Source organism: Chryseobacterium sp. CBTAP 102, from assembly GCF_003201365.1.
GTDB lineage: Bacteria > Bacteroidota > Bacteroidia > Flavobacteriales > Weeksellaceae > Chryseobacterium > Chryseobacterium candidae.
This window is the reverse complement of sequence record NZ_QICX01000001.1, coordinates 616,761-674,431: the sequence shown is the minus strand read 5'-3', so window position 1 is coordinate 674,431 and position 57,671 is coordinate 616,761. Positions and strand designations below refer to the sequence as shown.

The 57,671-nt window shown below is 35.3% G+C and carries 52 protein-coding genes, 4 tRNA genes and 1 CRISPR repeat array (1 of these 57 only partly in view); of the genes, 31 read left to right on the top strand and 25 right to left on the bottom strand.

Annotation, left to right across the window (positions count from 1 at the left end; translation table 11 throughout):
* A protein-coding gene (gene cas2 / locus C8D70_RS03100; RefSeq protein ID WP_007842732.1) for a CRISPR-associated endonuclease Cas2 crosses the window boundary here: on the top strand, positions 1–273 show its 3' portion. 66 nt of this gene lie to the left of the window's left edge; the window shows 273 of its 339 coding nt (coding positions 67–339); its start codon lies beyond the left edge, outside the window; it ends in the stop codon at positions 271–273.
* A gap of 57 nt (positions 274–330) precedes the next feature.
* Positions 331–2,148: a CRISPR direct-repeat array (repeat unit 47 nt; unit sequence GCTGTGACTCATCACGAAGATAATAATTTTTGAAAGCAATTCACAAC).
* Between the two features lie 197 nt (positions 2,149–2,345).
* Complete coding sequence (locus tag C8D70_RS03095) at positions 2,346–3,023, top strand: YceI family protein (RefSeq protein ID WP_110366335.1); 678 nt, start codon at positions 2,346–2,348, stop codon at positions 3,021–3,023.
* 88 nt (positions 3,024–3,111) lie between these two features.
* On the opposite strand, the gene C8D70_RS03090 is transcribed toward C8D70_RS03095, so the two are convergent.
* The gene (locus C8D70_RS03090) at positions 3,112–3,468 is read right to left on the bottom strand and encodes a hypothetical protein (protein WP_076597517.1); all 357 of its coding nucleotides are present in this window, start codon (positions 3,466–3,468) and stop codon (positions 3,112–3,114) included.
* A 133-nt stretch (positions 3,469–3,601) separates the two neighbouring features.
* Here C8D70_RS03090 and C8D70_RS03085 point away from each other — a divergent pair, with 133 nt between their 5' ends.
* The 9 genes from C8D70_RS03085 (at position 3,602) to C8D70_RS03040 (ending at position 13,914) form a co-directional block, all read left to right on the top strand.
* Positions 3,602–3,856, top strand: a complete 255-nt coding sequence (locus C8D70_RS03085) for a DUF1294 domain-containing protein (RefSeq protein ID WP_110366334.1) — start codon at positions 3,602–3,604, stop codon at positions 3,854–3,856.
* An 88-nt stretch (positions 3,857–3,944) separates the two neighbouring features.
* Complete coding sequence (locus tag C8D70_RS03080; protein ID WP_110366333.1) at positions 3,945–4,151, top strand: bacteriocin-like protein; 207 nt, start codon at positions 3,945–3,947, stop codon at positions 4,149–4,151.
* Between the two features lie 137 nt (positions 4,152–4,288).
* Complete coding sequence (gene typA, locus C8D70_RS03075) at positions 4,289–6,094, top strand: translational GTPase TypA (protein WP_110366332.1); 1,806 nt, start codon at positions 4,289–4,291, stop codon at positions 6,092–6,094.
* Positions 6,095–6,150: 56 nt separating this feature from the next.
* Positions 6,151–6,984 (top strand): formyltetrahydrofolate deformylase, encoded by an 834-nt coding sequence (purU, locus tag C8D70_RS03070; protein ID WP_228407964.1) that lies wholly within the window; start codon positions 6,151–6,153, stop codon positions 6,982–6,984.
* Between the two features lie 71 nt (positions 6,985–7,055).
* Entirely contained in the window at positions 7,056–8,672 is a 1,617-nt protein-coding gene (locus C8D70_RS03065; RefSeq protein ID WP_110366331.1) for a glycoside hydrolase family 10 protein, read from the top strand.
* Between the two features lie 243 nt (positions 8,673–8,915).
* Positions 8,916–9,467, top strand: a complete 552-nt coding sequence (locus tag C8D70_RS03055) for a ferritin (RefSeq protein WP_110366329.1) — start codon at positions 8,916–8,918, stop codon at positions 9,465–9,467.
* Between the two features lie 97 nt (positions 9,468–9,564).
* Complete coding sequence (locus C8D70_RS03050) at positions 9,565–11,523, top strand: AAA family ATPase (protein ID WP_181416086.1); 1,959 nt, start codon at positions 9,565–9,567, stop codon at positions 11,521–11,523.
* A 136-nt stretch (positions 11,524–11,659) separates the two neighbouring features.
* Entirely contained in the window at positions 11,660–12,751 is a 1,092-nt protein-coding gene (gene ychF, locus C8D70_RS03045; protein ID WP_062675159.1) for a redox-regulated ATPase YchF, read from the top strand.
* 83 nt (positions 12,752–12,834) lie between these two features.
* Positions 12,835–13,914, top strand: a complete 1,080-nt coding sequence (locus tag C8D70_RS03040; RefSeq protein WP_110366327.1) for a hypothetical protein — start codon at positions 12,835–12,837, stop codon at positions 13,912–13,914.
* Between the two features lie 54 nt (positions 13,915–13,968).
* Here C8D70_RS03040 and C8D70_RS03035 read toward each other — a convergent pair whose 3' ends face one another.
* Both C8D70_RS03035 and C8D70_RS20705 read right to left on the bottom strand, forming a co-directional pair.
* Entirely contained in the window at positions 13,969–14,220 is a 252-nt protein-coding gene (locus C8D70_RS03035) for a bacteriocin (protein ID WP_110366326.1), read from the bottom strand.
* A 29-nt stretch (positions 14,221–14,249) separates the two neighbouring features.
* A complete protein-coding gene (locus C8D70_RS20705) occupies positions 14,250–14,408 on the bottom strand; it encodes a hypothetical protein (protein ID WP_168802039.1) in 159 nt (52 codons plus the stop codon).
* A 269-nt stretch (positions 14,409–14,677) separates the two neighbouring features.
* On the opposite strand from C8D70_RS20705, the gene C8D70_RS03030 reads away from it, so the two are divergent.
* Together C8D70_RS03030 and C8D70_RS03025 are read left to right on the top strand one after the other, a co-directional pair.
* On the top strand, positions 14,678–15,616 hold the full coding sequence (locus tag C8D70_RS03030) for a helix-turn-helix domain-containing protein (protein ID WP_110366325.1): 939 nt from the start codon (positions 14,678–14,680) through the stop codon (positions 15,614–15,616).
* An 89-nt stretch (positions 15,617–15,705) separates the two neighbouring features.
* Positions 15,706–16,470 (top strand): SDR family NAD(P)-dependent oxidoreductase, encoded by a 765-nt coding sequence (locus C8D70_RS03025; protein WP_076597525.1) that lies wholly within the window; start codon positions 15,706–15,708, stop codon positions 16,468–16,470.
* Between the two features lie 77 nt (positions 16,471–16,547).
* Here the strand turns inward: C8D70_RS03025 and C8D70_RS03020 are convergent, their stop codons facing one another.
* The 5 genes from C8D70_RS03020 to C8D70_RS03000 all read right to left on the bottom strand — a co-directional run bounded on the left by C8D70_RS03020 (position 16,548) and on the right by C8D70_RS03000 (position 23,688).
* Positions 16,548–17,696: a methionine aminotransferase gene (locus C8D70_RS03020; protein WP_110366324.1), complete on the bottom strand. Its 1,149-nt coding sequence runs from the start codon at positions 17,694–17,696 to the stop codon at positions 16,548–16,550.
* 307 nt (positions 17,697–18,003) lie between these two features.
* Positions 18,004–19,719, bottom strand: a complete 1,716-nt coding sequence (locus C8D70_RS03015) for a hypothetical protein (protein WP_146212846.1) — start codon at positions 19,717–19,719, stop codon at positions 18,004–18,006.
* A 115-nt stretch (positions 19,720–19,834) separates the two neighbouring features.
* Positions 19,835–20,032, bottom strand: a complete 198-nt coding sequence (locus C8D70_RS03010) for a hypothetical protein (RefSeq protein WP_076597528.1) — start codon at positions 20,030–20,032, stop codon at positions 19,835–19,837.
* A gap of 106 nt (positions 20,033–20,138) precedes the next feature.
* A complete protein-coding gene (locus C8D70_RS03005; protein ID WP_076597529.1) occupies positions 20,139–20,870 on the bottom strand; it encodes a LytR/AlgR family response regulator transcription factor in 732 nt (243 codons plus the stop codon).
* Complete coding sequence (locus C8D70_RS03000; RefSeq protein ID WP_110366322.1) at positions 20,860–23,688, bottom strand: histidine kinase; 2,829 nt, start codon at positions 23,686–23,688, stop codon at positions 20,860–20,862. Before C8D70_RS03000 ends, C8D70_RS03005 begins: the two co-directional genes overlap by 11 nt.
* Before the next feature lie 219 nt (positions 23,689–23,907).
* Between C8D70_RS03000 and C8D70_RS02995 the strand changes: the two genes are divergently transcribed.
* The 5 genes from C8D70_RS02995 (at position 23,908) to C8D70_RS20640 (ending at position 29,902) form a co-directional block, all read left to right on the top strand.
* Positions 23,908–25,794 carry a DNA topoisomerase IV subunit B gene (locus tag C8D70_RS02995; protein ID WP_076597531.1) on the top strand — a complete coding sequence of 629 codons (1,887 nt, stop codon included), beginning with the start codon at positions 23,908–23,910 and terminating at the stop codon, positions 25,792–25,794.
* Between the two features lie 107 nt (positions 25,795–25,901).
* Entirely contained in the window at positions 25,902–26,408 is a 507-nt protein-coding gene (locus C8D70_RS02990; protein WP_076597532.1) for a hypothetical protein, read from the top strand.
* A complete protein-coding gene (locus C8D70_RS02985; RefSeq protein ID WP_110366321.1) occupies positions 26,383–28,962 on the top strand; it encodes a DNA gyrase/topoisomerase IV subunit A in 2,580 nt (859 codons plus the stop codon). Before C8D70_RS02990 ends, C8D70_RS02985 begins: the two co-directional genes overlap by 26 nt.
* 12 nt (positions 28,963–28,974) lie before the next feature.
* Positions 28,975–29,628: a rhomboid family intramembrane serine protease gene (locus tag C8D70_RS02980; protein ID WP_110366320.1), complete on the top strand. Its 654-nt coding sequence runs from the start codon at positions 28,975–28,977 to the stop codon at positions 29,626–29,628.
* A 61-nt stretch (positions 29,629–29,689) separates the two neighbouring features.
* Entirely contained in the window at positions 29,690–29,902 is a 213-nt protein-coding gene (locus C8D70_RS20640) for a hypothetical protein (RefSeq protein ID WP_139326033.1), read from the top strand.
* 17 nt (positions 29,903–29,919) lie between these two features.
* Here C8D70_RS20640 and C8D70_RS02975 read toward each other — a convergent pair whose 3' ends face one another.
* The 7 genes from C8D70_RS02975 to C8D70_RS02945 all read right to left on the bottom strand — a co-directional run bounded on the left by C8D70_RS02975 (position 29,920) and on the right by C8D70_RS02945 (position 35,886).
* Complete coding sequence (locus C8D70_RS02975) at positions 29,920–31,461, bottom strand: lectin-like domain-containing protein (protein WP_110366319.1); 1,542 nt, start codon at positions 31,459–31,461, stop codon at positions 29,920–29,922.
* Positions 31,462–31,468: 7 nt separating this feature from the next.
* Positions 31,469–32,041 carry a hypothetical protein gene (locus tag C8D70_RS02970; protein ID WP_083688917.1) on the bottom strand — a complete coding sequence of 191 codons (573 nt, stop codon included), beginning with the start codon at positions 32,039–32,041 and terminating at the stop codon, positions 31,469–31,471.
* Between the two features lie 521 nt (positions 32,042–32,562).
* On the bottom strand, positions 32,563–32,922 hold the full coding sequence (locus tag C8D70_RS02965; RefSeq protein ID WP_110366318.1) for a DUF4180 domain-containing protein: 360 nt from the start codon (positions 32,920–32,922) through the stop codon (positions 32,563–32,565).
* 14 nt (positions 32,923–32,936) lie between these two features.
* A complete protein-coding gene (prmC, locus tag C8D70_RS02960) occupies positions 32,937–33,785 on the bottom strand; it encodes a peptide chain release factor N(5)-glutamine methyltransferase (protein ID WP_110366317.1) in 849 nt (282 codons plus the stop codon).
* Positions 33,786–34,544, bottom strand: a complete 759-nt coding sequence (gene yaaA, locus C8D70_RS02955) for a peroxide stress protein YaaA (RefSeq protein ID WP_110366316.1) — start codon at positions 34,542–34,544, stop codon at positions 33,786–33,788.
* Positions 34,545–34,548: 4 nt separating this feature from the next.
* Entirely contained in the window at positions 34,549–35,250 is a 702-nt protein-coding gene (locus C8D70_RS02950) for a CPBP family intramembrane glutamic endopeptidase (protein WP_110366315.1), read from the bottom strand.
* A gap of 24 nt (positions 35,251–35,274) precedes the next feature.
* Entirely contained in the window at positions 35,275–35,886 is a 612-nt protein-coding gene (locus tag C8D70_RS02945) for an L-threonylcarbamoyladenylate synthase (RefSeq protein ID WP_076597540.1), read from the bottom strand.
* A gap of 101 nt (positions 35,887–35,987) precedes the next feature.
* Between C8D70_RS02945 and C8D70_RS02940 the strand changes: the two genes are divergently transcribed.
* The 4 genes from C8D70_RS02940 to C8D70_RS02925 all read left to right on the top strand — a co-directional run bounded on the left by C8D70_RS02940 (position 35,988) and on the right by C8D70_RS02925 (position 36,393).
* Positions 35,988–36,060: transfer RNA gene (locus C8D70_RS02940), tRNA-Met, on the top strand.
* Positions 36,061–36,098: 38 nt separating this feature from the next.
* A tRNA-Met gene (locus tag C8D70_RS02935) sits at positions 36,099–36,171 on the top strand.
* Positions 36,172–36,209: 38 nt separating this feature from the next.
* Positions 36,210–36,282, top strand: a tRNA-Met gene (locus C8D70_RS02930).
* Positions 36,283–36,320: 38 nt separating this feature from the next.
* Positions 36,321–36,393, top strand: a tRNA-Met gene (locus C8D70_RS02925).
* A gap of 92 nt (positions 36,394–36,485) precedes the next feature.
* Here the strand turns inward: C8D70_RS02925 and C8D70_RS02920 are convergent.
* Positions 36,486–36,728 carry an Ada metal-binding domain-containing protein gene (locus tag C8D70_RS02920; RefSeq protein WP_076597541.1) on the bottom strand — a complete coding sequence of 81 codons (243 nt, stop codon included), beginning with the start codon at positions 36,726–36,728 and terminating at the stop codon, positions 36,486–36,488.
* Positions 36,729–36,755: 27 nt separating this feature from the next.
* The gene (locus C8D70_RS02915) at positions 36,756–37,469 is read right to left on the bottom strand and encodes a 2OG-Fe(II) oxygenase (protein WP_110366314.1); all 714 of its coding nucleotides are present in this window, start codon (positions 37,467–37,469) and stop codon (positions 36,756–36,758) included.
* Positions 37,470–37,654: 185 nt separating this feature from the next.
* On the opposite strand from C8D70_RS02915, the gene C8D70_RS02910 reads away from it, so the two are divergent.
* Positions 37,655–38,101 (top strand): GNAT family N-acetyltransferase, encoded by a 447-nt coding sequence (locus C8D70_RS02910; protein WP_076597543.1) that lies wholly within the window; start codon positions 37,655–37,657, stop codon positions 38,099–38,101.
* A gap of 346 nt (positions 38,102–38,447) precedes the next feature.
* Here C8D70_RS02910 and C8D70_RS02905 read toward each other — a convergent pair whose 3' ends face one another.
* On the bottom strand, positions 38,448–39,029 hold the full coding sequence (locus C8D70_RS02905; RefSeq protein ID WP_076597544.1) for a hypothetical protein: 582 nt from the start codon (positions 39,027–39,029) through the stop codon (positions 38,448–38,450).
* 270 nt (positions 39,030–39,299) lie between these two features.
* Positions 39,300–39,866, bottom strand: a complete 567-nt coding sequence (locus C8D70_RS02900) for a glutathione peroxidase (protein ID WP_076597545.1) — start codon at positions 39,864–39,866, stop codon at positions 39,300–39,302.
* 517 nt (positions 39,867–40,383) lie between these two features.
* Here C8D70_RS02900 and C8D70_RS02895 point away from each other — a divergent pair.
* From C8D70_RS02895 to C8D70_RS02885, 3 genes are all read left to right on the top strand, one after another.
* Complete coding sequence (locus tag C8D70_RS02895; RefSeq protein ID WP_065398165.1) at positions 40,384–40,749, top strand: BlaI/MecI/CopY family transcriptional regulator; 366 nt, start codon at positions 40,384–40,386, stop codon at positions 40,747–40,749.
* Between the two features lie 5 nt (positions 40,750–40,754).
* The gene (locus C8D70_RS02890) at positions 40,755–42,650 is read left to right on the top strand and encodes a M56 family metallopeptidase (protein ID WP_110366313.1); all 1,896 of its coding nucleotides are present in this window, start codon (positions 40,755–40,757) and stop codon (positions 42,648–42,650) included.
* Between the two features lie 69 nt (positions 42,651–42,719).
* Positions 42,720–43,610 (top strand): GLPGLI family protein, encoded by an 891-nt coding sequence (locus C8D70_RS02885; RefSeq protein ID WP_110366312.1) that lies wholly within the window; start codon positions 42,720–42,722, stop codon positions 43,608–43,610.
* Positions 43,611–43,732: 122 nt separating this feature from the next.
* On the opposite strand, the gene fsa is transcribed toward C8D70_RS02885, so the two are convergent.
* The gene (gene fsa, locus C8D70_RS02880; protein WP_076597548.1) at positions 43,733–44,386 is read right to left on the bottom strand and encodes a fructose-6-phosphate aldolase; all 654 of its coding nucleotides are present in this window, start codon (positions 44,384–44,386) and stop codon (positions 43,733–43,735) included.
* A gap of 322 nt (positions 44,387–44,708) precedes the next feature.
* Between fsa and C8D70_RS02875 the strand changes: the two genes are divergently transcribed.
* A complete protein-coding gene (locus C8D70_RS02875) occupies positions 44,709–45,197 on the top strand; it encodes a YdeI/OmpD-associated family protein (protein ID WP_076597549.1) in 489 nt (162 codons plus the stop codon).
* A gap of 177 nt (positions 45,198–45,374) precedes the next feature.
* On the opposite strand, the gene C8D70_RS02870 is transcribed toward C8D70_RS02875, so the two are convergent.
* On the bottom strand, positions 45,375–45,911 hold the full coding sequence (locus tag C8D70_RS02870) for a tetratricopeptide repeat protein (RefSeq protein ID WP_228407963.1): 537 nt from the start codon (positions 45,909–45,911) through the stop codon (positions 45,375–45,377).
* Between the two features lie 196 nt (positions 45,912–46,107).
* Here C8D70_RS02870 and pepE point away from each other — a divergent pair, with 196 nt between their 5' ends.
* The 4 genes from pepE to C8D70_RS02850 all read left to right on the top strand — a co-directional run bounded on the left by pepE (position 46,108) and on the right by C8D70_RS02850 (position 50,302).
* Positions 46,108–46,800 (top strand): dipeptidase PepE, encoded by a 693-nt coding sequence (gene pepE, locus C8D70_RS02865; RefSeq protein WP_110366311.1) that lies wholly within the window; start codon positions 46,108–46,110, stop codon positions 46,798–46,800.
* Positions 46,800–47,651, top strand: coding sequence for a hypothetical protein (locus tag C8D70_RS02860; RefSeq protein ID WP_110366310.1), 852 nt, complete (start codon positions 46,800–46,802; stop codon positions 47,649–47,651). Before pepE ends, C8D70_RS02860 begins: the two co-directional genes overlap by 1 nt.
* 98 nt (positions 47,652–47,749) lie before the next feature.
* Positions 47,750–49,123, top strand: a complete 1,374-nt coding sequence (gene dacB, locus C8D70_RS02855) for a D-alanyl-D-alanine carboxypeptidase/D-alanyl-D-alanine-endopeptidase (RefSeq protein ID WP_110366384.1) — start codon at positions 47,750–47,752, stop codon at positions 49,121–49,123.
* Between the two features lie 6 nt (positions 49,124–49,129).
* Positions 49,130–50,302, top strand: a complete 1,173-nt coding sequence (locus C8D70_RS02850; RefSeq protein WP_110366309.1) for a sensor histidine kinase — start codon at positions 49,130–49,132, stop codon at positions 50,300–50,302.
* Here the strand turns inward: C8D70_RS02850 and C8D70_RS02845 are convergent.
* From C8D70_RS02845 to C8D70_RS02830, 4 genes are all read right to left on the bottom strand, one after another.
* Complete coding sequence (locus C8D70_RS02845; RefSeq protein ID WP_110366308.1) at positions 50,294–50,506, bottom strand: hypothetical protein; 213 nt, start codon at positions 50,504–50,506, stop codon at positions 50,294–50,296. The genes C8D70_RS02850 and C8D70_RS02845 overlap by 9 nt on opposite strands.
* A 368-nt stretch (positions 50,507–50,874) precedes the next feature.
* Positions 50,875–52,731 (bottom strand): PDZ domain-containing protein, encoded by a 1,857-nt coding sequence (locus C8D70_RS02840; protein ID WP_076597795.1) that lies wholly within the window; start codon positions 52,729–52,731, stop codon positions 50,875–50,877.
* A 132-nt stretch (positions 52,732–52,863) separates the two neighbouring features.
* A complete protein-coding gene (locus C8D70_RS02835) occupies positions 52,864–54,495 on the bottom strand; it encodes a M1 family metallopeptidase (protein WP_110366307.1) in 1,632 nt (543 codons plus the stop codon).
* Between the two features lie 134 nt (positions 54,496–54,629).
* Positions 54,630–57,590: a reprolysin-like metallopeptidase gene (locus C8D70_RS02830; protein WP_110366306.1), complete on the bottom strand. Its 2,961-nt coding sequence runs from the start codon at positions 57,588–57,590 to the stop codon at positions 54,630–54,632.
* Positions 57,591–57,671 lie beyond the last annotated feature (81 nt).

Sequence of the window (57,671 nt, the reverse complement as noted above, 5' to 3'; positions counted from 1 at the left end):
GAAACGAAAGCGAATATGAAAGATGCGAACCGCTTTCGGAAGGCATTAATTGATGACGGCTTTACGTTATTTCAGTTTTCAATGTATGTACGCCACTGTCCAAGCCGTGAAAATGCTGAAGTTCATATTAAAAGGGTAAAATTTATGCTTCCAAAAGCCGGGAAAGTGGCCATCATGTGCATTACCGATAAACAGTTTGGAGACATCGAGATCTTTTTTGCCAGAAATAAAGAAGAGCCGCCACCAACTTTCCAGCAGCTTGAATTATTCTAAATTTTAATTTCTAAAAATAAAAATAATCTACTGGTTTTCAGTAGATTATTTTTTGAGGCTGTGACTCATCACGAAGATAATAATTTTTGAAAGCAATTCACAACTACAACGGTTTCAACATCTACTTTAGATAAGCTGTGACTCATCACGAAGATAATAATTTTTGAAAGCAATTCACAACAACGTATAATTACGAAAGAATTGAAAATAAGCTGTGACTCATCACGAAGATAATAATTTTTGAAAGCAATTCACAACATTAATATGTTTAATATATTCCTGAGCTCTGCTGTGACTCATCACGAAGATAATAATTTTTGAAAGCAATTCACAACTGGACAAACAATACTAATGAAGGATTCAGAGCTGTGACTCATCACGAAGATAATAATTTTTGAAAGCAATTCACAACAATTGCACCGTCGGGAAATAAAGCGTAATTGCTGTGACTCATCACGAAGATAATAATTTTTGAAAGCAATTCACAACGAAACTGGTGAAATTGAAGTGGAAAGCGAAGCTGTGACTCATCACGAAGATAATAATTTTTGAAAGCAATTCACAACACATTAGTATTTTGTTCTTTTTGAATAACTGCTGTGACTCATCACGAAGATAATAATTTTTGAAAGCAATTCACAACTCTCAAGACGTAATCGATATGATGCAACCAGCTGTGACTCATCACGAAGATAATAATTTTTGAAAGCAATTCACAACCAAGAGAGCAGTACCAAAGGATGTGGGAAGGCTGTGACTCATCACGAAGATAATAATTTTTGAAAGCAATTCACAACTGAACTTCGCTGAGACAAAACTTGTTTCATGCTGTGACTCATCACGAAGATAATAATTTTTGAAAGCAATTCACAACATGGGTTGGAATAAGCCGTAACCAATTCCAGCTGTGACTCATCACGAAGATAATAATTTTTGAAAGCAATTCACAACTGAGCATCATTCCGACAAAAAGAGAGAAAAGCTGTGACTCATCACGAAGATAATAATTTTTGAAAGCAATTCACAACTACTGCATCATATGTAATATGCTTCACTGTGCTGTGACTCATCACGAAGATAATAATTTTTGAAAGCAATTCACAACTTATTTTGCTTTTATTGCGGAACTCCATTAGCTGTGACTCATCACGAAGATAATAATTTTTGAAAGCAATTCACAACGGATTGTTTTGGATTGATAATTTTATAGATGCTGTGACTCATCACGAAGATAATAATTTTTGAAAGCAATTCACAACATGTTTCGCCGTCTATGCTTATCAAATATTGCTGTGACTCATCACGAAGATAATAATTTTTGAAAGCAATTCACAACATATCGCCTTTAGGGTTATCTTTTAACCTTGCTGTGACTCATCACGAAGATAATAATTTTTGAAAGCAATTCACAACTACAAAAACCTCAACCTTATTGACGTAGCAGCTGTGACTCATCACGAAGATAATAATTTTTGAAAGCAATTCACAACAACATCAATTTCGGGGCTACTAGGCTTCAGGCTGTGACTCATCACGAAGATAATAATTTTTGAAAGCAATTCACAACTTCAGATATCACAGGTGCAAGACGTTGGCTGCTGTGACTCATCACGAAGATAATAATTTTTGAAAGCAATTCACAACAGGATGGGATGCTATAAAAGTTTCTAAGGTGCTGTGACTCATCACGAAGATAATAATTTTTGAAAGCAATTCACAACACAGAAGTTTCAGGTTTATATATTCCTCTTGCTGTGACTCATCACGAAGATAATAATTTTTGAAAGCAATTCACAACACCTCTTCACCAATGCCTAAATTGTATTTTGCTGTGACTCATCACGAAGATAATAATTTTTGAAAGCAATTCACAACGGTATAACTTCTTTGATAGATAATATTGCAGCTGTGACTCATCACGAAGATAAGAATATCCGTAAATGGTTTTTATCATTGCAAATAATAAAAATACCACATTTCTTGACGTATGTTAAGGGATCTCCAATTAGGTTTTTCTATTTTTGTACCCGAAAACAACAAAATTTCAATAAACTTTTTTAAAACAGTTCAATATGAAAAAAATTAGCGTAATTGCATTAGTAGGAGTAGGATTGCTTTTAGCATCATGTAATAAAGAAAAATCAGCAGAGTCTGCAGCGACAGCTCAGGAGCAGACAGTAGCTGAAAGCAAAGGTGAAACACTGGCAGTAGATACAGTAGCTTCAGTAGTGAACTGGAAAGCTTTCCACAAAGGAGGGATGGCACCTCGTTGGGGAACACTTACGGTAAAGTCTGGAGACATCAGTGTTGATGCAGGTCAGGTTGCAGCAGGAAATTTTATTATTGATATGAATTCTATCAAAGTAGACCCGGCTTCAGTAACAGAAAAAGATAAAAAACCGGCTGATCTAGAAGCTCACCTTAAAAATCCTGATTTCTTTGATGTAGCGAAGAACCCTACTTCAGATTTCAAAATTACAAGTGTTACAGATTTGAAAGAAGCACCAAAAGATGCTGTAGCAGGAGCTAATAAAACGGTAAGTGGAAACCTTACACTATCAGGAAAAACAATGAACGTTACCTTCCCTGCGAAAGTAGAGGTAGCTGAAAATTCAGCAGCTATTCAGGCTAAGTTTACTGTGAACAGAGCAGATTGGGGACTTAAATTCGGTACTTCTGAAGCAGATCCGGCAGAATGGATGATCAGCAAAGATATCGAGATTGCGATCGACGTAAAAGCTAGAAAATAAGTTATTTAAAATTTAATAACGACAAGAGCTGTCTTCATGAAGGCGGCTCTTTTTTATTTTAGATTTTTTTGATCAAATAGATAAAAAATTAATTGATAATCTTAGAATTCTGAATTCTTACACAAAATTCACTTCCAAGATACAAAGGATTACCATGTTTCTCAGACCAGAATCCATCCAGAACGTCTTTGCTGAGGCAGCGGTAAACAGCAACTCCTTTGTAGATTTTATCATCTTCTCCTTTGTAGTTGAAATTAATCACTAAAATCTGGTCTTTGTAAAATCCTGTTCCATTTTGCTGATGGTCGCCAATCATCCATTGAGCAGTAATACGGTTATTTTCATCAATAGTTAAGGTTAATATTCCATGATAAGATGGATGGAAAGATTCTTCCTGATTACTTCCCTCAATTGAATAGCTTCCTGCAAGATCCTGTACCGTCATTGAATTGTTTTTAAGAAGGACAAATTTAAAAAATCTTATTCTGATAAAACTGCCAACATGATAAATAAGTATAAATTTAAGAGTTGCTCCATTTACAAATTAAGTTTTACTTTTGCAGTAAATTAATTTTAGAATGATTCCTTTTCTGTTGATAATGAACCTTATTACATTTGGTGTCTTTGGTTTTGATAAATGGCAGGCCCAAAAACATCAATGGAGAATTTCAGAAAATACCCTTTTATTAATCTCTATTTTAGGCGGAATTTTAGGAGCTGCTTCCGGAATGATTCTTTTTAATCACAAAGTTTCCAAAAAGTCCTTTCTAATGAAATTCATTCTTGTGGTTTTAATTGATCTGGTGTTTTTTTATCGATTGATAAGGCATTGATATTAAAAATGTTAATTGTTTTAATATTACGTTTGGTGTTATATTTTTTTAATATTTTTATCATGCTAATAACAAATGAACAAACAACATGAAAAATCTCAAAAAAATCTCGAGAATTGAAATGAAATCGGTACAAGGAGGAATTATTAAAGGAATGGTAAGATGTAAAGATGCCAATACATGTGCTGTAAGATGGGGTTGGGGAACCGGATTCTCCAGTAATTGCGGTGAGTTTGATATTATATGCGGAGAACCACCTGCAGTAGATCCATGTGAAGTAGAGATCTGTATATAGATAGTTTAAAGAGTGTTTTTTGAACACTCTTTTTTTATTGTCTTCTAAATAAGTATTTTGAACAAATTATTAAATATTTTGATAACTAAATATTTTTTCATTAAAAATCACTACTTTTGCACCCGTAAAAATCTTTTATGCAAAACATTAGAAATATTGCGATTATCGCACACGTTGACCACGGAAAGACGACTTTGGTTGACAAGATCATTCACGCTACCAACATTTTCAGAGAAAATCAGGAGAGTGGGGAGTTAATTATGGATAACAACGATCTTGAAAGAGAAAGAGGGATCACTATCTTATCCAAGAATATTTCTGTTACTTATAAAGACACAAAAATTAACGTAATTGATACTCCGGGTCACGCCGATTTTGGTGGAGAAGTAGAAAGAGTATTGAAAATGGCTGATGGGGTTATTTTGTTGGTGGATGCGTTCGAAGGACCAATGCCACAAACAAGATTCGTACTACAGAAAGCATTGGAATTAGGATTGAGACCATTAGTGGTTATCAATAAAGTAGATAAGCCAAACTGTCGTCCGGACGAAGTTCACGATAAAGTATTTGACCTGTTCTTCAACCTTGAAGCTACTGAAGAACAATTGGATTTCCCTACGTTCTATGGATCTTCAAAACAAGGATGGTTCAACACCTCATTAGAGCAGACTGAAGATATCTTACCATTATTAGACGGTATTTTACAATATGTTCCTGAACCGAAAGTAAAAGAAGGAAATCTTCAGATGCAGATTACTTCTCTTGACTTCTCTTCTTTCTTAGGAAGAATTGCAATCGGGAAAGTAACAAGAGGTGAGATTAAAGAATCTCAATGGATTGGTCTTGCCCAGGCAGAAGGTAAAATCGTAAAAGGAAAAGTAAAAGAACTTTACGTTTTCGAAGGATTAGGAAAGAAAAAAGTAACCGAAGTAAAAGCAGGAGATATCTGTGCTGTAGTAGGTTTTGATGCATTCCAGATTGGTGATTCTTTCGTTGATCTTGAAAACCCTGAGCCATTGGAAAGAACAGCAATTGACGAGCCTACGCTGAACATGACGTTCTCTATCAACAACTCACCTTTCTTCGGTAAAGACGGAAAATATGTTACTTCTAACCACCTTAAAGAAAGATTAACAAAAGAATTAGAGAAAAACCTTGCATTAAGAGTTCAGCAGACTGACGATGCCAATACATTCCTTGTATTCGGTAGAGGTATTCTTCACTTGTCAGTTTTGATCGAAACGATGAGAAGAGAAGGATACGAAATGACAATTGGTCAGCCGCAGGTTATCTTCAGAGAAATTGATGGTGAGAAATGCGAGCCTTATGAATCTTTGGTTGTTGACGTTCCTGAAGAATTTGCTTCAAGAGTTATTGATCTGGCAACTCAGAGAAAAGGTGACCTTCACATTATGGAAACTAAAGGTGAAATGCAGCACATGGAATTCGAAATTCCTTCAAGAGGTTTGATCGGATTACGTTCTCAGATGTTGACAGCTACTGCTGGTGAAGCTATCATGGCACACCGTTTCACAGAGTACAAGCCTTTCAAAGGTGCTATTCCGGGAAGAAACAATGGAGTTCTGATCAGCAAAACTACAGGTCCTGCTACAGAATATTCTATTGCTAAACTACAGGATAGAGGTAAGTTCTTCGTGGATCCGGGTGAGGAAATCTACACAGGGATGATCATTGGTGAACAAAACAAACCTGGAGACCTGGTAGTAAACATTGTAGAAGCAAAACAGCTGAACAACATGAGAGCTTCAGGAAAAGATAAAGATACTGGTGTTGCTCCAAAAATCTTATTCTCTCTGGAAGAATGTATGGAATACATCCAGGGTGATGAAGCGATTGAGGTAACTCCGAACTTCATCAGAATGAGAAAGAAAATCCTTTCTGAAGAAGAAAGAAAAAGAGTAGAAAGATCTGCAAAAGCATAATCTAAATAATTTTTAAAGTCCTCAGTAATGAGGACTTTTTATTTTAAAAAAAACAAATGATGAATTTTATTTTTAAAATCGCCTGTAAAGATGAAAAAGGTTTAGTACATAAGATCTCGGATGTGCTGTTGAAAAACAATCTTAATATTGTAAAAAATGACGAGTTTGTGGACAGAGAAAAGTCATTGTTCTTTATGAGAACCGAAGTTTCGGGCATTGCTGATCCTCAAAAAGTGATGGATCAAATCAAAGATCAATTGGGGGATTGCAACATTGAACTAAGCAAAAATACACCCAAAAATATTGTTGTTTTGGTGACAAAAGAACATCATTGTTTGTCAGATTTGCTGATCAGAAACCATTTCAAGGATCTTAACTTTAATATTCTGGCGGTTATCGGGAATTATGAAAGTCTAAAAGATATGACAGAGAAGTTTGATGTTCCGTTTCACTATATTTCTACAGAAAATATCACAAGAGAGGAGCATGAAATTCAAATCATGCAAACCCTCAAAAATTATGAATTTGATTATCTGGTTTTAGCCAAGTTTATGAGAATCCTTTCAAACAATTTTGTTGAAAAATTTAAAGGAAGAATAGTTAATATACATCATTCATTTTTACCTGCTTTTATTGGTGCGAATCCTTACAGACAGGCTTTTGAAAGAGGAGTAAAAATCATTGGAGCAACAGCACATTTTGTGACTGATGATCTGGATGAAGGCCCAATAATCTATCAGGATATTATCAAGGTGAGTCATTCCAAAACAGCAAAAGATCTTGCGAATCTGGGAAGGGATGTTGAAAGAAATGTCCTGGCAAATGCTTTGAAACTGGTTTTTGAAGATAAAGTTTTTATTGATGGAAATAAGACTATTATTTTTGAATGATGAGTTGAAAATATAATTTATTATAATAAATTTTAAAAGCTAAAAAATAATTTATTGTAGTTTTGCAGACTATGAGAATGAATAAATTAAAACTTATCGTTTTATTGGGCGTTTTTGCATCGTATACTACCTCATGTTCCGTTCAGAACAATGTTGTAAAAACACCTTCCACAAAGAATCCGACAAAACCCACCAACAATACAAATCCTCCAAAAGTAATTCCGGTAGCAACAAAACCAACAACAGGAACAGCAGCTTCAACGGAAGAAAATTTCAGAACCAATCTTCCGGAAATCAAAAGAGAATTCCGCGGAGCATGGATTGCCAGTGTAGCCAATATCAACTGGCCTTCAAAAAATGATCTTACAGTGGAACAGCAGAAAGCAGAAGCAATCAGCATGCTTGATATGCTGAAAGATAATAATTTCAATGCGGCTATTTTCCAGATCAGACCTTCTGCAGATGCACTTTATACAAGTAATATCGAACCATGGTCTTATTTCCTGACCGGAGAAACAGGAACGGCTCCTTACCCAAACTATGATCCGCTTCAGTTCTGGATTGAAGAAGCTCATAAAAGAGGCTTGGAGCTGCATGTCTGGTTAAACCCCTACCGTGCCCATCATACCAACGGAGGAGCTGTAAATAAGCTGTCAATGGCCAATAAACTGTCCGATATTGTGGTAAGACTAAAGAATGGAATGTACTGGTTTGATCCGGCTAATCCGAAAACACAAGGCCATGTGTCCAATGTGGTAAAAGATATTGTAAAAAGATATGATATTGATGCTGTGCATTTCGATGATTATTTCTACCCGTATGCTACCTATAATAAAGGTGCGGATTTTCCGGATAACGCCAGTTGGAATGCTTACTTAAGCAACGGAGGTACTTTATCCAGAGCAGATTGGAGAAGAGATAACGTGAATAAATTTGTAGAACGTATCTATAAAGAAATTCATGCAGAAAAAAATAATGTAAGATTCGGGATTAGCCCGTTTGGAATCTGGAAACCCGGATATCCTGCAGGAATTGTAGGGTCTTCTCAGTATGACGAACTGTATGCAGATGCTAAACTTTGGTTAAATAAAGGCTGGGTAGATTATTTCTCACCACAGTTGTACTGGCCGGTAGATTCCAAAGGGCAAAGCTTTGAAGCCTTGTTAAGCTGGTGGCAGTCTGAAAATACAATGAACCGTCACTTGTGGCCGGGGCTTAATACAGTTGAGATTAAAGTTTCAGACCGTCCTGCAGAAATTAAAAATCAGATCGCTATTTCCAGAAATATTCTTAAAAATGATGCAGGAGAAATTCACTGGAGCATTGCCGGTCTTACCAAAAATCCCAATATGCTGCCTGCTTTGAAAAGCGGACCATACAATGAAAAAGCATTAGTTCCCAAATCTCCATGGATTAAAACTGTTCCGTTACAAACTCCTACCTTATTTATTGCTGATAACGGAAGCTTTGCTCAGACAAGCTGGAGTAGCAAAAATACAGCCGATGTATTTTTATGGGTACTTTTCACTCAGTACAACGGAGTGTGGCAAACAGAAATTCTGACATTGGATACGCTTTCAAAAGATATTCCCAAATCTAAAGACGGAAAAAAATTGAATGCCGTTGCCATCAAAGCCATCGACAGATTAGGAAATGAAAGTGATTATTCAGCGAGAAGAATTAAATAACCAGGCTGAAAACTGCTCCCGATATATCATTGCAAACTTTTCGGAAAAGCAATTCCAACAATAAATTTAAAACTCGGTTCTGTCTTGGAACCGGGTTTTATTTTAGAATAACTATAAATTATTAATTTAAAATACTGTAAATCAGTTATATTTTTAATTAAAACGTGTGTTTTTAAGTAAAATGAAAACTTTATCGGAATCATTTTTGCATAAGTAATCCCATAATCACCAAAATATAACATTATGAATACTAAAAGACTTTCCACCAATATGGAAAAAGCACTTAGTGACCAGATGAACAAGGAAATTCATGCATCACACATTTTTTTATCTTATGGAATCTGGGCCGATGATAAAGGCTATCAGGGGATTGCTAATTTTCTGTACCGACACGCCCAGGAAGAGAGAAATCACTCCATCAAATTCATGGAATATATTTTAAACAGAGGAGGAAAACCAAAGGTAGACGCTATTCCTGCTCCTCCCGCAGATCCCGAAAGCCTTACTGCCTGCTTTGATGGTGTATTTAAACATGAAGTTGACAATACCACTGCTATTTACAGAATCGTAGATCTTTCTATGGAAGAAAAAGACTGGGCTACATGGAATTTTATGCAATGGTTTGTTCAGGAACAAATTGAAGAGGAAACATTGGCTCAAAACTTAATAGATAAATTAAAAATCGCAGGAGGTGACAGAGCTACTGACGAATCTTTATTTACTTTAGATAAAACTTTACAGGAAGCACCGAATGATGTTCCGCTGGCCCAGAATGCTACGGGAGCTAACCCATAAAACATCCGGTGCATTCAAACCTTTTGAAAATCTGTCAGAATATTGGCAGATTTTTTTTGTAGACCAACTTTATCTATTTTTGAATAAACTAATAAATATGAGTGATAAATTTGATTTAATTTTTCCTAATGCTAATGCTTTCAATTCATATTATAATGAAAATGAAGACGAGCTAGTAAAGCTATATGATCTTTCTTTAATTAATATATTTACTGGTGCTAATAACAGTGGTAAAAGTAGATTTATAAGAACTTTTCTAGATTCTAATACTATTCTTTATGAACATAAATCTTTATTAAAAGAATATCTTAAAGAATTTAATGAATTAATTACTACTAAAAAATTTGGTGGTGTTAATAGTCATAATAATGTACTTTTTAATTCATATCAAAATGACCGAGGTGAAGTAGTGTTTAAAATCTTAAGTTACTCTGATTTACAGATTGATATGTTAAGTGTGGTTGATTTTAACTTAAATGTTTTTCAGCTTTTAACAGAAAACTCTCATAGACTTTCTCTTAATTATTTTGGAAGTAATGGCTTTATCCAATTGCAAGGAGATGATAAAGAAAGAATTAGTTTTTTGTTAATGCAAATAAAAAAAATGCTACATCAGGATTTTTTTGAAGAAAAGAAAAAAATATTTATTCCAACACTTAGAACGGCTCATTCTATTTTTCAAAAGAGAACCGACAAAAGCTTTTCAAAAATCTCAACTGATATTTTAAAAGAAACAATTGTAAAAAGTTATAATTTAAATGATGAAAAGATCGTAATTTTTACTGGAATGGATTTGTATTATCAGATTGTGAATGTAAGAAATGATATAAAAGATAAAAGAGAGGGATTTGAAAAATTTGAAGAATTTTTATCTCAAAATTTTTTCCAGAGTAAACGTGTTGAAATTGTTGCGAAATTTAATATTTATGATAAACACAATGGGAAAGATGATTCTGAAATAATAAATGTTTTTATTGAAGAGGAAAGTAAAGATTTGCATGAATTGGGTGATGGCATTCAAGCCTTATTTATTTTAATGTACAAGATTTACACTTGTGATAATAAAAGTGTTATTTTTATTGATGAACCTGAGATTAACTTGCATCCTGGAATGCAAAGGCTATTTTTAGAACAGATTACAAATAATAGATTTCTAAAAGAAAAGGAGATAACGTATTTCATTTCTACACATTCAAACCATTTCTTAGATTTAACAATTGAAAAAGATGATATTTCTATTTTTCTATTTAATAAAGTAAATAAAGATAAATTCATTGTAAAGAATGTTAACCATGGAGATAATTCTGCACTTCAATATCTTGGAGTAACTAATTCTTCTGTATTTCTAGCTAATTGTTCTATATGGGTTGAGGGTATTTCTGATAGAAACTATTTGAAAGCATTTTTAAAAGCATATTGTAAGTCTACTGCGAATAAAATATATCCTAAGGAAGATATTGAGTTTGCATTCATTGAATATGCTGGAAGTAATATTGATCACTATAATTTTGATGAACTTGAATTAAAAGAAAAGATAAATGCTTTTTCAATTAATAACAAAATATTCTTAATCTCTGATTATGATGGGCCATATAAAAATGAAAAACATGCTATTTACGAAGAAATAGAAAAAGGAAATAATAATTTTAGATATCAGACAACTAAGGATTATAGAGAAATAGAGAACTTATTACCATTTAATGTTTGGGATAAAATTTTAATTAACTTTTGTGATAAGAGAAAAGTGACAACAAAAGATGATATTGAAAGAGTGCAACTAGAAATTTCAAAATCTCTAAAAAAGAAAAAAATAGAAGCTTATAAAACAGCGTATATTGGAAAATTATTAAAAAATATTAAAGAAAACGTTCCCGAATTGAATAAAATTTGGGATAAAGCAGAAGGAACTTTAATGAATAAATCTGAAGTAAGTTTTAAAGTTTTGGAATTAACTGAACAAGGGAGAATAACTTGGGATGATTTTAAAACAAATCCTAAAATAGTTTCCATAGTACAGAATCTATATGATTTTATTCAAAAATCTAATTATAGATAAATCATTTTTTATTACGGGTAAACTTCACTATCTTTGCACGCTGAAAGTTCAAGAATAGGGGCAATAGAATGTAATAAACTTTAAACCTTAAACATTGAACTTTAGACTCTAAACCTTAAACTTTGAATTTTACAATATGAAATGTGGAATCGTAGGCTTACCGAATGTAGGTAAATCAACTCTTTTTAACTGTCTGAGCAACGCAAAAGCTCAATCAGCAAACTATCCTTTCTGTACGATTGAACCGAACCTTGGAACGGTTTCTGTACCGGATCAGAGATTGTTTGAACTCGAGAAAATCGTAAAACCTGAAAGAGTTTTACCCGCTGTAGTTGAGATTGTTGATATTGCAGGTCTTGTAAAAGGAGCCAGCAAAGGAGAAGGATTGGGGAACCAGTTCTTAGCTAATATCCGTGAGTGTGAAGCGATTATTCATGTTTTAAGATGTTTTGATAACGGAAATATCGTTCACGTAGAAGGTTCAGTAGACCCATTAAGAGATAAAGAAATTATTGATATAGAGCTTCAGCTGAAAGACCTTGAAACCGTAGGAAAAGCAGTTGAGAAAGCTAAAAAATTCATCAAATCAGGGAAGAAAGAAGATATCCTTACTTACGAAACTCTTCAGAACTTACAGAAATTCCTTGAAGATGGTAAAAATGCAAGAGAATTTGCCACTGATGACTTTACAAAATCAATCATCGGAGAAGTTCAATTGTTGACAAATAAACCGGTTCTTTACGTTTGTAACGTAGATGAAAACTCTATCAAAAACGGAAATGAGTGGATTGCTAAGATTGAAGAAATGGCTAAAGGCGAAGGTGCTGAAGTAGTAGTATTAGCCGCTCAGATCGAAGCTGATATCAATGAGCTTGAAACTTTCGAAGAAAGAGAAATTTTCCTTGATGAGCTAGGGCTTACAGAACCTGGTGTTAACCGTTTGATCAGAAAAGCGTATGATCTTTTGAAACTTCAGACGTATTTTACAGCTGGGGTAAAAGAAGTAAGAGCCTGGACTATCGGACAGGGATGGACTGCTCCACAAGCTGCAGGAGTAATCCACACAGACTTTGAAAAAGGATTTATCCGTGCAGAAGTAATCAAGTATAACGATTACGTAAACTATGGTTCTGAAGTAAAAGTAAAAGAAGCTGGAAAGCTTTCTGTAGAAGGTAAAGAATATATCGTACAGGATGGCGACATCATGCACTTTAGATTCAACGTATAAGAAAAGTATTAAAGTTAGTTATAAAAAAAAGCGTTTCCATGAATTTGGGAGCGTTTTTTGCTTTTATACATCAAACTTTAACTATGAAAATCTGTTATTTTACAATTCTTATTTTATTTTTTTCATGTTCTCAATCTGTTGAGAAAAACTGTTTTACCAACAGAAGAGATCAGGTGTTTGAAGTTTATAAGGAACAGAAGCCTTATACTGTGAAACAGATACTGAATAAAAAGGTTGATTATTTAGAAATTACTAGCCTTAAGAAATACCGCAGTTTTAGGCAAGACAGTGTTGAATCTTTTACCCATGCAGGATCTGAAGTATATGAAAAAATGGAAAAAAGGCTGGAAAGTCAGTTTAAAGTATTCAGAGAGAAATTTTCAGATCAGTTTGCGTTTTATTCTTCGCAGCAGGTAGGGAATGTTTTGTATGGTTTAGGACGAAACAGACTTGGCTTCTGGCTTCTGACTATTGAAAATGAAAAACCTAAAGCATATTTTCTTGGATTGAGTTTCAGCCATTATTACATCAACGAAATTCAGGAATTGCCTATTATCAAAGATGGGTTTCTTCAGTTTGAAGGAAGTCTTGTGAAAATTGTAAAGGTAGGAGGGCTTCCCGGATATGATGATTATTCTGCAATGGAAGACGGGAAACTTTTTAAAATGAGCCTGAAAGATGTAACGAAGGATTCTGATCATGATGGTTATAATGATATCTTTGAGAAAAGTTTTGGACTTAATCAGATGGATAAGGATACAGATGGAGATGGCATTAATGACTTTGAGGATATGAATCCTTTATTTAAATCTGAGAAGAACAAATTTACTCAGCTTTATGAGCTTTTACAGCCCAATAATGGAATGATTAATATGAAAAAACTACATTATACATTTCAGATTTATGAAACTGATTGTGACTATTTTCATCAGATTAACCCTGAGGCAAGAGTACTATTTGTTTCGGAAGATAAAAATAAGCAAACTCCTTATCTGAGGATTACGGATGTAACAGACAGGAACATTTCCAAAATTCAAACCAATGATAAAGATCCGAATATATTCTATATCTATGTTTCAGGAAGTGGATTTACTAATGATTATGCTGCAGAGTATATAAAGGGAAAATGGATGCTAAAAGATCTAGGTGGTACTGTGAGCTAAATGAATACAAATTAAAAATCGCTTCTTTTTAAAGAAGCGATTCATTTAATATCATTATAATATTGGAGGCTCTAAGTTTGGCCAACATGGTGGTTCTACACAATTAAAAGACCTTTTTATACAAGTATTTGATGTTGGCATGCACACTTCTGTTACCCCAGGACGGCATTGCTTTTCATAGCATGATGGATGAATTTGTGCACATCCTCCGTTAGCTCCTCCAGCACATATCATTACGCCTCCTTTAATGGTCTTCAACTCTTTTTTATTCAGTTTTTTACCATTATTTAAATGTTGATTTTTCATTCGTTAAAGTTTTTATGGTTTAGTTTCTTTTACAATTCAATACCAGGTTGGCATTGTAATTCTGCACAGGCAAAAGAATACCTCTTGCAGGTAAGATCTGGAAGCAGACACATTTCTTTTCCTCCGGTAATTACTCTTAAATGTTTTTTGTTCAGTTTTTTTCCGAGAGTTAAGTTTTTGCTTTTCATTGGTTTAATTTTTAATGGGTTAGTTTTAACGAAAATAATAAAAATAAATGAGTTATATCACTGTATATAGAAAAAAATATAATACTATATCTGCAATATTGTGATAAATTTTCAATATAATAAGTGATTCTATTGAAAATTTCAATAAATACGCATGGTGTGTTTTTTTGAAATTAAAAAAAATCTTGAGATCGGACGAGCAATCTGTAATCATTTCAAAAAAGGTTGATTGATAACTTCGTATATTTGAATTTTACAAATTATCTGCCATGGAAAAAGCAGCACATACCTCACTGGAAGATTTTTATAAAGAGATGGCTGCCAAACTGGGCAAAGATCTTGAAAGTATTTTCCCAAAAGGACTTCACAAAGACATTGGTCACTTTAATGTTTTTGATATTGCCCAAACAATAGAAAGGGCAAAGACTATTTCTGAGATGCCTTATAACAGGAGGAAATACTATAAAATAAGCTTTATAAAAGGAAGAAACAGGGCAGAATATGCAGATAAAGTAATTTCAATACAGCAAAATGCTCTATTATTTGCTACGCCTAAAGTTCCCTATCACTGGGTTCCTGAAGACCCGGATCAGTCCGGAAGTTTCTGTGTTTTTACGGAGGATTTCTTTATTAAGGATAAGTCTTATTACAATCTGGAAGATCTTCCTATTTTTCAGCCAGGCGGAGTTCCTGTTTTTGAAATTGATGGTGAGCTTGCAGAAGAGATTGAAAGCCTCTTTAAAAAGATAAAAAAAGAAATAGATTCAGATTATGTATTTAAATATGATCTGATCAGAAACTATGTTCTGGAGCTGATTCATTATGGGCAGAAATTACAGCCAGCATCCAAAATATCAGCATCCAATAATTCTTCTATGAGAGTGGTTTCTTTATTTATAGAGCTGCTTGAAAGACAGTTTCCTATTGAATCATGGGAACAGAGGCTGCAACTGAAAACAGCAAAAGATTATGCAGACAGGCTGGCAGTTCATGTGAATTATCTAAATAAAAGATTAAAAGAAAACACCGGAAAAACAACCACAGAGTTTATTTCTGACCGGATTATCCAGGAAGCTAAAATACTTTTAAAACAGACGAAATGGAATGTTTCAGAAATATCTTACGCTCTGGGATTTGAAGAGATAGCCCATTTTTCCAATTTCTTTAAAAGGAAAACCACTTTTACTCCGTTGGAATTTCGTTCCTGATTTGAATTTTGCAAATTTCAGATTGATTCAAGCAAATACTTCAGTCTGAAAATATCCCAACTTTGTACCATCAAAATAATCAAAATACAATGAACACAAAAACAAATACTGCACTGGTAACCGGAGGAAGCCGTGGATTAGGGAGAAATTCAGCACTTAAAATTGCTCAAAAAGGATTGGATGTAATTATTACTTACAGAAGCAACAGGGAAGAAGCAGAAGCTGTTGTCCATGAGATCAAATCACTGGGAAGGCATGCTGTTGCATTTCAGCTTGATACAAAAGACATTAAAAGCTTTGATGCATTTGTGAAAAACGTAACAGATCATTTACAGCAGAACACAGGAAGTACTCATATTGATTACCTGATCAATAATGCAGGAACAGCCTTATATTCTCCCATTACAGAAGTTACGGAGGAACAGTTAGATGACGTGGTGGATATTCACTTTAAAGGAGTGTTTTTCCTGACTCAAAAATTACTGCCATTTATTAATGACGGAGGAGGTATTATTAATATTTCTTCCGGTCTGGCAAGATTTGCAACACCGGGATCTTCTGTTTACGGATCAATCAAAGCAGGAGTAGAAATGCTTACGAAATATATGGCGAAAGAATTGGGACCAAGAAAAATCAAAGCCAATGTTGTGGCTCCGGGAGCTATTGAAACAGATTTTGGCGGCGGAAGGGTAAGGGATAATGAAGAGATCAATGCCATGGTGGCTGGTGCTACAGCGCTGGGAAGAGTAGGTCTTCCGGATGATATTGGTGGAGTAGTTGCCTTTCTGTGTACGGAAGATGCAAGATGGATCAATGGACAAAGAATTGAAGTTTCAGGAGGAATGTTTTTATAACATTTATTATAACCAAAATAACCCGGGCGGCTCAGAATGAGCCGCCCGGGTTATTGATCTTTGTTTCACCCCTAAAATTATAATTTAGATAAATTCTCAATCGCCTTTTCTAATGTCTCCTGTTTCTTGGCAAAGCAGAGCCTGATGACATTCTCGTTCAGTTTGTTTTTATAAAATGAAGAGAAAGGAACACTGGCTACCTTATGATTGATGGTAAGTTCTGAAGCAAAATCAAAATCATTTTTATCGGAAATTTTATTATATTTTACCGCCTGAAAATAAGTTCCTTCACAATCAAGGAGTTCAAATGAAGTGCCTTCAAGGCCTTTTCTCAGAAAGTCTCTTTTTTCCTGAAAAAACTGATTCAGATGAGTGTAATGTTCATCATTTTTCATGTATTCTGCCAGTGCAAGCTGAATGGGAGTATTTACACAAAAAACATTGAACTGATGCACCTTTCTGAATTCTTCCGTTAAGATTTTTGGTGCTGCACAATACCCTACTTTCCATCCGGTAACATGGAAAAGCTTCCCAAAAGAGGCCACAAGAAGGCTTCTTTCTTTCAATTCAGGATATTTACAGATACTTAAATGCCGTTTCCCGTCAAAAACAATATTTTCATACACTTCATCACTCAAGATAAGGATAGAAGTTCCTTTTACCAGTTTGATAAGTTCCTGTATATCATTTTCTTTCAGGATTTTTCCTGAAGGATTATTAGGGTTGTTAAGAATGATCATTCTGGTTTTTTCACTGACAAGATTTTTTACTTCAGCCCAGTTGATTTCATAATCCGGGGCTTTCATTTCAAATCGTTTTACAATACCTCCGAAAAGTTCTACAGTAGGTTCGTAGCAATCATAGGCCGGTTCAAAAATAATCACTTCGTCATCCTTTTTAATAAAAGAGGCAATAGTGGTGAAAATTGCCTGGGTACCGCCAGCAGTAACTGTTATTTCAGAATCCGGATGGTATATTGCCTGATGGCTGTTTTCAATTTTTCGTGCAATTTCTTCCTTTAAACCAATCATTCCACCAAGAGGAGCGTACTGATTGAAGCCTTTTTTAATAAAATGATCTACATGATTTAATAATTCTGAATCAGGCATAAAATCAGGAAATCCCTGAGACAGGTTGATGGCCTCATTTTCATTGGCAAGCTGAGTCATCTGACTGAAAATAGTAGTTCCTACGTTGGAAAGTTTTGATAATGGAAGTTGTATCATAAAAGCAGTTTTGTTGACCGAATTTAATGAAATATTTACAACAGTCTGAAATTATGGTCGTAAAACTTAGAAAATAACAGATATAAAGAGAATGATGGAAAAGTGTAAGGTAAAATAGTCAGTTGAAGTGTTTGAAATTATTTAAACATTTGTTTAAATTTTTCTTTTGAATCAATGGGAAACCATTTACATTTGTCAGACAACACTTTAAAAACAATCGGGCATCGGGAAAAGAAAAAATTGTAAAATATTACTATAAAAAGACCATCCTTATAGCAGGATGGTCATTATGTTATAAGGAATAAACTTAATAAAAGCTCAATAATAAATCTATCTGTGCATTACTTACTCCTGCGGGTCTGTTTGCTTTAAGCTGAGTGCTTAAGCTGCTTAATCCATAACAATGTTTTAGAAAATTATTTTCAATATTGGCTAAGGTATAGCCGGTAACCTGGTCATTTACCGTTCCCATAGGTTGAGGACTGAATGACTGTCCCAACTCGTTGAAGTTATCAATTAAATTAATGAATAAGCTTGTATAGTCAGAACTTGTATTCAGACTCCAGAACTGATACCCGAAACGGTTAGGAAATACAGGAGGATTAGACGGATTATAATTAGGAGCTCCATAATTAGGGATTCCTCTTTCTCTGTATTCTATTCCTGTTACAAACCATTCTACAGCACATGGCCAGCTTTCCTGCAGCATAGAATTAACCTGTGAATACTGAACTACTCCGGTGTTCATTTTGATAACATGGGACGTATGGGCGAGTTCATGTACCGTGGTTGAAAAATAATCATCAGAGTTATATTCTGTAGTTGAACCAGATCGGAATCTTGCTATTTTCAGGTAAGGAAAAACAACATAATTGATTCCCTGCCAATCTTTAGCTGTATTCTTAGCTATAATGTGCGAACGGTTTCCGCTCGGTCTGATAGGTCTTTGCAAGCCTCCAATATCTTTATAAAAATAACGGTAGGCTGCTCTGAACATATGGCCCTGCATATTTTCATAGCCAGGCATGATGTCATGACTCCAATGGTTACTTTTTATATTATTTCGAACCACTTTGGAAGGGGTAACCTGATTATCTTTTATCACGAAATGCTTTCTATCCATATGCAGCTTGAAATCTACATTTCTGTTATGTTGGAAAGGCAGACCGCTTAAGCCGTATTGACCATTTGCATTGGTGATACCTTCTCTTGTTCTCAACCCCCTTTTAGCGGTAACTTTTGCACCTTCAAAAGGGATCAGTGTATTTAATCTTGTATCAAAAATTCGGATAGTACCATATATTGGAGCACCGCCTCCGCCACCTCCGGGATTCGGGTTTGGATTGGGATACCATTGCCCGGGTTCTCCTATATTATCCCAAGGTATATTATGAGCCAGTTCCCAAGGGGTGAAGCCGGACATATTTTCAGCCCTTTGTACCAGGCTATATACAAATTTGTAATTCATATTACCAGTGCCTAAGAGTTCGATATCCTCTTCGGGAAGATACACTTCCTGAAGAATCTCATAGCTAATCCCGGTAGGTAAGGCCGTCTCGTTTTTCACCGTTGCATATTGTGGGGTAGGCTGATCAGCGGGAATATCGGGATCATGATAGAATTTACCTACTACCAATACTTCTTTATCAAGCGGATAATCATAAAGAATAAGATCGGATTGCTGAAGTGCTTCCAGCTCATCTTCTGTTGTTGGATTAAATTTAATGTATTTGTGTGTAGAGCGAATATTTACAGCAGTGAATGATCTGTTGCCTTCTGCTTTTGGTTCAGCCAGTAATGATTTGTAAGCAGCCATCATGTTTTCAATCGTATAAGGAATAGGAAGCTGTTCTCCTAATACCGTAGGTTCTCCTTCCTCAGCATATTTTGTTTCATCCTCCGAAGTGAGATTCCTGTTCATGAGTTGAGAATTGGAAGCTTCAGTGTCGAATTGCTCCATCGTATCGGAGCAGGATGCCGTTAAAAGGCAAGCCATGGCAATATAGAGGGTTATTTTTCTCATGTTTTTGATTTTTTAGTTTTTTTGCATTGTTTTCTGATCCGGTAATTGAACTACCGGATGCTTTTCTTTAAAAAGCAACATTCCAATCTGCTGACCGGAATGTATCTTTAAATTGTTATTTAGGCTCAATCCATGGTAATCCGTTCCATGGCATTGTGTAGATGAAAGGAATCCCTCCAATAGGTTGTGGATTGGGAGCAATGGGAGGCTGGGGCTGGGGAATCGCTCCGGGACCGCTAGGTGTAATAAATGCTGTTCCTCCGATAATGGAGTTCATTTGATTTCTCTTGAGTACTTTTCTAGTGATTTTCATGATAATTTTTTTTGTTTAACATGACGAAAATAGAGAAGAATTTTAGCAAAAAACAGCAGCAACTAATAAGTGCGAAGGTTGAATAAGTAAGTGCGAAAGAAAATGTTTATTCGGGTTTTCCTATGATGGAAAGAAAATCATTCTTCTTGCGGTAAGAAACATCCAGAACAGATCCGTCGCTCATCACTACCTGACCGCCTCGGCCTTTAATATACTCCTGAAGATGATCAATATTAATAAGATGCTTATGATGTATCCTGAAAAAATGGTGTTCCATCAGAATAGGTTCAAATTCATGAAGAGTTCTGGATACCATTATTTTTGATTTATCGGCAAGATAAAAAAAGGTATAGCTTGAATCTGCTTCACAGCGGATAATGTTGGATATTTCTATAAACTTAAAGCCCTGAAGAGTAGAAAGAATGATTCTGTTGTCCTTTAAATGAGTATGATGTGAAGGCTGCATTTTTTTGATATGATCCAGTGCCTTATTAACGGCAATAATAAAATCCATTTTTTTTATAGGTTTTAAAAGATAATCTGTAGCCCCATTTTTAATCGCCTGAATAGCAAAATTTTCGTAAGCTGTGATAAAAATAATCTGGGAATGAACTTCATTTAACTTTGAGAGTAAATCGAAAGTGGTTCCATCGCCCAGCTGAACATCCAGAAACAGAATGTCAGGAGAGTTTTTGATAAGGTAAATATAAGCTTCTTCAACAGAGGAAGCCCGAAATTCTATGTTGATCTCAGGAAATTCATTTTCCATAAGTAATGCAATATAATCTCTTCCGTCTTGTTCATCATCAACAATGCATGCCTGTATTTTATTTCTCATAAGGTCTTATATAAAGTTTGATTTGTGTTCCCTGCCGATTATTTTCAGTAAGGGTATTGATTTCTAAAAATATATTGGTGTCAAAAAGCTGTTTGAAAGTCTCAATTCTTTTATGAGAAAGTTTTACCCCAAAGGAGTTGTCTTTTTTCAAAGATTCCTGATTGGAGATTCCTGGGCCATTATCTTCAATGGTAATACATAAAGAAACATTCGTATAATCAAAGCTGATGATAATTTCTCCTTTTCTGTCTTTTAATCCTGAAATACCATGTTTTATGGCATTTTCTACGAAAGGCTGTATCAGTAAAGAAGGAATAGTCCAGTTTTGATCTATCTGTCCGGAAATAATAATTTTATACTCAAAAAGATCTTTTACACGGAGCTTTTCCATATCAAGATATAAAGTGAGATATTCCACTTCATCTTTTATAGACATGAAGGTTTTTTCCGAATAATAAAGTGTTTTTCGTATCATCTTGGCGAAAATATCCAGGTAGTTTTCTGTTTCGCGGTACTCTTTTTTATATAATAAAAATTGAATGGAATTAAGACAGTTGTAAATAAAATGAGGATTGATCTGAGCTTTAATAGCCTGAAGTTCAAGTTCGGCAATCTTCTTTTCATACTCCATTTTTTCCAGCTTCTTATTCCGTTTTTTATGGAGATAAGAAAAGATAATCATCAATAAAGTTCCGATAAAAATGATCACCAATATCAGCCTGAACCACCAGGTCTGCCAGAAAAGAGGTTTTATATCAAAAGTGATGTCAGAAGAAGCATAGGATTGTTTTCCGTTATATCCTAAACCGTAAACCCGGAAGGTATACTTACCCGGGGGAATAGAGCTGAAGATAATTTTAGAAGAATTATTGATCTGCCATGAATTATTAAGGCCTTCCAGTTTGTATTTATAACTTATTTTTCCCAATGAGGTATAATCAAGAAAGCTGAGATTGAAAATAACCGTATTGTGGGCATAAGCAGTCAGGCTTTTCTGTAGGTCGTAGTGCTCATTATTTTCAATCGATACTGAGTTAATGACCACCTTTTTATGAATAAATTTTTCCTGAGTCAGTAGTTTTTTGATGGAAAATATCCCAAGCCCTTTAGATGTTCCAATGAAGATGGTGTCATTTTTTATCACACAGCCGGCTACCGCATCAGAGGGAAGACCGTCTGTCTGGGTAAAATTATTGATACGTTGATTCTTTGCTGTTAGTTCGATTCTGGATATCCCAGAATTGGTGCTTGCCCAGAACGTATTTTTATTTTCTACCTCTATTTTTTTTACCTGGTCATTGATTAATCCGTTATTCTTTCCGATTTTTCTTATAATTCCTTTAGTATTAAAAATAATGATTCCATAGAGGTTAGTAGATCCCAGATAGGTGTGGCTATCTAATTTTTTGATATCCGTAAAATAGTATCCTTTTAAAAATAAAGTTTTTTTTCCCGTTCTGACATTATATTTGTACAGATCACTGAAGCTGCCAATAAACAGATTCTCCCTGTCATAAGGAAAAACCGTGTATACCCGTTCCTGAAAAAGAGTGGTTATTTTTTTGCTTTTTAAATTGTATATCAATAAACCGCCTGATGTACAGAAAAATAAGGAATCCGGGGTGTAGGAAACAATGTTTTTGAGAGAACAGTATATTTTTTTAGAAGTGTTATCGGACATATCATGAACAATAACCTTACCTGATAAACCGAAAATGGAAATATTGCCTTTTAAATACACAGCAATATTTTCATCTTTATCACCTTTATCAAGGGTTATATTTTGTATTTTATTGTTTTTGCTGATAAGAGCTCCGGCAGATTGATTGTAGCCGAGAAGAATATTCCCGTTATCTTTTGCAATGGCTTTTATATACTCAGAATTACTTTTTACAGGCAAATTGATATGATTGGCAAAAAGGGATTTTGATATGAAAAACACACCGTTATTACGCGAATTGAACCATACATTATCATCCTTGTCTACCAGAACATTATTGATCACATACCGCTCCAGTATCTTAACAGGAGTATCAAGAGTTTTCTTCTTTTCGGTCAGGGATTGGTTGAAATATAAAACGCCGCCGTTACTTATATTCAACCATAATTTATTGTTTTTATCAATAAGTCCGTAGAAGACATTCTCTTGTGTACTACAGTCATAAGACAGGATCTTTTTTATACCTGAGTAAGCAGAGAGCTGATAAACTTCAATGGTATTTTTATGTAAGAACACAAACAGATCACCTTTTTCACAGATCATACTTCCAATACCTCCTTTCCAATGTTGTTTTTTTCCGGTAGTGATGTTGTAGACAAGTATATCTCCCTGATGAGGATCATGTAAATAGAGATTGTAAGTTTGTGGCTCAAACCTGAGCGTTGCAAAAGATCTTTTCCCATAATCTAATGGGACAGGCATCTTTTTAACTTTTCCATTTTCATAGATGAAAATATTCTGAGGATTGAAATTTCCATAAAAATAAAGTCGGTTTCCGTCACGGGTAACTTTCGGAATTGAGCTTGAAAACTGATTTTTTACATAATCATTAATATTCAGATTGATAACACGGCCGTTTTTTAAATAAGCAAAATCATTCAGAAAGGGAAGAATGAATACCTCACCGTTGGGCAAAGGCTCACAGGATATAATATCAATATTCTTTAAACCTTCTTTCTTACCGTACTGCTTAAATTCTTTTCCATCAAATCTGAATAAGCCGTTATCGCTGCCTATCCAGATGAAGCCATTTTTATCTTGTCTCAGATGATAGGTATAGGAGCAGTTTAATCCTTCCTCATCACTGTAGTTCACCATCCCGGGGATCTGTGAAGGAAATAAGGAGGAAAAGAATAAACTTAGAGATAATGTGAGGAAAGTAAATAAATTTTTCACATGACAATGATAATTTCGTAAATATATAATTTGATTAAGAATAATACAATGTTTGTGGCAGAATATTGAAAAAAAACAAGATGAAAAAATTCGGATAATTTTGGACAATTTCGTACTTTTGTATGTTTGCTGAAATCATATATGTCACAAGAAATAAACCCAACCTACTCCGAAGATAATATCAGAACCCTTGATTGGCAGGAACACATCCGTCTGCGCCCCGGCATGTACATCGGGAAGCTTGGTGATGGTTCTTCCGCTGATGATGGTATTTATATCCTGTTAAAAGAAATTCTTGACAACTCTATTGATGAGTTCAGGATGAGATCAGGGAAAAGAATTGAAATAAAGCTGGACGATGGCAAAGTTACAATTCGTGACTTTGGACGTGGGATTCCGCTAGGGAAGGTGGTAGACGCTGTCTCAAAAATGAATACAGGGGGTAAGTACGATAGTAAAGCCTTTAAAAAATCTGTAGGATTGAACGGAGTTGGTACCAAAGCGGTTAATGCCCTTTCTGACTACTTCAGAGTTCGTTCTTTTCGTGACGGAAAAATGAAAGCTGCTGAATTCTCCCGCGGAATGATCAAAGAAAACTTTGATGAGAAAGAAACGTCGGACAGAAACGGTACTGAAATTTCCTTTATTCCTGATGGAGAAATCTTCCTGCATTTCAAATACAGAAAAGAGTATATCGAAAGAATGCTCCGCAACTATGCTTATCTGAATCCCGGATTAAAAATCCTGTTCAACGGAGAAACCTACTATTCTGAAAACGGTCTTAAAGACTTATTGGAAGAAGAGCTGGAAAGCGATATTCTTTATCCGATCATTCATCTAAAGGATGATGATATTGAGGTAGCCATTACCCATTCTGACAAATCACAGACAGAAACCTATTTCTCATTCGTGAACGGGCAGAATACAACGCAGGGAGGAACACACCTTAATGCATTCCGTGAAGCGTATGTAAAAACGGTTCGTGAATTTTTTAATAAAAGTTTTGATGCTTCTGACATCAGAAAGTCTATCATTGCTGCGATTTCCATTAATGTAGAAGAACCCGTTTTCGAATCCCAGACCAAAACAAAATTAGGATCTAATGATATGGGACCGAACGGACCCACTGTAAGAACATTTATTATTGATTTCCTTAAGAGTAAACTGGATAATTTCTTACACAAAAATCCGGAAATAGCAGAAGCAATCCAGAGAAAAATATTAATTTCAGAAAGAGAAAGAAAAGAACTTTCCGGAATTCAGAAACTGGCCAGAGAAAGAGCAAAAAAAGTATCTCTTCACAATAAAAAACTTCGTGACTGCAGACAGCATTATAACGATCAGAAAGCCGAAAGAAAGGGAGATACGCAGATCTTCATTACCGAAGGAGATTCTGCATCCGGATCCATCACAAAATCCAGAGATGTAGAAACGCAGGCCGTATTTTCATTAAAGGGTAAACCGCTTAACTGCTATGGTCTTACCAAGAAAGTAGTGTATGAAAATGAAGAATTTAACCTTCTTCAGGCAGCTTTAAATATTGAAGAAAGTCTGGAAGACCTGAGATACAACCAGGTAATTATTGCTACCGATGCCGATGTTGACGGGATGCACATCCGTCTGCTGATGATTACTTTCTTCCTGCAGTTCTTTCCGGATCTGATTAAAAACGGACACCTTTATATCCTTCAGACTCCGTTATTCAGAGTAAGAAATAAAAAAGAAACAAGATATTGTTATACAGAAACAGAAAGAATAAAAGCATTAAACGAACTGGGGAAAAATCCTGAAATCACCCGATTTAAGGGATTAGGAGAAATCTCTCCGGACGAATTTAAGCATTTCATTGGTAAAGATATCCGTTTAGAACCTGTAGTAGTGGGGAAAGACCAGACGATTGATCAACTTCTGGAATTCTACATGGGAAAAAATACTCCCGACAGACAGACCTTCATTCTTGAAAACCTTGTAGTAGAAGATGATAAGGATATTGATAAAAAAGAAATGCTGGATGAATTAGAAAATTAAAAAAACTTATAACTTAAAAAGCTGGTTGTAAAAAGCATTGCAGACTGAAAAAAGCACACTTTTGGATGAAGTAGGAAATTTAAAACTTACACAGCCAATAAATTAAAATGAGACTAAGTAACCGTAATAAAGCGTCAATTTATAACTCTTTGAGTACACTGCTTGTAATGATGGCAGTATTTGGTTTAACTGTATTCGTAGCTAATGAATATAGATTTCATGCCATGGGTAAAGAAAGTTATTTATTAATTATTGTTCCTGTTTTGCTGCTGATTATCTTTTATATCAGAGGAAGACAGATTTTTGAATATGACAGTGATGGAGAAGCTTTGAATTTTAAAAACAGGAATGTCATTCCTTTTTTTAACAAACCTCTTCATGACGAATTTCCAAAATATAAACTGATAAAATATGATGTAGTTAGTATCCTGTTCTTCAAAAGATTATATATTACCGTTTCCAGTAAGAATAATGGTTCTACCATACTCAAATATCAGATCTCTTATTTAGGCGACAAAGAAGTAAACGATTTAAAACTCTCTCTGAACAAAGTAGTGAAAGCTAATAAAGAGAAAAAAGATAAAATAGATGACGACAGAAGAATATTCGTATGAGGGTGAAAGCCTAAAAAAAGTTTCCGGCCTGTACAAAGACTGGTTTCTTGATTATGCTTCCTATGTAATTCTGGATAGAGCTATCCCTTCAATATATGACGGTTTAAAACCCGTTCAAAGAAGAATTATGCACTCCATGCGGGAGCTGGAAGACGGCCGTTATAATAAAGTGGCCAATATCGTGGGAAATACCATGAAATATCATCCACATGGTGATGCTTCCATTACAGATGCCATGGTGCAGATCGGGCAGAAAGAACTTCTAATAGATACGCAGGGAAACTGGGGTAATATTTACACTGGAGACTCTGCAGCTGCCGCGAGATATATTGAAGCAAGGCTGACACCTTTTGCCCTGGAAGTAGTCTTTAATCCTAAAACTACAGATTGGACTAAGTCTTATGACGGAAGAAACAATGAACCTATCGATTTACCGGTGAAATTCCCGCTGCTTCTCGCACAGGGAGTAGAAGGTATTGGAGTAGGACTTTCTACAAAAATACTTCCTCATAACTTTAATGAACTTATTAACGCATCCGTAGCCTATTTAAAAGGTAAGAAATTTGAACTCTATCCGGACTTTTTAACGGCCGGTTATCTTGATGTTTCAGAATATAATGATGGTCACAGAGGAGGAAAGGTAAGAGCAAGAGCCAAAATTACCCAGACGGATAAACATACATTAGTAATTTCTGAACTTCCTTACTCCAAAACAACAACAGATCTTATTGACTCTATTCTAAAAGCCAACGAGAAAGGAAAGATCAAAATCAAAAAAATTGAGGACAATACTTCAGATAAAGTAGAAATCCTGATCCATATTCATAATGATGTTTCACCGGATAAGACTATTGATGCGCTGTATGCATTTACAGACTGTCAGGTAACAATTTCTCCGAATGCCTGTGTAATTGTAGGCGATAAACCTATGTTTCTGAATGTATCCGATATTCTTAAAACGAATACAGATCATACCGTTTCATTACTGAAGAAAGAATTGGAAATAGAACTTCATGAACTTCAGGAAAGCTGGCACTTCTCTTCACTGGAAAGAATTTTCATTGAAAACAGAATTTATCACGATATTGAAGAGGTAAAAACCTGGGAAGAGGTATTGAAGACCATTGATGCAGGATTAAAACCTCATACCAAACATCTTTTAAGAGCCGTTACAGAAGAGGATATCTTAAAACTGACAGAGATCAGAATCAAGAGGATTTCAAGATTCGATTTAGATAAATTTAAAGAAAATATTGCATCACTGGAAGTTAAAATAGAACAGGTGAAATACAACCTGGCCAACCTGATCGCTTATGCTATCGATTATTATTTAAATATTCAGAAAAAATACGGTAAAGACAAACAAAGAAAGACAGAGCTTAGAATCTTTGATACCATTGATGCTACGAAAGTGGCCGTAGCCAATGAAAAATTCTATGCAAATTTCGAAGAAGGCTTCATTGGAACATCTCTGAAGAAAGATCAGTATTTATTCGACTGTTCCGACATTGATGATATCATCACATTCAGAAAAGACGGAAGTATGAAGGTTGTAAAAGTGGAAGCTAAAACTTTTATTGGTAAAGATATCCTTCATGTTGCCGTATGGAAGAAAAACGATAAAAGGACAGTCTATAATATGATCTACCGGGAAGGCCGTGAAGGACCCTATTATATGAAACGCTTTTCTGTAACCGGAGTAACCCGAAATACAGATTATCCGTTAGCTTCAGATAAAAAAGGTTCTGAAACACTGTATTTCTCAGCCAATCCTAATGGTGAGGCAGAAACCGTAACCGTGCTTTTAAAGCCAAACCCAAGAATCAGAAAGAACAAAATGGAGATCAATTTCTCCGATCTGGCCATCAAAGGCCGTGATTCCAAAGGAAATCTGGTAACTAAATATGCTGTTAAGAAAGTAGATATGAAGGAAGAAGGAGTTTCTACGCTGGCACCCAGAAAAATCTGGTTTGATGATACGGTAAGAAGACTGAATGCCGATGCAAGAGGAACATTGTTGGGAAGCTTTAAAGGAGATGACAAAATTTTGACCATCAATACAAATGGTGAAGTAAAACTGGTATCTTTTGACCTTGGTAATCGTTTTGATGATGAATATCTGGTATTGGAAAAATGGAGACCTGCACAGCCAATCACCTGTATCTATTACGATGGAGAAAAAGATATTTATTTCATCAAGAGATTCCTATTGGAAAATACTGTCAATGTACAGACTTTTATGCCTTCTGAACATCCGAAATCATTCATCGAAAATGTAATTGTTGCCAACAATGTCACGGCAGAAATCATCTTCGCAAAAGATAAAGGAAAGGAACGTGAGCCGGAAACAGTAAATATTGATGAATTCATAGCCGTAAAAGGAATAAAGGCTATTGGAAACCAGTTTACCAAGTTCAAAGTGAAGGCAATCAATATTACCATCCCTGAACCGGTAGAAGAAGAGCCTGAAGTATATGAAGATCCTGAACCTGCAGGAGAAACTGATGAAGAAGGAGGAATTATAGGTGATCTGTTCCAGGGTGACGAATCTTAAAATTAAAGAGAAATGAACATTTTAATATTATTTATTGCAATTACAGCTATTATAAGCTTCATAGCTTTTAATAATCCCGCTATTACGGAAAAATATAAATTTAATGTTGGTGCTATTCTTCATAAAAAAGAATATATTCGATTGCTTTCATCAGGATTTTTACATGCTGATATCATGCACCTCGTATTCAATATGTTTACACTGTATTTCTTTGCACCTATTGTCATTCAGAGCTTCGGAAATATAGGATTTATCATTGTATACCTGGGAGCAATATTGCTGGGGAATTTTCTCTCATTATACATTTATCAAAAACAGCCCTGGTACTCTGCCGTAGGAGCGAGTGGTGGTGTTTCAGGAATTCTTTTTGCTTCCATAGCACTGATTCCTGATCTTAAGATATATCTTTTCTTTATTCCGATTGGTATTCCTGGATTTATTTTTGGGTTAGTCTATTTCGGGTATTCTGTATATATGATGCTGAATCCGAGAATACATGATAATATCGGACATGCTGCTCATTTGGGAGGAGCTTTTTTGGGATTAATATATGCTGTCATCAATGCACCGGAACATGCCATGCAAAATGGAATTTATATAGGAATCATGTCACTTCCGCTCATCTATTTGGGCTATGAAATATTTGTAAGGAAACGAATAGGATAAAAAACTATTCTTAATCAAAATATAAAAACCAATGAACACATAAGAGTTAAACAGTTTCATCATGATACTGATCTATGGTTCATTGGTTTTGCTTTTTCTGCTAAAGATGGTATTCTTTAAAAGCCGATTTCTGGTTCGGGGTATTTTTCTATCTGTTTCTACCTTTTGGTTGTATGAAGCAGGCTTTCAATATCAGCCTATTGATAAAGCGATCGAAGATGCTGTTCAGTATTTTATTGAAAATCCTGTTAAAAATAAAAAAACCAGCTCCTAAAAGCTGGTTTTATCCAATTATCTTGTGATTTTCTGAGTTACATTTTTATTGGAAATAACACAGGCTTTGCTGCAGTTATTGGCATTTGAAATATTAACCTGTACCAATGCCGGCAATGATCTGTACTCTTCCTTGTTGTAAGGCGCTTCAGTACCATTACTTCCACCTCCTTTAATATCATACTGTACCTGGGCTACTCCTGTGAATCCTGCCGCAGGTTTGAATGAAAGCGCTCCGGTAGTTGGGAAATACGTCCATGTTCCCTGACTGTTGGTATAGACTCCATCTGTTATATTGGGAATCACAGCTCCGTTATTATCCAAAAAACGGAATGAATTAAAATCAAGATTGTTATACGAAAGGGTTGGAGGGTTTTGGCCATTTGCCGATGAATAAGCCGCATCATTAAGCAAAGGGTAATAGATTGACTTTATCCCCGGGCAACCTGCAAACAAATCATCGGTTACTTCAGCAGCATAAGGTCTTGTAACCCCTAAGTTTTTCAATAAATGAATATTTTTGGCAGCTCCGGTAGAAGCGGCAAATCCGATTCTGAAAGTAGAAGGTGCTGAAGTATCCAGCGTTCTTACTGTACTGTTGGAAATGGTAGTCTCAGTATATTTCAGAGAAGTAGGGTAGTAATAATTATCAATCACTTTTTCTTTTACCGTTCCGTGCTGTATTTCCAGGGTTATATTGTAACCGCCTGCCGGATTGGGAACAAGGGTAACATATGCTTTACGGAACCTTGCATCATTTTCATTTTGAGGAATTGTTGTTCCGCCACTTTCAATGCTGAATTGTTGAAGAGTCGTATTTTTAATGCCAATGTATTTTCCTGTAGCCGTATCGAGATAAGCAGATCTGTTGCTGCTTGAAGGGGATGCATTAGTGGCAATACTATAAAGCAACGGATACCCATTATATCCGGCAGGTTCAGCAGAAGACAGGTATTGATTTCCACGCTTTCCTCTTAATGAAACATTACTTCGTCCATCAGCAAGTCCCACTCCAAATATTCCATTTCTAACCCTTTCGCCCTGGTTAAAGCTTGTTTTAAAGTTTCCGAATTCATCCAGACCTATTCCCAGATAGGCCCCTCTCAGTCCTTCTGTAGATTCTCCTCCGCGTACAAAGCTATATCCTAGTCCTCCACCAAAGTATCCGAGATTAAGCTGGTTTTTAGGGATAGATCCATCCAATAAGAAGATAGAAATCCCATCTCCTCCGTTGGTATTCCCCCCATAAATAGCGAATTCAAACTCGAACTTGATTCCCTGGTCACTCTTGAATATTTTATCAGCAAGTATCACTCCTCCCGAGATATTATTGACACTTCGGGTAAGTCTTAGTCCATCCGTAGTAAAGGTTGCATCATTCTGAACGCCGCTGGTAACTACCTTATAAGCTTCCTGAGGCTGCAGACCCTGGGTGAAATTTACAAAATACGGATAGCCGGTTCCCTGTTCGTTCTGTGCCTGAATATTCTGAGAAAAAATAAACAAGGAAAACGTAAACAAGAATCTTTTGTATCGTAAAATTGAGCTGCTTTTTATCATAACTCAATTATTTAACAACGAAAACAATATTAATAAAAGAACAGTCTGTTGCTGCTGCTTTTACATTATAGGTCATTACTCCATCATCAGAAATAGAAATGTTACTGAATACATTAGGATCAGCATCCGTTACATAATAGTAAAGGTCTTTACTTGACGGAAAAAAAGGAATTGCAGCAGGAGCACTGGTACTTTTTGCTTTTGGAGATCCAAACTGAGTTTTATACAAGGTATATAAATCTTTAGTTCTACCATTAGCTGTGGTGGAAGTGTCAAAAGAAACACTTGGCATGTAAAACATTTTTACAGCATTACTGCTGATACAAAGCCAATCAGGTTTAATTGGAGTTCCGATATTCTGACTTAAACATTTTTTGTCGGTATCATAGATAAGAAGTGAGTTAGCCGGATTTACGATTGCATCTCTTTTTGCTGTGGTAAGTCTGGGTATCAGCATTCCTTTATTTTGGCTATAAACATCCAGAATAGCACTTTCTTCAGGTGTGGATGTGTTAATCCCAACTTGTGCGAAAGAAAGTGAGCTTGCTAAAACGATTGGTAGAAATAATTTTTTAATCATGATGTCTTAATAATTTTTTATCTGTGTATTGTATGTTTTTTTGAAGAAATATTCATCAGGCTTAATTCTTTAGGGAAATAACTATCATCAGCAAGTTCATTGAAATAATGAATTGTTCGGCTTAAAACATGGTATAATAAGATCCGTTCTTTCAAAAGCTCACCATAGATATAGCAAGTATGATTCATCAGGAAACGTTCTAAGTCTAACCTTGATAGTCGAAAAAGTAAATTGAATTATGTAGCTGTATAAGCTTTTAAATAAGTAAGATTCATATTCCTCGTGTTTTTTGCAAATATACAAAGAAATATTCAAGTGTTTGTGTTTATAGAATTAATTCTAAATTTCTCTCAATAATTAACGTATTTTATTTTAAATTTTTAAATAATTTATAAATCAATGAGATTTTTTTTATTATGCAAATCTTTCTATTGTGTTAAGAAATCTTAAAAAACTGATGATATTGATACTTGAAAATGAAGAAAAAAATTACCTTTTTAATACAAAGACTGAATAAGAATCTATTTTGAAAAATTATTCAACGCATCATTCAAAGTGCTTAGAAAATTAATATGCTTTGTTTTATTACTTTCAAAAATAAAATCCTTCATGCTTTTGCTTTTATATTGGCTAAAATCACCTATAATAGCCAATCCTATGCGATAGTTTGAGAACTTCTGAAGAATCTCTCCGGCAATTTTTGTTTTTAAATCAAAGAACGCAGGACTTATATTTTTTTCGTGAAGAATAACTTTATCAAAGCCCTGATAATAGATATTTCCCATAAGATCCAGCCCGTCCTGAGCAGACTGGATAATGAGGTCATCAGAAATAATTTCTGCAATTTTTAGAGTATTGATTTCGTGTGATTTGATGAACATGATGTAAATAATAATTATTTCCTTCCGTAAATAAACCTGTCGTTTTCAGATAAATCCTTCAATAATCGAACATTAGAAAAATCCTGATACAATTCCAGCGTTTCAGAACCCAGTTTCTGATTGATTTCTAAAAACAAAAGTCCGCCTTCATTCAAATGCTTTTTAGCATCTTCAGAAATTTTTCTGTAAAAGATCAGCGCATCTGAAGTAGGGGAGAAAAGCGCCATTTTTGGTTCAAATTCTTTTACTGAATCAGCAATTTCTATTTCTTCTTCAATCCCGATGTAAGGCGGATTTGAAATAATGATGTCATAGTTTTCAGCCAGTTCGAAATTGAGATAGTCCGCATGGATGAACCGGATTTCCAATTGATGATACTCTGCATTTCTTTTTGCGGTCTTCAATGCGTTTTCGGAAAAATCAACAGATGAAACGTTTGCTTCCGGAAAATATTTCTTTAAAACCAGAGGGATAACTCCGCTTCCGGTTCCTATATCCAGAATCTTTAAATTCTGAATTTTAGACTTAGAACCTTGTATTTCTCTGATAGCAATTTCCAACAGCTCCTCCGTTTCAGGGCGGGGAATTAATACATTTTCGTCTACAAAGAATTTCATTCCGTAAAATTCTGTTTCTCCCAATATCTGCTGATAAGGTCTTCCGGTTTTAAGTTCTGAAATAAAATGACACAACTTTTCTTTATCATCAGTCAGAAGTTCCTGTTCAGAGAATCTTCTCTGCTGAAATGCATCGAAACCTGCGATTTGATGAATGAATAAAGACGATAAAAACACAGCTTCCGACTCCGTGTAAAGGCCGGAAAGTTCTGTCCTGAAATATTTTTTAAATGCTGAAATTGTCATTTATCTTGTAAAAACCAGTTTTGTATCCGTAGACTTCTCTTCATCAATTCTGTATCCTTCATAGTTGAATGCTTTTACATCCTCCAGTGTTTTGGCATTGGTTTCTGCACAGAATCTTACCACAAGACCTCTTGCATGCTTTGTATACACCACAATGGTCTTCAGTTTTCCATCTTTTAATTCATAAAAATCAAAATCGATTACTTTGTGGTTCAGTTTCTTTCTGTCAATTACTTTTCCATATTCATTGCTGGCAAGTTGAAGTAGGATTTCTCCTTTTTTCATTTCAGAATTCAACTGTTCTGTAATCTTTTCTCTCCAGAATTCATACAGATTTTTGTATTGTTCAAATTCAAAAGGACGGCCCATTTCAAGCCTGTAAAGCATCACTTTATCCGAAGGTTTCAGTAACCCGTAAAGCCCGGAAAGTATTCTGTAGTTTTTTTGCAGGTAATCTACGGCATTTTTATCCAATGTTTTGGCATCCAGACCTCTATAAACCTCTCCTGTAAAGGCAAACATTGCAGGAGCAGATTCTTTTGCTGTAGGTTTGGATTTCCATTTTTGATTTCTTTCCCAGTTTTCATCAGCAAGTTTAGGCGATATTTCCATAAGGTCGGAAAGATATTTTGGCGATTTTTCTTTTAAATAAGACTGTATCAATACTGCATCTTCAATGAATCTCGGAGTAGAAGATTTCAAAAAATCTGTTGAATTTTCCACGTTCATTAATTTTGCAGGTGATGTTATAATTTTCATAATGTTAAAATACAGATAAGTGTTTAATATCAATAAAATTCATCATCATCATTGCGATAAAATCAATCATAAAATGACAGATGATCAGAATTTTAATATTTGAATAGCGTTTATAAAATACAGCAAACACGATCCCGATAAAGAAAGGTCCGAGAACCTGGCTTACGGTACCGTAAGTACTATGTAAAATTCCAAATAAAACCGATGAAATAACAATTGCAACGGTGGGATTGTTATAAATTTTTTCCAGCCTGGGCTGTACATAGCCCCGCATCAGGAATTCCTCTACAATAGCAGCGGTAAGGCATGTAAAAATAACTAAAAAATAATTATTTCTAAAAATGGGAGCAAGGTTGAGAAGCTTATCACTTATTTTTTCCTGCATAAAAAATTGGATCGCTGCATTCAGAATGCCTCCGCCAATCAAACAGATAAAATATAGGCTCACCACAGCTCTGATATAAAATGCAGCAGGGTATTTTTTCTCTTCCTTAAGTAAAAAAGTTTTCTTTTCAATAAAGATGCTGTACAGAAATACAATGATAAGAATGATCCATAGCACAATTCTGTTGAGAAAAAAATTGACTTCTGTGATTCCTTTTGTTCCCGTTACCATTGTAACAGCTGGAAAACCATACAGCATTGCAGCTGCCAAAATAATAAAGGTGAGCAAAATTCCGGCAGAATATTTCCCGCTAAAACTCATAATTCAGTACCCTAAACCTAGAACTTAAACAATCCCTTTTCCCTGACGGATAATTTCCGGTTCTCCCGAAGTGAGGTCTACAATAGTGGAAGCCACATTATCTCCATACCCTGAATCAATCACAATATCTACCAGATGATCATATTTTTCTGCAATAAGTTCTGGATCGGTAGAATATTCTATGATTTCATCATCATCTTTAATGGAAGTAGAGGCAATGGGGTGACCCAGTTTTTCAACAATAAGTTGCGGAATCGGATGATCAGGAACACGAATACCAATTGTTTTGTGACCTTTGTAAGCTAAAGGTAAACTTTTATTGGCTTCAAGAATGAAAGTAAACGGTCCCGGAAGATGACTTTTCAGAAACCGGAAAATTGAAGTGTCAATCGGTTTGGTAAAGTCCGAAAGATGGCTGAGATCATTACAGATAATGGAGAATTTAGACTTCTCAAGTTTCATTTTTTTGAGCTGAGCCAGTTTTTCCATGGCTTTTATATCAAAAATATTACAGCCCAGAGCATAGATTGTATCAGATGGATAGATAATCAGCCCGCCATTATTTAATGTTTTAATAACCTCATTCACAAGATTTTCCTGTGGGTTGTCCGGATAAATTTTTAATATTTTTGCCATAAAACAAAGATACAAATAATAAAATAGTTTTCATAAAAGTCCTTTATTTAAAAGAAAAATTAGGATTTTTGAAAAATATTCGTACCTTTGCAATCCAATATCGCGGGATGGAGCAGTAGGTAGCTCGTCGGGCTCATAACCCGAAGGTCATCGGTTCGAGTCCGGTTCCCGCTACTAAGCAAGTGTTTTCGTTAAACACTCTAAAAATACACCGCGGGATGGAGCAGTAGGTAGCTCGTCGGGCTCATAACCCGAAGGTCATCGGTTCGAGTCCGGTTCCCGCTACTAAGCAAGTGCTTTCGGTAAGCACTCTAAAAATACACCGCGGGATGGAGCAGTAGGTAGCTCGTCGGGCTCATAACCCGAAGGTCATCGGTTCGAGTCCGGTTCCCGCTACTAAGCAAGTGTTTTCGGTAAACACTCTAAAAATATACCGCGGGATGGAGCAGTAGGTAGCTCGTCGGGCTCATAACCCGAAGGTCATCGGTTCGAGTCCGGTTCCCGCTACTAAACGAAAGAGAAGCAATCATATTGCTTCTCTTTTTTATTTTCTGGTCATTGCAGACAAAACGATGTTGATAGTAAATTTGAATCAAAACCTATTCAATTTCCTTCCATTTTTTATAAGCTTCTTTCATACAATGCCCGCATGGACGGTAATTATTTTGTAATGCTTCTTTTTCATCTGCAAAGAAAACTCTGTTTTCCATCTTCATTCTTTTTCCTGACCGGCAGCTGAGTAATCCGTAGATTTTTAATTTTTTATTTCCTCCAAATCGAACTTCTCTGCTGTGGATTTTACTTCTCAGATTTTCAGATGATAGTTGTGAATGTTGAATCATGGTTCATCTATTTATAGCGTTTAATCATTAACTGGCTGCATCATGAAAAATAATGCCCAAAGCATAGCGGTTTCCTTCTTTAACTTCACTTACACCATGTTTCATATGGACTCTGTAATAGCCCTTGTTTCCTTTTTCCGGTTTGAACTGAGTGGTAAAAATTAGAACGTCCCCTTTTTTAGGTTGTAGAACAATGGCTTTTGACTGTGCTCTCGGAATCTGCTGGGTAAGCACAAATTCACCGCCCGTAAAATCCTTTTCTGGTTCGCTGAGCATTAATACAATTTGGATAGGAAAGTATAGGTCTCCATATAGATCCTGGTGCAGCGTATTGAATCCGCCTTTTCCATATTTCAAAATTAAAACCGTTGCTTTTTGCTGCCCATTAAGGTGGCATTGGTCTAAGAATTCCTGATGATCTGAAGGAAATTGAGTGTCTATATGTAAAGCTTTACACCATGCATTAGCAACAGGAGCCAGATAAGGGTAAATATTTGTTCGTATGGTTTGAATGATTTCAGGTAATGGATAGGTAAAATATTTATATTCACCCAGTCCGAAACGATGTCTGGCCATGATGACTGTTTTACGATAGAGAGAAGAATGATGATAATTTGATTTCAATAGTTCACATTCTTCCTCAGACAACAGATCAGGAATGATAGCATATCCGTTTTGATGCATTGTTTCCGTAATACTCTGCCAGTCTGTATTCTTGATTGTATGAATAATATTTTTCATTGCTTTTGAATTTATGCTGCAAAAGTCTATAGTTCTTCAGAACAATACAATCCAAAACATGCGGTATTTTATACATGAATAAAGAGTTATAAAGCATCTGGACTATTGATTTAATGTATTTCTGGATGATACCACTGGTCCTGTTTAAGGCTACCTTTGCCCTGTTAATAAAAATAGATATAACGATGAATTACATTATTAAAAAGGCAAGTCTTGAGGATCTTGATGAAACAGCTGAATTGTTCAATCTTTATCGTGTTTTTTACAGACAGGAATCAGATGTTGAAAAAGGTAAGGCTTTTCTCAAAGAACGTTTTATAAACCGTGAGTCCGATATTTTTCTTGTGATGGTAAATGAGAAAGCAGTAGGTTTTGTACAGCTTTACAAATTATTTCATTATACCAAATTACAAAGGCAATGGCTGCTAAGTGATTTGTTTGTGCATCCGGATTATAGAGGAAAAGGTCTTTCCGTAGCATTAATTGACCGTAGCAAAGAATGGTGTGAAGAGACAGGAGCGTGCGGGCTGATGCTTGAAACCGAAAAAACAAATGACATAGGAAACACATTATATCCACGCTGCGGGTTTGAATATGACGGATTGCATAATTATTACCACTGGTGGAAATAAAATAAAGCTGTTTAACCCTAATCATAACCACCTTTTTTTGAGCTGGTTTACTTCTATAATGATAAGTAGTATTAGTTCTACAGTTTTGAACATTTAATTCTACAGGTATTTTCAGCCAGCAGAAGGGTATAGTCCTATTTTTGTAAAGCTCTTACAGATCATGGGTAGGACAGTTGATCTGTAGAGCGTATGCAAAAAAATCTCTGCCTAATTTTCTACTTTTTCCCCAAGGTTTTATGATTAGTACCACAAAACTGCTTTTTCCGGCGGAGATTTTTTGCTTTTGAACAAAAAAGAGAATGGCACTGCCATTCTCTTTTTTATTTTTTTTAATATGATTTAAATATTATTGTGCCAGTTGAGCGTAAGGAGTAAGTTTGTTGTCATCAGACATTGTCTGTCCTAAAAAATCTCTTTTCTGATCAGCTTTCATTCTGCCGGCAGCAGCACTTGCATTGAAATAAGCTTCACTTAGTTTTGTAGCGATATCAGAAGGTTTGAATTCGAATTTTGTATCTCCTTCAACTCCTAAATAACCGTTCTTTCTTGTAAGGTTGGTAATATAATTGTTGTAATTGATCATTGTCCCTCTCATCATATTGTTATGATATTCCATACATTTCTTGGCTTTTTTGGATGAGTTGTTCAGGATACAGTTTTTCATGTTGTTTCTGTATAAAAACCATTCAGACTCTACAATACCATATTCTCTGCCTAAAGCAATTTTTCCGTTATTCACAATATTATTATCACCTTCTTTTGTAGCGATCGTCTGAAGATGCTGAATCACCAATGGAACGGTGGCTTCAATTTTTGATTTTGTATCTTTCAGTATGCTAAGATCGGCAGCAGGAGAACCTTTCTTTTGTGCTGTAGTAACATTAAAAATAAGCAGTAATAGTACAATCAGTAAATTATATCTTTTCATGAGAAATTTTTAAAGCACTAAAATAAATATAATTTCCCGGTTAAAACAAATACATTTTAATATTTATTTAATAAAATTTAACAATTCTATAATGTATATTATTCATTGTTATAAAAATGATGTGTTTAAGGTCTTTATTGAAGTGATTTTTGTAATCTAAATTGTTAATACAGCTCAATGTGTGTATTTGAGTCCTAATCAATGTAAAATGTTTTACGCAAGGATAAAAAAACACTACTCATAATGATGGTAGTGTTTTGTAAAAGTAATTTATTTGAAATAATGGGTGATTTTTTCACTTTCAGGGACAACTTTAGAGTCAAAATGTTCCAGTAATTTTCCTTCCGGGCTGATCAGAAACTTATTGAAATTCCAGCTTATGGTGGCATCCATTACTCCATTTTGAGATTTGTGGGTAAGATAATCGAATACAGGAGTGATTTTTGAACCTTTTACATCCACTGAGGTGGTAAGCGGAAAGGTTACCCCATAATTCTTTTCACAGAAAGACTTGATTTCCACATTATCATGAAACTCCTGATCTGCAAAATTATCAGAAGGAAAGCCTACCACAACCAGTTTATCACCATAATCTTTGTAAAGCTGCTCCAATCCTTTGTATTGAGGAGTGTATCCGCACTTGGATGCCGTGTTTACAATAAGAATATATTTCCCTTTGTATTCAGAAAAATCAATTTTTCCGCCGTCTATGGATTCAATCTTAAAATCATAAATTGATTTTGCAGGTTTTGGACCGTTGGAATCATCCGATTTAATAAATGATGAAAGGCCTATGATTCCTATAAGCACCATTCCGATAAAAAGTATTTTTTTCATTTAAAAAGATTTTACTATTGTTTTATGTATTAGATTATTGATCATTTTTGCTGCACTTTTGTTTTTTCCGGTTTTATTTCTAGTTAAAATCCATTTTTCCAGAAATATCAAATTTAGGGTTATTAAATCCTTATGCAATAGTATTTTTTATTGTTTTGAATTTTTTAACTGATTTATCAATTCTTATCAAGATATAAAACCCTGGCAGAGATTATCCCGACAAACCAAATGAAACATTTCTTCAAGGTTAGTTGAAATCCCGGATTTAATGTAGAGGTTTTGGTATAAAAGATCAGTTTTGTTGAAGAGTTTTTCGTGAAATTAGAATTGAAAATTCATTTAATTAAAATTTAATCAACTTTATTTTATTGATTATTAATATTTTACATTTTAAAATCTTTTATCACTAAAAAAATAGTTGTTAGATTCAAATTTATTTCTACATTTGTATAACTAATTTCTTAGTGATATAGAATTGAAAAGTTTTATATCAATATAACTGATAAATGAACAGGATATGAAAATTCAGACTTTAACAAAAGCAGAAGAACAGGTAATGCAGTATGTATGGAAAATAGAAAAAGGATTTCTTAAGGATGTTCTGGATCTTTTTCCGGAACCAAAACCACACACCAATACAGTCTCTACTATTTTAAAAGTATTGAAAGACAAAGAATTTGTAGACTATCGTGTACATGGAAGACAGCATGAGTATTTTCCGCTTGTTTCAAAAGAACAATATTCCGGAAAGACCATGAAAAGTCTTGTGAAAAACTATTTCAAAGGCTCTTACAAGAGTGCCGTTTCATTTTTGGTAGAAAAAAATGAAATGACAGTAGAAGATCTTGAGATGTTATTAGATGAACTCAAAAACAAAGATTAGTACTTATGGAAGCAATACTTTTATACTTTGGGAAAACTATTTTATGTTCGGGTGTAACGTTTTTGTACTATCAGTTGTCATTAAAAGACAAGACATTCCATCATTATAACAGATTTTATCTGCTGGGAGCGATTGTGATATCACTTTTGTTGCCGCTCATTAAAGTAGATGATTTTACGATAGAGGTAAATAATGATGTATATATGCTTCTTGATAAGATTCAGAATTTTAATACAGAAAAAAATATAAACAATGGTAACCTTTATTTTAACATTACTTTTTCAGCTCTGGGACTGGTTTCTTTCTATTTTCTAGGGAAACTTATGTATGGGATTTTTAAAATCCAGCAGTTTAAGAAACAGTTTAATAAAGAAAGTTTTGACGGGATCAACTTTTACCGTACAGACCTTAATGAAGCTCCTTTTTCCTACTTTAAAAATCTTTTCTGGAAGAACGCCATTACTTTGCATTCTGATATTGGAAAACAGATTTTAAAGCATGAAATGGTACATATTGAGCAGAAACATTCCTTTGATAAGATCTTTATTGAGATTATTACCTCAGTTTTCTGGTTCAATCCGTTTTTTCATGTCATCAAAAAAGAAATTAATTTAATCCACGAATATCTGGCTGATAAAAAAGCCGTAAAACAATCGGACACCAAAGCATTTGCGCAGATGCTTTTAGCAAGCCACTTTTCCGGAACACAGTTGCCTGTTACCAGTCCGTTTCTAAGTTCAAACCTTAAAAAAAGACTTAAGATGTTACAAAAACCAAAAACCAAATTCGGATATGCGCGAAGAATTTTTGCCTTGCCGGTTGTTTTCTCACTGGCCTTTGCTTATCTGGTAAATGCTAAAAACAGAGAAATTGAAGAAACCAATCTTTCCATCAAAAAAGTAGTTTCAGAAATCAAGAAAGATACGATAAGACCAGTAAGACCTGAAGGATCGGGTCAGGAAAAAATGACAGAATTGAAAGCCGTGTCACCGGATGATCAGAAAAAAATAACCAATCTTGAAAAGAAGATAAAAGAAAAAGAGAAAGAGCTGGAAGGTTTGGATCCCGAAAGTGATCTCTTCAGTGATAAAATAGAAGAAATAAGCAATCTGGCATCAGAGATAGGAGAGATTGCCTCAAAGGTTGAAGTTGATCAGTATTTCAATTCTGCGGAATGGAAGAATCAGATGAAGGAGCTTGAGAATATGGAACCTCTTAGTAAAAAGGAGCTTCGAAAGATTGAAAGAGCTGCCAAAAAAGCGGAAAGAGAAGCTGCCAAAATAGGCGAACTGCCCATTCCTCCGGTACCACCTAAAGCACCAAGAGAGCCGAAAATAACCTATTTTAAAACAAACAAAATTGTTAATTATAAAGATCTGAGCGCTCAGGAAAAAGAAGAAGTACGTAAAGCAATGGCGGAAGCTAAAAAAGCACTGAAAGAAGCGGGAAAAGCCAGAATTGAGGGTGAAAAAGCAAGAATAGAAGGTGCAAAAGCCCAACTGGAGGGAAATAGAATAAGATTAGAAGGAGAGAGAATCCGGATTGATGGAGACAAAATCCGAAGAGACGTTGAAAAGGCCCGCACGGAAGCCGAAAAAAGATCAGCAAGCTTCAGAGACGGTACTTTTATTAAAGTGATCAGCGGTTCACCCGGTGTTATTGTAATGAATGCTGACTTTATTAAAAAAGACAGCAACGGAAACATCGCAATGAATGGGGTGAAAAAATTTAAAATAAGCGGTACTGATGATGTAAAATATAAGTATTACATTGACGGGAGAGAAGTTTCACAGGATGATATGAACTCATTAGATACCAATAATATATCGAGAGTTAACGTCAACACTCAGAAGAATGGAGAAGTAAAGCAGGGGGAAGTAAGAATTGAGACAAAGAAGTAAATTTCTGCAAAGCTTTGTCAGTTTTAAAAATGGCAAAGCTTTTTTTATGAATAGATAAATACATAGAATATGAAAAAAAATTATTTGCTTTTATTAGCTTTTTTAAGTGTTTTTGTGAATGCACAGGTAAACAGATTTTTCTATGACTATAAATATATTTCAGATTCTACCAATAGAGCAGAAGTGAAAAGCGATGTAATGCTTTTGGATATTGATAAAAATGGATCTAAATATTACAGCCGTGAGAAATTTGTTGCAGGCTCCACAACCAAAGCAGATATTGCCAGACAGATGAAAGGAGGATTCGGAGGCAGTATTAATATTAAAAGAAATATAAAACAGGGAACCATTAATAGCACGGTCACAAAAAAATATCCGGATTATAGTGTTTCATTCTCTGAAAATATAGGGAATACTACTTATAAGATGCCGGAAGATCAAAAGCCTGAATGGAATATTTTACCTGAGAAACAGAAAATTGGAGAGTATAATACTCAGAAAGCAACCACAAATTATGGAGGCAGAAGCTGGATCGCCTGGTTTTCTACAGACATCCCATTTCAGGACGGACCTTATAAATTCTACGGATTGCCAGGACTTATTGTTAAAATTGAGGATAAAACAGGTTCTCATATTATGACTTTAATTGGTAACAAAAAAACCGAAGCCACATCAGAAGAAGCTCTCCAGATACCTGGTCTCACTACAATTGGCTTTGGAGGTAAAGAGATAGAAATCAGTAAAAAGCAGTTCAAAAAAGCCTGGAAAGATTATCTTGCTGACCCTACAAAAGACATGAAACAAACCATGAGTACCCTTCCTGCCGGAGCTGTTGTACAAATGAGAAATCAGGATGGAAAAAATATTGATGTAAATGAAATGTATAGAAATATTGAAAAAAGAGCAAAAGAAGACCAACTAAAGAATAACAATAAAATAGAACCGGAACTATATCGATAAAATATACAGTTCCCATATGATTCAGATACTATACATTAGTTAAATCTGGAAAAAATAATACAGTACGAAAAATCCCGGAACGAAAAGTTCCGGGATTTTTATATCTGAATAAGAGCCAGTGATTATGCTAATTTTTGAGAATCTGCAATAAACTGAGCCAATCCGCTGTCTGTTAACGGGTGCTTCAATAAGCTCAAGATCGGAGGAAGTGGTGAAGTGATAACATCTGCTCCAATTTTAGCACAGTCGATAATGTGCATTGAGTGACGGATAGAAGCCGCTAAGATTTCAGTTTCGAACATGTAGTTATCGAAAATTAGTCTGATTTCCTGGATAAGGTTCAGACCGTCTGTAGAAATATCATCTAATCTTCCTAAGAACGGAGAAACGTAAGTTGCTCCTGCTTTTGCTGCCAGCAGAGCCTGTCCCGGAGAAAAGATCAAAGTACAGTTTGTTCTGATTCCTTTATCAGAAAAATATTTTAAAGCTTTGATTCCGTCTTTGATCATCGGAATTTTTACAACAATATTCGGGTGAATAGCAGCCAATTCGTCTCCTTCCTTAATCATTTCCTCATACGTTGTAGAAAGAACTTCCGCAGAAATATCCCCATCTACAAGTTCGCAGATCGTTTTATAATGGTTTCTGATTGCTTCAGCTCCCTGAATACCTTCTTTAGCCATTAATGAAGGATTGGTAGTTACCCCGTCTAAAATCCCAAGATCTCTGGCTTCCTTGATTTGCTCTAAATTAGCTGTGTCAATAAAAAATTTCATTTTGATAAATAGATTTATTGATACAAAGATAGGGAATTAATTGAGTTCTGAGGTATGAATTTTGAGTTACGGAATTCGGAGTTTTAGGGTAAATGGGTTTGGATGCAGGAGAGTTTGAGAGTGGGAGAGTGAGAGATCAGGATGGTTATAGATGATAAAAAATAATTTTGTGCTGATCTTAAATCAAAGAGTTATTTTTGCTTCTAGCTTCTAGCTTCTAGCTTCTAGCTTCTAGCTTCTAGCTTCTAGCTTCTAGCTTCTAGCTTCTAGCTTCTAGCTTCTAGCTTCTAGCTTCCAGCCAGACCAATTTAAATTACTACCCATGAAAAATAACCGTTTCACCGCCATATTGGAAATCATCGGAATTAATCCTTTTGTATTTGTTCCGGAAGAAATACTGGACACGATTTTTGAAAAATCAGGGAGAAATAAAAGTCCCATTGCTGTAAAAGGAATGGTGAATGGAAAAGAATTTAAGCAAAACCTTATGAAATATCTGGGGGAGTGGAGGCTGTATGTGAATCTGACCATGCTGAAAAATTCTCCAAAAAGAATCGGAGAAATCATCGAAATTGTGTTGGAATACGACGATTCTGATCGAAGTATTCCCATTCATCCTCAATTAGAAAAGGCAATCAAAGAAAGTGCTCTGGCAACAGAAAATTTCGAAAATCTGATTCCATCAAGAAGAAATGAGCTGATCCGGTATATCAATAATTTAAAAACCGAAGCCAGTATTCAGAGAAATATCGAGAAAATCATCAGACATCTGCATGGTGAAACAGATTTTTTCGGAAAAAAGATTGAATAGGATAGCCAAAAATTAAAGGTCAGAGTTTTAAAAACGAAAAGATTAAATTGAATATTGATAATTATTAAGCAAGAGAAGAAAGCAATAAAGATTGGAGTATGTTCTGGATCTCTGCGTTAAATTTAAGTTAGACATAATAAAAAATGCCGGAAAAAACTTTCCGGCATTTCATTTTTACTAAGAATTTAATGCTTTGCTAAGCTTTAAAGCATCCTGGTTCGTAGGATCATACTGTATGGATTTTGCAATATGTTCTTTTGCTTTATTAGGATCAGTTTGCTGCTCTGTAAAGGCAAGATAGAAATAAGCGTATGCCAGATTCTTCTTATTTTGCTCTACTTCTTCAGGCTTTACTGCTGCAATATACTTTTCATAAGCAATTTTTGCATTGGCATCATCTTTTGCAGACTGATAGGAATAAGCCTGGCTGTAATAAGCCGGAGCCCAGTCCGGTAATAAAACTGATATTTTTTTCCAGGTATCAATAGCGTTTGGCCAGTCTGAAGCCTCCTGATAAGCATTAGCCAGTTTTGCTAATGATTCTGCATCCTTTGGATTGGCTGCGATCTGTTTTTTAAGATCTTCGATAGTTGGATTGGTGGTTTGACTCGTTGTCGCCGATGTTTCAGGCTGAGTTGTTTGTGCATTTACAAAACTTACACTTCCTGCTAGTATTAAACCTAAAAATAGACTTCTACTATTAATTTTACTCATTTTCATAATCTTATATTTTAAATTCATAATCTAAAATTCAATAATAATTCCATAAAACCGTAAAATTTAGAGGCTTTAAGTTTTTTTAGAAAATATTAACGGGAAACAGGATTTTTTTAGTTTAATTTTTGATTCGTTCATCTTTGAAACTATCTTTGTGATTTATTTTTATTATTAATACCGATAATTTCATCATATGAACATTATATTAGCTTCAACCTCCACACTTTTTGGTGGAGAATATCTGGAATATTTAAGAGAAGAATTAATCCAACTCTATAAAGGAATCGACGAAATTGTGTTTATCCCTTTCGCTAGACCAGGTGGAATTTCTCATGATGATTATACGGCAAAAGCACGTTCTTTCTTTGAAACCATTCATATAAAAGTGAAAGGACTTCATGAATTTGAAGATAAAAAGGAAGCCATTCATCAGGCAAAAGGTTTCTTTACCGGAGGCGGAAACACTTTTTTATTGGTTAAAACATTACACGAAGAAGGGCTGATGTCTGTCCTGAAAGAAAATGTATCTGGAGGAAAAGCTTATCTCGGATGCAGCGCAGGAAGCAATATCGGAGGTCAGAATATGAAAACCACCAATGATATGCCGATTGTATATCCGCCAAGTTTCGACTGTATGGGATTGGTTCCTTTTAATATCAACCCACATTACCTTGATCCGAATCCGGATTTAAAACATAATGGAGAAACAAGAGAAACCCGTATCAAAGAATTCCTTACCCAGAATGATATCAAAGTAGTTGGCCTTAGAGAAGGAAACTGGATCAGAAGAACCGGAGATTCAATAACAGTTGAAGGAAGTGAGCTGACCAGGATTTTTGAAAAAGGAAAAGAGCCATACGAAATAGAAGCAGGAAGCACGCTTTAATGAATACAGAAGAAATTAACTTTTTTGTAGAATGTAATCTGACCAATTTTTCAGTGAACAGTACCGGATGGAATGATCTGATTCGGAAATTACTGTTTGAATTTGCCGTTGCAGGATGGAATATGAATCATCGTGTCTTTGGAAAAGAAAAGTTGGGGGAATTGAGATGTTACACCTATTCCGAAGATGAAACTCTCAATGCCAAACTTAAAAAAATCAAAGATAAATATTCAGAGCTTTCTGTCAAGACCTGTGAGATTTGTGGAGAAGAAGGTAAAATGAGAACAATCGGCTCATGGCAGACCACATTATGCCTTAATCATTTCCTGGAACAGCAGCCCGTTATTGAAATTGATAACAAACAGAATATCACGAGAAACAATAAGACCGTTCTGAATATTAAAAATATTACCAGCGCTGAGGTTGAATATGATCTTCAGAGATTAGAGCTGTATAACAGGCAGGAAGAAATATTTTATTTTTCTTGGCAGGAACCCAATTATTATCTGCTTTTAAAAACAATTCCTATTTCACTTTTTCCGAAAGAAAATCAGCATGAGATATTAGCATTGTTTCAAAACGTACAGGATTGTGAAATATGTGGTCATAAAGCTGTATATCAAAGAAGCTGTCTGCGCTGTCATCATGAACTCTGGAATGATTCCGGGTATTTTATTGAAGATTACGGAGAAAAATCAAACTATATAAAAGAATGTCAGATGGATATTTTTATAGATGAAGATGATTATGAGAAATATTTTAAACATGACCGCTCATTTGAAAAATCTCCTCACCATCAGGTTCTTTTCAATTCCGATGATCTCAGGGAGTATGAAAAGCTTTTATTTTAACTATATTTGATTTAGAATTTAAATCAATGAAAAGAGGATCAGATACTACCAGGAATGTGTATTTGAAACTTCATCATTTTGACTCAAACAACAATGCAATGAAAAAGACACTTGCTGTTCTCATGCTTTCTGTACAGATGGTAGCTGCGCAGAATATGGGCCAAAAATTAGATAAAGTAACAAAGGATCTGATGGATTCTTCGGGAGCAGCATCTTCCAGTTTATCTTTTTATGTTTCCGATGAAAATGGCAATTTTGTATATGAATATCAAGGAAATAAAGGGCTTTCCACTGCTTCTACACAGAAGATTTTCACGGCAGGCGCAGCATTGGAAACATTAGGAAAAAACTATACTTTTACAACCACTTCAAGCTATTCCGGAAATATCTCCGGAGGAACGCTGAACGGAAATCTTTTCATCAGCTCCAACGGCGATCCTACATTAGGAAGCTGGAGATATGATGCCTACAAACCTGAAAATTTTAAAAAGAAGCTGATTGAGGCAATTAAAAACTCAGGGATAAAGAAAATATCAGGAGATCTTGTTATTGATGATTCATATTTTGATCACCAGACCATTCCGGGAGGCTGGCCGTGGGATGATCTTGGAAATTATTATGGTGCAGGTGTATGGGGAATCAACTGGAAAGAAAACCAGTTTGATATCAATATAAACGGAACAGATTTTAAAAGCTTTTCTTATCCGCTGGAAGGTGTGAAGTGGCTCAATGACCTGAAAACAGGAGGAAGCTCAGATCAAAGCCTGATTTTTACAGCTCCTCATTCTGATGTAGCCCTGATTAACGGTATGCTTCCTTCAGGAAAGACAGTGACGGTTTCCGGTTCTACGCCCAATCCGCCACTACAGCTGGCAGCAGAAGTAAAGCAATGGCTGAAAGAATCAGGGATTGAACTTTCAGGAAAAGCAGTAACGAATTCTCAACTTGAAATAGAAGGAAAACAGGCTTTAGCAGCTCCGAAAAAAAATATTCTTCTTACTTACCAATCTCCGACGCTGGATAAAATTGTTTTCTGGTTTCTAAGAAAAAGTATCAATCTGTATGGAGAAACATTGATTAAAACTTTAGGAAAGGAAAAGAAAGGAAATTCAAGCTTTAAAAGCGGGGTTTCTTATCTGAAAGAATTCTGGAAATCAAAAGGAATCAATCCCAATATGATCAATTTTGCAGATGGAAGCGGACTTTCTCCACAAAATTATGTGGCTGCAAAAGCAGAAGTACAGGCGCTTTTATATGCAAAAAAACAATCATGGTTTGAAGCGTATTATGACGGATTTCCGGTTCAGGATAATGGGATGAAGATGAAAAGCGGAACGATGAGAGATACCAAATCTTTTGCAGGATATCACACCGCGAAAGATGGAAAAAAATATGTATTTTCAATTATCATCAACAACTATCAAGGAAGTGGAAATACTGAGCTGCAGAAAATCCTGAATGTTTTAAAATAAAATTTAATGAAAAATCGTCCGCTTCTATCAAGAATCAATAATTTCTTTGTTTTTGCATTACTTACAGTTGTGGTCGTAGCACTAATTGTTTCATCTAATTTTCTTATAAAAAATTTGAGAGAAAAAGAAGCTGAAAGAATAAAAGTCTTTGCTACTGCAATAAGAATTTTACAGGATAATCAACAAAAAAGTTCAGAGACTCAGGAACTTCTCTTTGCTATACTTACCGAGAATGATCAGATTCCGTCAATACTTACAGACGAAAATAAAAATCCATTTTTGTTTGAGGGAAGCTCACGTAATATTGCTAAGGAAATTTTGGCTGATCCTAATGAACTGAACAATCTGATTACTAAAATGGAAACTCATTATGATCCTTTTGAAATTGAAGTTGCAAATGGAGATAAACAACTTGTTTTCTATGATAACTCAGAACTGCTTAATAATTTAAGATATTATCCTTATTTTTTAGGATTATTCATATTAGCTTATCTATTATTTTCGTTTTGGTTTTTAAGAACAATAAAGAAAACCGATGAAGGTTATCTTTGGGCAGGTCTTGCAAAAGAAACGGCCCATCAGATCGGAACTCCCTTATCTTCTATGATTGGATGGATGGAAATCATGAAGCTTGATAATCCTGAATCAGAAGGAGTACATGAGATAGAAAAAGATATTGAAAGGCTTAGAACTATTTCTGAAAGATTTTCAAAAATAGGTTCTGTTCCAGAGCTGAACGATAGAAATTTCAATGAAACCATACAGGAGAATTATGATTATTTAAAAACAAGAATCTCCAGAAAAATCAATTTTACCCTCAATCTACCAACATATACCGTTCTGGTTCCCCACAATAAAATCCTGATGAGCTGGGTGATCGAAAATCTGGTGAAAAATGCTGTGGATGCTATGAAAGGAGAAGGAGCTATCACCATGTCTGTCTTTGAAAGGAATAAAAATATTCTCATCGAAGTAAAGGACAACGGAAGCGGAATGACCAAACAGCAGGCAAGAAATGCCTTTAATCCAGGGTATTCTACCAAAAAAAGAGGCTGGGGATTGGGTCTGTCACTGGCAAGAAGAGTTATTCATGAATACCATAATGGAGATATTAAAATTGCCCAAACCGAAGTGGGTAAGGGCACTACTTTTAGAATTATTTTAAGGAAATTAGTTTGATGAGTAAACTGGGTTTCCAATGACATTAAAATAGGTGACAGAACCATCAGACCAGTCAATTGCATAGTATTTACTATATATCATTTGACCACCAGGAGTGCCGGAGCAATATCCGTAAAACATTGTTGTTTTAACTTTATACTTTCCTCCTTCTGAAAGTCCTCCATAAAAATTAAGCATTTGTTTTCTTGTTAGATTTTTCATAAGTATGTGTTTTATTAGTATTTAAATATAGTATTTTTATTGTTTGAATCTAAAACTAACCACTTTTTACAATTAATTTCTATTTTTCGTGTCTTTTCTTTTTAAAATCATTTTATTAGTTTATATAACATGAATCTTTAAACTTAAAAAGATGAATAATTTGTAGGGATTAGAATAATTCTTTGATAAATAACATGACAAAATAGAAGATGAAAAATACTTTTAAGTAAAAAAGATATGTTAAAAACAATAAACCTAACAGGTTTTTAAAACCTGTTAGGTTTGAATGTTAAGCCAAGATTTGAATATTAGAATATAAAGATCACTTGAGAAAATAAAAGCGGGGAAAAATTTCCCCGCTTTTCTCTTTATTTTTTACCAGTAAGCCACTGTGTCTGTAGTTTCAGTTCTTCCGGAGTTGGATTTGTCTTGTATGAAGGTATTTCCATAGTCATTTTATCCAGAATTGCTTTTCCTTTCAATGTCATTTTCTCTTTTTTACCGGCGTTGTCTCTTAGAATGGTTACCGTAACTTCCTGTCCGTCCTTGATGGTTCTGGTATATCCGATAAAATCCTGTACCTTTTTGATATCTACTGTTCTTCCATCTAAAGCAAGTACCTGATCTGTGATTTTAAATCCGATACTTTTTGCAAATGGAGACAATGCAGAATGTTCATCAAAAGCAAAGGCATTGGTCTTTTCATCAAAACCTGTCTGGTTCGGATCTTTGATAAACCAGAACAGAGGCTGGCTTTCCTGCTTTTTAATATCCACACCTACCATGTTCAGGTATTGTGCATAAGGTGTAGGCTGGTTTCCTGCAATATATTTGTTGTAGAATTCTTTTACCTGAGGATATCCGGTTACCGTTACCAGTTCGTCAATCAGTTTATCATCTTTGAAAGGTTTGTTTTCACCAAATCTCTGAGACAGCTTTCTGATCATATCACGATATCCCATTTCTCCGTTAGACAATTTTCTGAGCTCAATATCAAGACACATCGCAAGAAGAGCTCCTTTCTCATATACATTTCTGTACTGGTCTTTATAAGGCTCTACCAATACATTTTTACTCATTACCGTAAATGGCATCGTATCATCATAGCTCTTGGAGTTGGCGATCTTCTCACCCATTCTTTCAAGGAACTGATCTTTATTGATCAAACCTTCCTGAATCTGGAATAAGTTGGCAAAATATTCTGTTCCCCCTTCGTACATCCATAAGTGCTGAGACATTTTCGGATCTGCATAATCGAAATAGTGAATTTCTTCTGAGTGGGTTTTCAGAGGGTTTACTGTATGGAAAAATTCGTGGGAAACCACATCTGTAATCGTATTGTCAATAGCATCTTTCGGCATTGCTTCAGGCAGCACCACACTTGTAGATTCGTGGTGTTCCAGTGCTCCGAAACCTTTTACTTTAGGCCCGTCACCACCGGAAAGATAAAGCATGATGGCGTACTTCTTATTGGTGTTCATATCACCAAGAAATTTCTTTTGGGCAACCACCATTTTTTCAAGATTGTCTTTAAAATCTGCTGCTTTATATTTTCCTGTCGGAGAATATACACCCAGTACAAGATCCATTCCTCCTGCGTTGAAGGTAATATAATCCGGCTTTGTATACATTAACGGAGAATCTGTTACCTTCGCATAGTTGGCAAGAGTATAGGTATCTGTAGATTCGGATTTATCCTGATCTACCAGTGCTGTAGTTCCGTAGAAATCAGTTGGTTTCTGAACGACAAGCTTATAAGGAACATCCTGCATGTTCTCGATATATCCGATAAATCCGTGGGTATTGATCATATATACTTTTCCTTCTTCAATATCAGTTCCTGAAGGAGAAAATACGGCTTTATGCTTTGATGTATCCAATTCATCATCGAAACTGTCATTCACAAGATAGGAGATTTTAGAAAGTGACTGAGCATTTTTCAATGAATAGGTGTTATCATTTACTTTAGTATAAGTAAGTTCTTTTCCTTTATTATCGTAAAATTTGATTCCTTCTATGAATCTTCCATAGTCGTCTACAGAATACGTACCCGGAACTGTTTTTGGAAAATGGAATTTAATATCTCCGGATTTCATTTTCGGAAATTCCATGGTAACGGCTACTTTATCATCTTTTACATTGACAAGGTCAATAGTGGTTTTTATAGACTGAGCATTTGCTAAAAAAGCAGCAAAAATACCAAGGCTAAGTACTGTTTTTCTCATTAGGTGTAAATTAATAGTTAAATAGTTGCTTTTTTTCTGAATTTGTTACGAAGAAAGTATTAAACTTTTCTTAAAATTTTAAAGGTAAAAAAGAGAAAGGCAAATCTGCTGGTATGCAAATCTGCCTTCTCTTTATTTAATATTTTTATAATTAATATAATAGTTGGGATCAAGCTCAACCGGAGTGCTCTTTTTAAGCTTTACAGTCTGCCATTCTTCCGTTGGATTTATGGTTTGATCGCCATTGATGATGATGGGAAGTTTCAGTTTTTTTACCACATCGGTATACCGGAACTTTAAAGTGTTGCCATCCTGAGCATACTCAAGAGTTGGAATTTTTATTGTTCTCAGGTACTGATCAAAGACCGTTGAAAAATCGATTCCTGCTTTTGAGGAGATATAATTTTCTACCTGTTGTGTGGTAACCGTCTGATGATAAAAATCTTTATTCAAACCTCTTAAAATCTGTCTGAATTTTTCATCATTATGGATGATCTGTCTTATGGTATGAATCATGTTGGCACCTTTCGGATACATGTCTCCGCTGCCTTCATTTCTTACGCCGTACTTGCCAATAATAGGAACATCATTGTCTATCCCTTGCCTGATCCCCTGAACATAGATGTCCGCAGATTTTTTGTCCATATATTTTTCCGTGAAAAGAGTCTCGGAATAGTTGGTGAAACTTTCATGGATCCACATATCAGCCTGGTCTTTTGCGGTAATATTATTGGCGAACCATTCGTGGCCGCTTTCATGAATAATAATGAAATCCCAGTTTAATCCCACTCCTGTACCTGAAAGATCTCTGCCCAAATAGCCGTTCTGATATTTGTTTCCATAGGCTATATTACTCTGATGTTCCATACCAAGGTGAGGAGACTCTACCAGTTTGTATGAATCTTCATAAAATGGGTACGGACCAAACCAGTATTCAAATGCTGAGAGCATAGGTTTTACCTGTTGAAACTGTTTTTTTGCCTTGTCCAGATTATAGTCAATTACCCAGTAATCCAGGTCCAGTTTTCCTTTTTCACCGTCAAATGTATCTTTGAAATTTACATATTTTCCTATACTCGGGATAATGGAGTAAGCGTTGATAGGATTTTTAACCTCCCAGGTATAGGTCGTTTTACTGCCGGTAGTTTTTTTGTCAGTGAGTCTGCCATTACCCACACCTACCAGATCATTAGGAGTTATAATTTTCATAATGATTCCGTTATCAGGTTCATCACTCCAGATATCTTTCGTAGGAAGCCATATGGAAGCTCCTATTCCTTCGTCAGCAGCAGTCATCCAGGGATTTCCTTTTTCATCTTTAGTGAAAACCCATCCGCCATCCCAGGGAGCTTTTTTAGCAATGGTAGGCTTTCCGGAATAAATGACGTTAATCGTATATTTTTCTCCTTTTTTGAATTTTTTACTCGTAGTAATGAAAATAAAGTCTCCATCCTGCTTATAATTGGAAATGGGAAAACTTGCTTCTACTTTATCAGCTTTCATGGGCTGCTGAAGATCAATCTGGAAAACAGGATTGGTAACGTCTTTAATAATCTCAAAGCTGATTTTATTATTTCCTTTGATACTTTTCTGTTCAAAATCCGGTTCTACGGAAAGGTCATATTTCTTGACATCCCAGAAATTTCTGAATTCAGTATTGGAGCCCTTTAAAGTATCCTGTTTGGTGAAAACCTTACCCTTCTCAAAGAACTGTCCGAAAACCAGCCCTGATGCAAATAAGAGTGTATATGACAATTTTTTCATTTGAACTTTTATTAAATCTTTTCAAAAGTATAAAATTAAATTAATAGCCACATGCCGGAAATAAAATTAAATACAGATTTTAAAAAAGACATAAAAAAAGCCCGGTCATTGCCGGGCTGTAAAAAAGTTAGGTTTTATTTTTTGATGAATTTCAGATTTGAAGTCGTTCCTTTATCTTCAATGGAAATAATATAAGTTCCTGTCGTTAATTTTGAAACAGAGATCTTATTATCATTAATCTGTCCGTTCATTACTTTCTGACCTGCCATATTCGTAATGATAAACTGAGCTTTAGATGAAATTTCAGTGACATTCAATACATCGCTTGCCGGGTTAGGGTAGATCTGGATTGAGTTCTTATCTTTCACTGTTTCACTGGTAGAAAGCTGCTGCTGGATCAGCACCGGATAATCCTCAACCTCACCATATTGCTGGTTACTGCATCCGCTGCTTGGCTGGCTTTCATATCCCAATACAACTCTCATAATGACGTTTCCTCCGGTATAAGCATCTGCCGGTACGGAGAATGTTCCGGAAACAGGTGATATGGTATTAGCTGCGCTGGTGTAGATGACTTCAGAAGAAGAGAATACTCCGTCTTTGTTAAAATCTATCCATGCTGTTACTCCGTCATTATACTGAGCACCTGTCCATCCTTTGGTTATACTTACATTATTCCCTGTAGATCCGGACATAAGGGTAATCAGTTTCGAAGGATCTGTAGTATAGTCTGTGTAAGGAGTATTACTGCTGCTGTTTGAAACAGGGTTCATTCCGGCACCAGTTACTGTAACATTGGAAATATACTCATCAGCGGCATTTGTTCCGGTTATTGAACACTTAGCAAATGAAGAGGTTGTGAAATTTGTTGATGCTGAATAAGAACCAACCGATGCACTGCAAACATTGGCTACCTGTACTTCATATTGAGTGGCTTCAGTAAGCCCTGAAATGTTATAAGCATTTGTTGAAACAGGTACTGTAGTCCATGTTGCTGTTCCTACTTTTCTATACATTACAGAATACGTTGCTCCTACTAATGCGTTCCAGTTTACAGATGCCGAAGTTCTTGTAATACCAGTTACTGTAATACCTGTCGGAGCAGATGTTGTGCAAGCACTTGCAGATGCAGATACGGTAGCATTCCCAACAGCATAGAAGACATTATCAATGGCACTTACTCTTATTTTTACACTGGCACCTGTTGCCAAAGAAGAGAAAGAAAACGGCTCAGATCCGTCATTCGCTGTAGATGGAGTAATAACCGTCCATGTAGTTCCGTTGTCTGTAGTATAATCAATTTTAACGTTCTGAACATTATACGGAGCATTATTGGTGTTTACCACATCCCACGTAACAGCTCCCGGTGTATTATTGTAAACAGTAGTTGATGTCACTTTGAAAGGTCCTTCATTTCCTATATCCACTTTCATCAGGCTGCTCTGTGTCTGTTGTTGCGCAGCATCCGGGTTATTATCTCTCACCGTTACCTTGAAATTCATTGTCCTAGGGATATTGGATACTGTTTCCCAATCTGCAGCACTCGTAAGAGTACCATTAAGAACATTTGTGAATTTAGGGAAGTAACGGGTAGGCGAGTTTGTAGGCATCAGAGATCTGAAATTCGCGCCATTATTTCTGGTTGCACTTACTGGCCCAAAGGCAGAAGTTGCCAGATCATATTGTTCCCAGGTATAAGTCATCGGATCATTTTGTGCATCGGTTGCAGAAGCTGTTAATACGAAAGCTGTTCCTTTAGGGATCATTTTATTGACCATTGGCTGTATCGAAGGAGGAGTATTCGCTACTGCGGTAATAGTTCCACAGTCCTGAGCATTAACATATGCGCCTACTTCTTCAATATTTTTGGTATGAAAATATGCATCAGAATGCATCTGAACATTATAGTTGGTAATACCGGCATATCCCATAATTGAAGATCCTGATCCCGGCTCCATGTGAGCACCATGTAAAAGGATAGACATAGTGTGTGCTGCACCAAACTGGTGGCCAATTTCGTGAGCTACAAAATCAATGTCATAATTATCTCCGAAAGGCTGATCTGGAGTAGAAGGCGAAGTGATTCCCGCACCCTTGGAAGTTGCATCATTGTTGCTTGCCGGGTTTCTGCAGACATTTCCTACATCTCCGGCACTTCCGCCACCCCCTCTGTGGCCAAAGAAATGCCCTATATCATATGCCGCGTTACCTACACCTGCAGTATTGGTAAGAGTTTGCTGAAGCTGCAGATTCCATGCTCCTGGAGCACTGTAGGTACCATTTGCATTGGCAATTACATTTGAATAAGGGTCAGTTGCTGGATCTGTAAATATAAGTTGCGGAAGATCCTGTACAATCATGTGGATTCCGAAATCTTTTTCGAAAACACCGTTTACACGGTTCATTGTAGCATTAATACGGGCAGCTGCCAGAGGAACACTTCCGGCAAGCTGTGTATATTCACCATTGACCGAGATGGCAATTCTGTAGGTTCTGTATTTTTGTTCATTACTTTTATTAACGTTACCTAGCCCCTTCAAAACATTTTTTGTTTTGAGAAGCTTATTCATTTCTTTCTTTACCTTCTCAGGTTCAGCAGTTCTGCATTCGAAAGGGTCTTCATGAGATTTATTGGATTTAAAAAAGACTCCATATACATCCTTTTCTTTATTGATGGGTTCTATGAATTCATATTTTCCTGAATCAGTATCGAATGTCATAGATTGGAAATCATTAGGTGCTGTACTGAAGCGGATTTGCTTATGTGGATTATCCAGCCCGATACCGGCGTATGCTCCCAATTCATATCTGTCTGCCATAGATTTTTCTACTACTGGCGAACTATACACTGAAAATCTTTCAATTCTTCCGTCTGCTGTAGGGATAGAAACGATGACAGCATTGCCTCCTTTTCCTGCTTCAGGAGCGTTTTTTAATTGATTTCTTAGTGCAGAAAGATCAAATTTGTAGGCATATTCTACTTTTACTTCTTTTCTTACCTGCGTAACTTTTTCCGAGACTGGTTCCCAGCGCTGTGCCTGTAAACCGCTAAGACTTAAAGCTAATGCACAGACAAAAATAATTTTCTTTTTCATATTTTTATTGATTGTTGTTGAAGTTTTTAAATATAGTGTGTTTTTTTGTAAATTTTATTAATAAGAGAGTGTTAATTGTTC

What these genes read in the sequence shown, in the direction of transcription:
- C8D70_RS03000 (WP_110366322.1), bottom strand. Translation starts at nt 23,688, where the DNA reads ATGGTGAACTACAGTGATGAGGAAGGATTAAACTGCTCCTATACCTAT.
- C8D70_RS03055 (WP_110366329.1), top strand. Translation starts at nt 8,916, where the DNA reads ATGAATACTAAAAGACTTTCCACCAATATGGAAAAAGCACTTAGTGAC.
- C8D70_RS02890 (WP_110366313.1), top strand. Translation starts at nt 40,755, where the DNA reads ATGGAAGCAATACTTTTATACTTTGGGAAAACTATTTTATGTTCGGGT.
- C8D70_RS02895 (WP_065398165.1), top strand. Translation starts at nt 40,384, where the DNA reads ATGAAAATTCAGACTTTAACAAAAGCAGAAGAACAGGTAATGCAGTAT.
- C8D70_RS03025 (WP_076597525.1), top strand. Translation starts at nt 15,706, where the DNA reads ATGAACACAAAAACAAATACTGCACTGGTAACCGGAGGAAGCCGTGGA.
- C8D70_RS02970 (WP_083688917.1), bottom strand. Translation starts at nt 32,041, where the DNA reads ATGATTAAAAAATTATTTCTACCAATCGTTTTAGCAAGCTCACTTTCT.
- C8D70_RS03040 (WP_110366327.1), top strand. Translation starts at nt 12,835, where the DNA reads ATGAAAATCTGTTATTTTACAATTCTTATTTTATTTTTTTCATGTTCT.
- C8D70_RS03020 (WP_110366324.1), bottom strand. Translation starts at nt 17,696, where the DNA reads ATGATACAACTTCCATTATCAAAACTTTCCAACGTAGGAACTACTATT.
- C8D70_RS02835 (WP_110366307.1), bottom strand. Translation starts at nt 54,495, where the DNA reads ATGAAAAAATTGTCATATACACTCTTATTTGCATCAGGGCTGGTTTTC.
- C8D70_RS02920 (WP_076597541.1), bottom strand. Translation starts at nt 36,728, where the DNA reads ATGATTCAACATTCACAACTATCATCTGAAAATCTGAGAAGTAAAATC.
- C8D70_RS02905 (WP_076597544.1), bottom strand. Translation starts at nt 39,029, where the DNA reads ATGAAAAGATATAATTTACTGATTGTACTATTACTGCTTATTTTTAAT.
- C8D70_RS02870 (WP_228407963.1), bottom strand. Translation starts at nt 45,911, where the DNA reads ATGAGTAAAATTAATAGTAGAAGTCTATTTTTAGGTTTAATACTAGCA.
- C8D70_RS02900 (WP_076597545.1), bottom strand. Translation starts at nt 39,866, where the DNA reads ATGAAAAAAATACTTTTTATCGGAATGGTGCTTATAGGAATCATAGGC.
- C8D70_RS02950 (WP_110366315.1), bottom strand. Translation starts at nt 35,250, where the DNA reads ATGAGTTTTAGCGGGAAATATTCTGCCGGAATTTTGCTCACCTTTATT.
- C8D70_RS02990 (WP_076597532.1), top strand. Translation starts at nt 25,902, where the DNA reads ATGAGACTAAGTAACCGTAATAAAGCGTCAATTTATAACTCTTTGAGT.
- C8D70_RS02850 (WP_110366309.1), top strand. Translation starts at nt 49,130, where the DNA reads ATGAAAAATCGTCCGCTTCTATCAAGAATCAATAATTTCTTTGTTTTT.
- typA (WP_110366332.1), top strand. Translation starts at nt 4,289, where the DNA reads ATGCAAAACATTAGAAATATTGCGATTATCGCACACGTTGACCACGGA.
- C8D70_RS02980 (WP_110366320.1), top strand. Translation starts at nt 28,975, where the DNA reads ATGAACATTTTAATATTATTTATTGCAATTACAGCTATTATAAGCTTC.
- C8D70_RS03035 (WP_110366326.1), bottom strand. Translation starts at nt 14,220, where the DNA reads ATGAAAAATCAACATTTAAATAATGGTAAAAAACTGAATAAAAAAGAG.
- C8D70_RS03085 (WP_110366334.1), top strand. Translation starts at nt 3,602, where the DNA reads ATGATTCCTTTTCTGTTGATAATGAACCTTATTACATTTGGTGTCTTT.
- pepE (WP_110366311.1), top strand. Translation starts at nt 46,108, where the DNA reads ATGAACATTATATTAGCTTCAACCTCCACACTTTTTGGTGGAGAATAT.
- C8D70_RS20705 (WP_168802039.1), bottom strand. Translation starts at nt 14,408, where the DNA reads ATGAAAAGCAAAAACTTAACTCTCGGAAAAAAACTGAACAAAAAACAT.
- yaaA (WP_110366316.1), bottom strand. Translation starts at nt 34,544, where the DNA reads ATGAAAATTATAACATCACCTGCAAAATTAATGAACGTGGAAAATTCA.
- C8D70_RS02875 (WP_076597549.1), top strand. Translation starts at nt 44,709, where the DNA reads ATGAAAAATAACCGTTTCACCGCCATATTGGAAATCATCGGAATTAAT.
- C8D70_RS20640 (WP_139326033.1), top strand. Translation starts at nt 29,690, where the DNA reads ATGATACTGATCTATGGTTCATTGGTTTTGCTTTTTCTGCTAAAGATG.
- C8D70_RS03095 (WP_110366335.1), top strand. Translation starts at nt 2,346, where the DNA reads ATGAAAAAAATTAGCGTAATTGCATTAGTAGGAGTAGGATTGCTTTTA.
- dacB (WP_110366384.1), top strand. Translation starts at nt 47,750, where the DNA reads ATGAAAAAGACACTTGCTGTTCTCATGCTTTCTGTACAGATGGTAGCT.
- C8D70_RS02840 (WP_076597795.1), bottom strand. Translation starts at nt 52,731, where the DNA reads ATGAGAAAAACAGTACTTAGCCTTGGTATTTTTGCTGCTTTTTTAGCA.
- C8D70_RS02910 (WP_076597543.1), top strand. Translation starts at nt 37,655, where the DNA reads ATGAATTACATTATTAAAAAGGCAAGTCTTGAGGATCTTGATGAAACA.
- C8D70_RS02860 (WP_110366310.1), top strand. Translation starts at nt 46,800, where the DNA reads ATGAATACAGAAGAAATTAACTTTTTTGTAGAATGTAATCTGACCAAT.
- C8D70_RS02975 (WP_110366319.1), bottom strand. Translation starts at nt 31,461, where the DNA reads ATGATAAAAAGCAGCTCAATTTTACGATACAAAAGATTCTTGTTTACG.
- C8D70_RS02965 (WP_110366318.1), bottom strand. Translation starts at nt 32,922, where the DNA reads ATGTTCATCAAATCACACGAAATCAATACTCTAAAAATTGCAGAAATT.
- C8D70_RS03065 (WP_110366331.1), top strand. Translation starts at nt 7,056, where the DNA reads ATGAGAATGAATAAATTAAAACTTATCGTTTTATTGGGCGTTTTTGCA.
- purU (WP_228407964.1), top strand. Translation starts at nt 6,151, where the DNA reads ATGATGAATTTTATTTTTAAAATCGCCTGTAAAGATGAAAAAGGTTTA.
- C8D70_RS02845 (WP_110366308.1), bottom strand. Translation starts at nt 50,506, where the DNA reads ATGAAAAATCTAACAAGAAAACAAATGCTTAATTTTTATGGAGGACTT.
- C8D70_RS03080 (WP_110366333.1), top strand. Translation starts at nt 3,945, where the DNA reads ATGAAAAATCTCAAAAAAATCTCGAGAATTGAAATGAAATCGGTACAA.
- C8D70_RS02830 (WP_110366306.1), bottom strand. Translation starts at nt 57,590, where the DNA reads ATGAAAAAGAAAATTATTTTTGTCTGTGCATTAGCTTTAAGTCTTAGC.
- C8D70_RS02885 (WP_110366312.1), top strand. Translation starts at nt 42,720, where the DNA reads ATGAAAAAAAATTATTTGCTTTTATTAGCTTTTTTAAGTGTTTTTGTG.
- C8D70_RS02945 (WP_076597540.1), bottom strand. Translation starts at nt 35,886, where the DNA reads ATGGCAAAAATATTAAAAATTTATCCGGACAACCCACAGGAAAATCTT.
- C8D70_RS03090 (WP_076597517.1), bottom strand. Translation starts at nt 3,468, where the DNA reads ATGACGGTACAGGATCTTGCAGGAAGCTATTCAATTGAGGGAAGTAAT.
- fsa (WP_076597548.1), bottom strand. Translation starts at nt 44,386, where the DNA reads ATGAAATTTTTTATTGACACAGCTAATTTAGAGCAAATCAAGGAAGCC.
- C8D70_RS03030 (WP_110366325.1), top strand. Translation starts at nt 14,678, where the DNA reads ATGGAAAAAGCAGCACATACCTCACTGGAAGATTTTTATAAAGAGATG.
- C8D70_RS03015 (WP_146212846.1), bottom strand. Translation starts at nt 19,719, where the DNA reads ATGAGAAAAATAACCCTCTATATTGCCATGGCTTGCCTTTTAACGGCA.
- C8D70_RS02985 (WP_110366321.1), top strand. Translation starts at nt 26,383, where the DNA reads ATGACGACAGAAGAATATTCGTATGAGGGTGAAAGCCTAAAAAAAGTT.
- prmC (WP_110366317.1), bottom strand. Translation starts at nt 33,785, where the DNA reads ATGACAATTTCAGCATTTAAAAAATATTTCAGGACAGAACTTTCCGGC.
- C8D70_RS02915 (WP_110366314.1), bottom strand. Translation starts at nt 37,469, where the DNA reads ATGAAAAATATTATTCATACAATCAAGAATACAGACTGGCAGAGTATT.
- C8D70_RS03050 (WP_181416086.1), top strand. Translation starts at nt 9,565, where the DNA reads ATGAGTGATAAATTTGATTTAATTTTTCCTAATGCTAATGCTTTCAAT.
- C8D70_RS03010 (WP_076597528.1), bottom strand. Translation starts at nt 20,032, where the DNA reads ATGAAAATCACTAGAAAAGTACTCAAGAGAAATCAAATGAACTCCATT.
- C8D70_RS02995 (WP_076597531.1), top strand. Translation starts at nt 23,908, where the DNA reads ATGTCACAAGAAATAAACCCAACCTACTCCGAAGATAATATCAGAACC.
- ychF (WP_062675159.1), top strand. Translation starts at nt 11,660, where the DNA reads ATGAAATGTGGAATCGTAGGCTTACCGAATGTAGGTAAATCAACTCTT.
- C8D70_RS03005 (WP_076597529.1), bottom strand. Translation starts at nt 20,870, where the DNA reads ATGAGAAATAAAATACAGGCATGCATTGTTGATGATGAACAAGACGGA.